Annotated in this window: 49 protein-coding genes, 3 tRNA genes and 1 CRISPR repeat array (1 of these 53 only partly in view); of the genes, 26 read left to right on the top strand and 26 right to left on the bottom strand. The window is 64.0% G+C overall.

Going from position 1 to position 56,274, the window contains the following annotated elements; all coding sequences use genetic code 11:
- Positions 1–220, bottom strand: a 220-nt coding sequence (locus tag ACP7BL_RS15185) for a hypothetical protein (RefSeq protein ID WP_426258742.1), incomplete at its 3' end; no start/stop codon positions are given.
- Here ACP7BL_RS15185 and ACP7BL_RS15190 point away from each other — a divergent pair.
- Entirely contained in the window at positions 219–1,994 is a 1,776-nt protein-coding gene (locus ACP7BL_RS15190; protein WP_299111278.1) for a ParB/RepB/Spo0J family partition protein, read from the top strand. The two genes, ACP7BL_RS15185 and ACP7BL_RS15190, sit on opposite strands and share 2 nt — an antisense overlap.
- A gap of 67 nt (positions 1,995–2,061) precedes the next feature.
- Here ACP7BL_RS15190 and ACP7BL_RS15195 read toward each other — a convergent pair whose 3' ends face one another.
- Entirely contained in the window at positions 2,062–2,307 is a 246-nt protein-coding gene (locus tag ACP7BL_RS15195) for a helix-turn-helix domain-containing protein (RefSeq protein WP_299111281.1), read from the bottom strand.
- Between the two features lie 112 nt (positions 2,308–2,419).
- Between ACP7BL_RS15195 and ACP7BL_RS15200 the strand changes: the two genes are divergently transcribed.
- Both ACP7BL_RS15200 and ACP7BL_RS15205 read left to right on the top strand, forming a co-directional pair.
- The gene (locus ACP7BL_RS15200; protein ID WP_299111285.1) at positions 2,420–2,944 is read left to right on the top strand and encodes an RNA polymerase sigma factor; all 525 of its coding nucleotides are present in this window, start codon (positions 2,420–2,422) and stop codon (positions 2,942–2,944) included.
- Positions 2,945–2,960: 16 nt separating this feature from the next.
- Positions 2,961–3,926, top strand: coding sequence for a FecR family protein (locus tag ACP7BL_RS15205; protein WP_299111288.1), 966 nt, complete (start codon positions 2,961–2,963; stop codon positions 3,924–3,926).
- Between the two features lie 46 nt (positions 3,927–3,972).
- Here the strand turns inward: ACP7BL_RS15205 and ACP7BL_RS15210 are convergent, their stop codons facing one another.
- The 3 genes from ACP7BL_RS15210 to ACP7BL_RS15220 all read right to left on the bottom strand — a co-directional run bounded on the left by ACP7BL_RS15210 (position 3,973) and on the right by ACP7BL_RS15220 (position 5,144).
- Positions 3,973–4,479 (bottom strand): MucR family transcriptional regulator, encoded by a 507-nt coding sequence (locus ACP7BL_RS15210; protein ID WP_426258743.1) that lies wholly within the window; start codon positions 4,477–4,479, stop codon positions 3,973–3,975.
- Positions 4,480–4,552: 73 nt separating this feature from the next.
- Positions 4,553–4,861, bottom strand: coding sequence for a conjugal transfer protein TraD (locus tag ACP7BL_RS15215; RefSeq protein ID WP_426258744.1), 309 nt, complete (start codon positions 4,859–4,861; stop codon positions 4,553–4,555).
- A complete protein-coding gene (locus ACP7BL_RS15220; RefSeq protein WP_299111300.1) occupies positions 4,818–5,144 on the bottom strand; it encodes a conjugal transfer protein TraD in 327 nt (108 codons plus the stop codon). Before ACP7BL_RS15220 ends, ACP7BL_RS15215 begins: the two co-directional genes overlap by 44 nt.
- A gap of 172 nt (positions 5,145–5,316) precedes the next feature.
- Between ACP7BL_RS15220 and traA the strand changes: the two genes are divergently transcribed.
- From traA to cas2, 8 genes are all read left to right on the top strand, one after another.
- Positions 5,317–8,208 carry a Ti-type conjugative transfer relaxase TraA gene (traA, locus tag ACP7BL_RS15225; RefSeq protein WP_299111297.1) on the top strand — a complete coding sequence of 964 codons (2,892 nt, stop codon included), beginning with the start codon at positions 5,317–5,319 and terminating at the stop codon, positions 8,206–8,208.
- Between the two features lie 113 nt (positions 8,209–8,321).
- Positions 8,322–10,631 (top strand): CRISPR-associated endonuclease Cas3'', encoded by a 2,310-nt coding sequence (locus ACP7BL_RS15230; protein WP_426258745.1) that lies wholly within the window; start codon positions 8,322–8,324, stop codon positions 10,629–10,631.
- 431 nt (positions 10,632–11,062) lie between these two features.
- Positions 11,063–11,728: a type I-C CRISPR-associated protein Cas5c gene (cas5c, locus tag ACP7BL_RS15235; protein WP_426258746.1), complete on the top strand. Its 666-nt coding sequence runs from the start codon at positions 11,063–11,065 to the stop codon at positions 11,726–11,728.
- Positions 11,725–13,524 carry a type I-C CRISPR-associated protein Cas8c/Csd1 gene (gene cas8c, locus ACP7BL_RS15240; protein WP_426258747.1) on the top strand — a complete coding sequence of 600 codons (1,800 nt, stop codon included), beginning with the start codon at positions 11,725–11,727 and terminating at the stop codon, positions 13,522–13,524. The genes cas5c and cas8c overlap by 4 nt, the downstream gene beginning before the upstream one ends.
- Positions 13,521–14,453 carry a type I-C CRISPR-associated protein Cas7/Csd2 gene (cas7c, locus tag ACP7BL_RS15245; protein WP_126847191.1) on the top strand — a complete coding sequence of 311 codons (933 nt, stop codon included), beginning with the start codon at positions 13,521–13,523 and terminating at the stop codon, positions 14,451–14,453. Before cas8c ends, cas7c begins: the two co-directional genes overlap by 4 nt.
- Before the next feature lie 3 nt (positions 14,454–14,456).
- The gene (gene cas4 / locus ACP7BL_RS15250) at positions 14,457–15,119 is read left to right on the top strand and encodes a CRISPR-associated protein Cas4 (protein WP_426258748.1); all 663 of its coding nucleotides are present in this window, start codon (positions 14,457–14,459) and stop codon (positions 15,117–15,119) included.
- Between the two features lie 3 nt (positions 15,120–15,122).
- Positions 15,123–16,163, top strand: coding sequence for a type I-C CRISPR-associated endonuclease Cas1c (gene cas1c, locus ACP7BL_RS15255; protein WP_426258749.1), 1,041 nt, complete (start codon positions 15,123–15,125; stop codon positions 16,161–16,163).
- 4 nt (positions 16,164–16,167) lie between these two features.
- Positions 16,168–16,458: a CRISPR-associated endonuclease Cas2 gene (gene cas2 / locus ACP7BL_RS15260; RefSeq protein ID WP_339467938.1), complete on the top strand. Its 291-nt coding sequence runs from the start codon at positions 16,168–16,170 to the stop codon at positions 16,456–16,458.
- A 198-nt stretch (positions 16,459–16,656) separates the two neighbouring features.
- Positions 16,657–18,868: a CRISPR direct-repeat array (repeat unit 32 nt; unit sequence GTCGCTCCCCGCGCGGGGGCGTGGATCGAAAC).
- 98 nt (positions 18,869–18,966) lie between these two features.
- Here the strand turns inward: cas2 and ACP7BL_RS15265 are convergent.
- The 3 genes from ACP7BL_RS15265 to recJ form a co-directional block, all read right to left on the bottom strand.
- Positions 18,967–20,196: a tyrosine-type recombinase/integrase gene (locus tag ACP7BL_RS15265; RefSeq protein ID WP_426258750.1), complete on the bottom strand. Its 1,230-nt coding sequence runs from the start codon at positions 20,194–20,196 to the stop codon at positions 18,967–18,969.
- 163 nt (positions 20,197–20,359) lie between these two features.
- Positions 20,360–20,434 (bottom strand) — tRNA-Glu (locus ACP7BL_RS15270).
- Between the two features lie 79 nt (positions 20,435–20,513).
- Positions 20,514–22,289 (bottom strand): single-stranded-DNA-specific exonuclease RecJ, encoded by a 1,776-nt coding sequence (recJ, locus tag ACP7BL_RS15275; RefSeq protein ID WP_426258751.1) that lies wholly within the window; start codon positions 22,287–22,289, stop codon positions 20,514–20,516.
- A 103-nt stretch (positions 22,290–22,392) separates the two neighbouring features.
- Here recJ and ACP7BL_RS15280 point away from each other — a divergent pair, with 103 nt between their 5' ends.
- A complete protein-coding gene (locus ACP7BL_RS15280; protein WP_426258752.1) occupies positions 22,393–24,678 on the top strand; it encodes a penicillin acylase family protein in 2,286 nt (761 codons plus the stop codon).
- A gap of 9 nt (positions 24,679–24,687) precedes the next feature.
- On the opposite strand, the gene ACP7BL_RS15285 is transcribed toward ACP7BL_RS15280, so the two are convergent.
- The 3 genes from ACP7BL_RS15285 to ACP7BL_RS15295 form a co-directional block, all read right to left on the bottom strand.
- The gene (locus ACP7BL_RS15285) at positions 24,688–25,368 is read right to left on the bottom strand and encodes a prolyl hydroxylase family protein (RefSeq protein WP_426258753.1); all 681 of its coding nucleotides are present in this window, start codon (positions 25,366–25,368) and stop codon (positions 24,688–24,690) included.
- A gap of 87 nt (positions 25,369–25,455) precedes the next feature.
- Positions 25,456–26,394: an RcnB family protein gene (locus tag ACP7BL_RS15290; protein WP_426258754.1), complete on the bottom strand. Its 939-nt coding sequence runs from the start codon at positions 26,392–26,394 to the stop codon at positions 25,456–25,458.
- A 107-nt stretch (positions 26,395–26,501) separates the two neighbouring features.
- Positions 26,502–27,044, bottom strand: a complete 543-nt coding sequence (locus ACP7BL_RS15295) for a (2Fe-2S)-binding protein (protein ID WP_426258775.1) — start codon at positions 27,042–27,044, stop codon at positions 26,502–26,504.
- Positions 27,045–27,136: 92 nt separating this feature from the next.
- On the opposite strand from ACP7BL_RS15295, the gene ACP7BL_RS15300 reads away from it, so the two are divergent.
- A complete protein-coding gene (locus tag ACP7BL_RS15300; protein ID WP_426258755.1) occupies positions 27,137–27,937 on the top strand; it encodes a DODA-type extradiol aromatic ring-opening family dioxygenase in 801 nt (266 codons plus the stop codon).
- Between the two features lie 4 nt (positions 27,938–27,941).
- On the opposite strand, the gene ACP7BL_RS15305 is transcribed toward ACP7BL_RS15300, so the two are convergent.
- A complete protein-coding gene (locus tag ACP7BL_RS15305; RefSeq protein ID WP_426258756.1) occupies positions 27,942–28,703 on the bottom strand; it encodes a class II aldolase/adducin family protein in 762 nt (253 codons plus the stop codon).
- A 153-nt stretch (positions 28,704–28,856) separates the two neighbouring features.
- Here ACP7BL_RS15305 and ACP7BL_RS15310 point away from each other — a divergent pair, with 153 nt between their 5' ends.
- Positions 28,857–30,281, top strand: coding sequence for a sugar MFS transporter (locus tag ACP7BL_RS15310; protein WP_137902348.1), 1,425 nt, complete (start codon positions 28,857–28,859; stop codon positions 30,279–30,281).
- A 2-nt stretch (positions 30,282–30,283) separates the two neighbouring features.
- Here the strand turns inward: ACP7BL_RS15310 and ACP7BL_RS15315 are convergent, their stop codons facing one another.
- The 3 genes from ACP7BL_RS15315 to ACP7BL_RS15325 form a co-directional block, all read right to left on the bottom strand.
- On the bottom strand, positions 30,284–31,402 hold the full coding sequence (locus tag ACP7BL_RS15315) for a CaiB/BaiF CoA transferase family protein (protein WP_033965743.1): 1,119 nt from the start codon (positions 31,400–31,402) through the stop codon (positions 30,284–30,286).
- A 20-nt stretch (positions 31,403–31,422) separates the two neighbouring features.
- Complete coding sequence (locus tag ACP7BL_RS15320; RefSeq protein WP_033965744.1) at positions 31,423–32,607, bottom strand: acyl-CoA dehydrogenase; 1,185 nt, start codon at positions 32,605–32,607, stop codon at positions 31,423–31,425.
- Positions 32,608–32,710: 103 nt separating this feature from the next.
- Positions 32,711–33,955, bottom strand: coding sequence for a TetR/AcrR family transcriptional regulator (locus ACP7BL_RS15325; RefSeq protein ID WP_426258757.1), 1,245 nt, complete (start codon positions 33,953–33,955; stop codon positions 32,711–32,713).
- A gap of 144 nt (positions 33,956–34,099) precedes the next feature.
- Between ACP7BL_RS15325 and ACP7BL_RS15330 the strand changes: the two genes are divergently transcribed.
- From ACP7BL_RS15330 to ACP7BL_RS15350, 5 genes are read left to right on the top strand one after another with little or no spacing between them, the layout of a single operon-like run.
- Positions 34,100–35,383, top strand: coding sequence for an acyl-CoA dehydrogenase family protein (locus tag ACP7BL_RS15330; protein ID WP_426258758.1), 1,284 nt, complete (start codon positions 34,100–34,102; stop codon positions 35,381–35,383).
- Positions 35,380–36,465 carry a Zn-dependent alcohol dehydrogenase gene (locus ACP7BL_RS15335; protein WP_033965747.1) on the top strand — a complete coding sequence of 362 codons (1,086 nt, stop codon included), beginning with the start codon at positions 35,380–35,382 and terminating at the stop codon, positions 36,463–36,465. Before ACP7BL_RS15330 ends, ACP7BL_RS15335 begins: the two co-directional genes overlap by 4 nt.
- Positions 36,465–37,532, top strand: a complete 1,068-nt coding sequence (locus ACP7BL_RS15340; RefSeq protein WP_426258776.1) for a phosphotransferase family protein — start codon at positions 36,465–36,467, stop codon at positions 37,530–37,532. Before ACP7BL_RS15335 ends, ACP7BL_RS15340 begins: the two co-directional genes overlap by 1 nt.
- Before the next feature lie 24 nt (positions 37,533–37,556).
- Entirely contained in the window at positions 37,557–38,321 is a 765-nt protein-coding gene (locus ACP7BL_RS15345; RefSeq protein WP_426258759.1) for an SDR family oxidoreductase, read from the top strand.
- 11 nt (positions 38,322–38,332) lie between these two features.
- Positions 38,333–39,133 carry an SDR family NAD(P)-dependent oxidoreductase gene (locus tag ACP7BL_RS15350; protein WP_033965749.1) on the top strand — a complete coding sequence of 267 codons (801 nt, stop codon included), beginning with the start codon at positions 38,333–38,335 and terminating at the stop codon, positions 39,131–39,133.
- Between the two features lie 106 nt (positions 39,134–39,239).
- Here the strand turns inward: ACP7BL_RS15350 and ACP7BL_RS15355 are convergent, their stop codons facing one another.
- The 5 genes from ACP7BL_RS15355 to ACP7BL_RS15375 all read right to left on the bottom strand — a co-directional run bounded on the left by ACP7BL_RS15355 (position 39,240) and on the right by ACP7BL_RS15375 (position 45,970).
- Positions 39,240–40,118 carry an acyl-CoA thioesterase gene (locus tag ACP7BL_RS15355; protein WP_426258760.1) on the bottom strand — a complete coding sequence of 293 codons (879 nt, stop codon included), beginning with the start codon at positions 40,116–40,118 and terminating at the stop codon, positions 39,240–39,242.
- Entirely contained in the window at positions 40,118–41,245 is a 1,128-nt protein-coding gene (locus ACP7BL_RS15360) for an acyl-CoA dehydrogenase family protein (RefSeq protein ID WP_426258761.1), read from the bottom strand. The genes ACP7BL_RS15355 and ACP7BL_RS15360 overlap by 1 nt, the downstream gene beginning before the upstream one ends.
- Positions 41,246–41,364: 119 nt before the next feature.
- Complete coding sequence (locus ACP7BL_RS15365) at positions 41,365–42,543, bottom strand: acyl-CoA dehydrogenase family protein (protein ID WP_426258762.1); 1,179 nt, start codon at positions 42,541–42,543, stop codon at positions 41,365–41,367.
- A gap of 54 nt (positions 42,544–42,597) precedes the next feature.
- The gene (locus tag ACP7BL_RS15370) at positions 42,598–44,628 is read right to left on the bottom strand and encodes a 3-hydroxyacyl-CoA dehydrogenase NAD-binding domain-containing protein (protein ID WP_033965789.1); all 2,031 of its coding nucleotides are present in this window, start codon (positions 44,626–44,628) and stop codon (positions 42,598–42,600) included.
- 109 nt (positions 44,629–44,737) lie between these two features.
- On the bottom strand, positions 44,738–45,970 hold the full coding sequence (locus ACP7BL_RS15375; RefSeq protein WP_426258763.1) for a serine hydrolase domain-containing protein: 1,233 nt from the start codon (positions 45,968–45,970) through the stop codon (positions 44,738–44,740).
- Between the two features lie 182 nt (positions 45,971–46,152).
- On the opposite strand from ACP7BL_RS15375, the gene ACP7BL_RS15380 reads away from it, so the two are divergent.
- Positions 46,153–47,853, top strand: a complete 1,701-nt coding sequence (locus ACP7BL_RS15380) for a class I adenylate-forming enzyme family protein (protein WP_137902416.1) — start codon at positions 46,153–46,155, stop codon at positions 47,851–47,853.
- A gap of 4 nt (positions 47,854–47,857) precedes the next feature.
- On the opposite strand, the gene ACP7BL_RS15385 is transcribed toward ACP7BL_RS15380, so the two are convergent.
- Positions 47,858–48,832 carry a CPBP family intramembrane glutamic endopeptidase gene (locus ACP7BL_RS15385; RefSeq protein WP_426258764.1) on the bottom strand — a complete coding sequence of 325 codons (975 nt, stop codon included), beginning with the start codon at positions 48,830–48,832 and terminating at the stop codon, positions 47,858–47,860.
- A 45-nt stretch (positions 48,833–48,877) separates the two neighbouring features.
- Positions 48,878–50,344: an FGGY family carbohydrate kinase gene (locus ACP7BL_RS15390; protein ID WP_426258765.1), complete on the bottom strand. Its 1,467-nt coding sequence runs from the start codon at positions 50,342–50,344 to the stop codon at positions 48,878–48,880.
- 54 nt (positions 50,345–50,398) lie between these two features.
- On the opposite strand from ACP7BL_RS15390, the gene ACP7BL_RS15395 reads away from it, so the two are divergent.
- The 3 genes from ACP7BL_RS15395 (at position 50,399) to ACP7BL_RS15405 (ending at position 51,983) form a co-directional block, all read left to right on the top strand.
- The gene (locus ACP7BL_RS15395) at positions 50,399–51,613 is read left to right on the top strand and encodes an AI-2E family transporter (protein WP_033965757.1); all 1,215 of its coding nucleotides are present in this window, start codon (positions 50,399–50,401) and stop codon (positions 51,611–51,613) included.
- Positions 51,614–51,658: 45 nt separating this feature from the next.
- Positions 51,659–51,735: transfer RNA gene (locus tag ACP7BL_RS15400), tRNA-Asp, on the top strand.
- 171 nt (positions 51,736–51,906) lie between these two features.
- Positions 51,907–51,983, top strand: a tRNA-Asp gene (locus tag ACP7BL_RS15405).
- Between the two features lie 23 nt (positions 51,984–52,006).
- Here ACP7BL_RS15405 and ACP7BL_RS15410 read toward each other — a convergent pair.
- From ACP7BL_RS15410 to ACP7BL_RS15425, 4 genes are all read right to left on the bottom strand, one after another.
- Positions 52,007–52,219, bottom strand: a complete 213-nt coding sequence (locus tag ACP7BL_RS15410) for a DUF2842 domain-containing protein (protein ID WP_033965758.1) — start codon at positions 52,217–52,219, stop codon at positions 52,007–52,009.
- Positions 52,216–52,770: a 5-formyltetrahydrofolate cyclo-ligase gene (locus ACP7BL_RS15415; RefSeq protein WP_426258766.1), complete on the bottom strand. Its 555-nt coding sequence runs from the start codon at positions 52,768–52,770 to the stop codon at positions 52,216–52,218. Before ACP7BL_RS15415 ends, ACP7BL_RS15410 begins: the two co-directional genes overlap by 4 nt.
- Positions 52,771–53,013: 243 nt before the next feature.
- Positions 53,014–53,301, bottom strand: a complete 288-nt coding sequence (locus ACP7BL_RS15420; RefSeq protein WP_126847243.1) for a cell division protein ZapA — start codon at positions 53,299–53,301, stop codon at positions 53,014–53,016.
- Positions 53,301–53,486 carry a hypothetical protein gene (locus tag ACP7BL_RS15425; protein WP_126847245.1) on the bottom strand — a complete coding sequence of 62 codons (186 nt, stop codon included), beginning with the start codon at positions 53,484–53,486 and terminating at the stop codon, positions 53,301–53,303. Before ACP7BL_RS15425 ends, ACP7BL_RS15420 begins: the two co-directional genes overlap by 1 nt.
- A 198-nt stretch (positions 53,487–53,684) precedes the next feature.
- Here ACP7BL_RS15425 and gap point away from each other — a divergent pair, with 198 nt between their 5' ends.
- The 3 genes in view from gap to ACP7BL_RS15440 are tightly spaced (at most 5 nt apart) and all read left to right on the top strand, a layout consistent with a single transcriptional unit that may run on beyond the window.
- The gene (gene gap, locus ACP7BL_RS15430) at positions 53,685–54,695 is read left to right on the top strand and encodes a type I glyceraldehyde-3-phosphate dehydrogenase (RefSeq protein ID WP_426258767.1); all 1,011 of its coding nucleotides are present in this window, start codon (positions 53,685–53,687) and stop codon (positions 54,693–54,695) included.
- Complete coding sequence (locus ACP7BL_RS15435) at positions 54,695–55,153, top strand: MOSC domain-containing protein (protein ID WP_426258768.1); 459 nt, start codon at positions 54,695–54,697, stop codon at positions 55,151–55,153. The genes gap and ACP7BL_RS15435 overlap by 1 nt, the downstream gene beginning before the upstream one ends.
- 5 nt (positions 55,154–55,158) lie before the next feature.
- A protein-coding gene (locus tag ACP7BL_RS15440) for a phosphoglycerate kinase (protein ID WP_426258769.1) crosses the window boundary here: on the top strand, positions 55,159–56,274 show its 5' portion. Its footprint extends 78 nt past the window's final position; only the first 1,116 of its 1,194 coding nucleotides appear in the window; its start codon is at positions 55,159–55,161; the stop codon falls past the right edge of the window.

Raw genomic sequence — 56,274 nt, forward strand, 5'->3', positions numbered from 1 at the left:
CACGGGAGTGGTCCATGGCCAAGGCCCAGTTCGCCGTCATCTTCGGCGAGCGCTTCATCAGGGCCATGGCGGCGTAATGTTCAACCGCCCGCCCACACACGGAAATCCTGACAGTGCCCTTTGGGTGCAGCCTGCCTCTGCCGACGGGCCTGCCGGTCCGCTCCTGCCGCTCCCCCGCCATTCCGGCGCCGGGTGCGGTGTTTGAAGGAGTGAGGATCATGGAACTCAAGCATATCGACATCGCCAACCTGTCCGTCTCGCCTGCCAACATGCGGGTGAAGGGTAAACCCATCGATCTGGCCAGCCTCTTGCCATCGGTGCGCGCGCGCGGCGTGCTGGTGCCGCTGATCGTGCGGGCCAAACCCAGTGCTGAACCGGTCGACGGGGGCAGTCCCGACACCTATGAGATCGTGGCGGGCAAGCGGCGCTATCATGCAGCCCTCGCGGTCGCGCAGGAAAGCGGTGAAGCCGAGCCGCTGCCGTGCGCGGTGATGGCGGCGGGCGATGATGCCGCAGCTCTCGAAGCCTCGCTGATCGAGAATATCGCGCGGTTCGATCCCGATGAGGTGATGCGCTGGGAGAGCTTTACCCGGCTGGTGCGCGAAGGCCGAACACCGGACGAGATCGCGCTGACCTTCGGGCTGACCGAGCTACAGGTGAAACGGACGCTGGCGCTCGGCAATTTGCTGCCCCGCATTCGGGGTCTCTACCGCAAAGGAGAGATCGATGCCGCGACCGTGCGGCATCTGACCCTTGTTTCAAAGGCACGGCAGCAGGAGTGGCTGGCGCTGTTCGACGATCCAGCCGCCTATTGCCCGACCGGCCATCACGTGAAGGCATGGGCATTTGGAGGCGCGTCGATCCCGGTACGGGCCGCGCTGTTCGACCTCGAGCGCTACATCGGGGATATCGTGGCCGACCTGTTCGGCGAGGATCGCTATTTCGCCGACCCGCAGGCGTTCTGGGTGTCGCAAGAAGCAGCGATTGCCGAGCGCGTCGAGGCCTACACCCAGGCAGGCTGGTCGGATGTCGTCGTTCTGCCGACCGGCGAGCCCTTCCATGCATGGGAACATGAGCGCACGCCCAAGCGCAAGGGCGGCAAGGTGTTCGTGGCTGTTGGACCACGCGGCGATGTCGCGTTCCACGAAGGCTATCTGACCACCAAGGAAGCGCGCAAGCTGGCGGTGGGAGAGGGGGCTGAGAAGAGTGACAAGCCAGTCCGCCCCGAGCTCAGTGCGCCGATCCAGAACTATGTCGATCTGCACCGGCATGCCGCAGTGCGGTCGGCGGTGGCGGCAAATCCGTCGGTGGCGCTGCGTCTGATGGTGGCGCACGCGATTGCCGGGTCGTCGCTATGGCGCGTGTCGGTCGAGCCGCAGCGAACGGCCAATGACGCGGTTGCCGAGAGCGTCGAGAATTGCGCCTCCGAAGCCGGGTTCGATTCACGACGGCGCGCCGTACTGGCGTTGCTGGGCTTCGATCCCGACATGCCCACCGTCACCGGTGGCTATGATTGCGATCACGGCCTTGCGGGCTTGTTCGTGCGGCTACTCGGGCTGACCGATAGTGCGGTGCGCGATGTGCTCGCCATCGTCATGGCCGAGACGCTGGAGGCGGGCAGTGCGCTGATCGAACTGCTCGGTGTCCATCTTGGTGTTGAGATGCGCGGCGTGTGGGAGGCCGACGACGCGTTGCTCGACCTGATCCGCGACCGCGAAGTGTTGGGCTGCATCCTGAGCGATGTCGGGGGTGCGGGCGTTGCCACCGCCAATGAGGGGGCGACCGGCAAGGTAAAGCGGCAAATCATCCGCGATTGCCTGACCGGTGCAAACGGTCGCGGCAAGGTCGAAGGCTGGGTGCCGCGCTGGATGGCGTTTCCGCCTGCTGCCTATACGCTGCGCGACGGGGTGCAGACGGTCAGTCGCAGCATGGCGTTGGGCGGCCTCGTTGAAGCGGCGACCCCGCAGGTTCTGTCCATCGCCCGTGCGGCATGATCCGATCCCGGCGGTGCCTGTTGGCACCGCCGGTCATCACATGATGCGGTGAAATACCCATCACGAATCACAATTTGGCTTCGGCTAACAGTTCCGACGCAGATGTTCTCAACACGCCCGCAATGCGCATAACGTTGAGCAACGTGACGTTGCGTTCGCCGCGTTCGATCTTTCCCATATGAGATCGGTCCAACCCTGCAGAATTAGCCACCGCCTCTTGAGACAGGCCCAATGACTTGCGTCGAGCGCGGATAGCCGTTCCCAGCGCAACAAGCGCGTTAGAAGTCGTCTGCGTTCCCGAAATCCTTGCCACGGGCTGGAAGGTCGTTCGACAGCGTATTTATGACCACGGTATTTACGACCCATTTTGACTGTGGCACGATGTCTGGCTTGAGCTGATCCTTGCGGAAGATTGGAGCCATGCCATGGCCGGATCGTATGAAAATCGCTGGTCGAACGCTGATCGTCTGAAATGCGTGTCGGTCGAAGACCTGTACCGCGATCATGGCGAATGGCTTCGCCGCCTCGTCGCGGCGCGCTTGCGTTTGCAGCCAGCCGATGTCGACGACATCATGCAGGACACCTGGCTGAGGGCCGCCCGGCCAGTTGCCGCCGACATCTCGCATCCACGCGCTTTCCTGTTTCAGACGGCGCTCAACCTGTTTCGGGATCGCAAGCGGCGCGAGGCGGTTCGCCAACAATATCAGGAGGGTGCTACCGTCGCTCAGGGCTTCGGCGGTCGGGATGCCATGTCTGAGCAAGAAGCAACGGTCGAACTTGAGAGGATCGTGCTCGACTTGCCCGAGAAGATGCGCGACGTTTTCGTGCTCAGCCGCTTCCGGCATATGAGCAATGTCGAGATTGCGGCGGCACTCGGGATTTCGGTCAAGACCGTCGAATGGCGGATGGGCAAGGCGTTGGCGTTGTGCATGAGCAAAGTACGCGACTAGACGGCGGCAGAGTCTCATGAATGACAATGAGGTGGACGGCGATGACGCCACTGAGCAGGCCGCGCATTGGTATGCGCGACTGGAGACGCTTCCCGTTTCCGCGCGAACGCTCGAACAGTTTTTCGAATGGCGCAAGATCCCCGGCAATCGCGAGGCGTTCGACGCGGTCGATCTTTTCTATCGCGAGACCGGTACGCTGGCTGGTCGGCCCGCTATTGCCGCCGCGACAGCGCAAGCGCTGACGCGATCTGCTGGCCCATCCGACAGACAATCGCTCCGCATCGGCGCGATGGCGGCGGCTGTAATCGGAGTAGGCGTCGTCGGCCTCGCGATCTTCGGCGCATGGCCCTTAAGCGGCGATCGATACGCAACCACGATCGGCGAACAGCGCACGATCCGGCTGGCCGATGGATCGAAGGTCATGCTCGATACCGACACAGTACTGACAGTTGATTTGCGTGAGAAGGCGCGCCGCATTTCGCTGGCGCGCGGACAGGCGTATTTCACGGTCGCGCACGACGCGGCGAGGCCGTTCACCGTCGAGGCTGGCGATGCGCGTGTTTTGGCGACGGGCACGCAGTTCGATGTCCAGCGCAGCGGCGACCGTATCGACGTGACGCTAGTCGAGGGAAGGGTGCGGGTCAGTTCGGGCGAGCAGCCCATTGCGCAGTTGCGGGCAGGGCAGGGGCTGACCCTCGACGGCGCGCAGCGGAGCGCCGTTCGTACCGTGGAGACCACGCCCGCGCTCGCATGGACCCAAGGGCGCATCGTGCTTGACGGCATGACGCTCGAACGCGCGATCGCCGAGGTCAATCGCTACGTTAAAACGCCGGTCCGGCTCGACGCGGCGGACTTTGCCCACGCGCGGATCAGCGGATCGGTCGAAACAGGCGATGTCGGCAGTTTCACAGCAGCCGTCACCACGGTTCTGCCGCTGAAGGCGCAGACCAATAGCGACGGCTCAATTACGCTGCGGCCGTGACGTTCACGCCCGCGCGATCCCGGATCGCGCGGGCGCAGACTTTCCATCACGCAGGCTGCGTCGCCTTCGGCCGTCCGCGCTTTGCGGGCGTTGCCACTGGCGCAGCGGCTGCCTTGGCCTGGCGACCCTTTGACCCGAGCCCGATTTTCACCGCCATGGCGCGACGCTGCTCCGAATAGGTCTCGGCGACCATCGGATAATCGGCCTTGAGATTATAGCGCTGGCGATACTCTTCCGGCGTCAGCCCGTGTGTCGAAAGATGACGGCGCAGCGTCTTGTAAGGTTTGCCGTCAATCATCGAGAGGATGTGGTCCTTCGACGCGAGCGATTTACGCACCGTGACGGCTGGAGTGAACTGCTCAGCCTCTTCGGATTCGTCGCTTGCGGTATCCGTAGCACCGCCTTTTGCGCCAAGCTCTGTGATCGTCGCGTGCATCGCGCGCAGGAAGGCCGGAACATCGTCTGCAGCAACGCGATTGCTGTTGTTGCCGAGCCAGGCGATGGTCAGTTCAGTGGCGAGTTCGACGGCATTCAATGGTGTTTCGTCAGTCATTCGGGTTCTGTCCAATGGAAGCTTTCAGCGGGCGTCAGTAGCAAGCTGGCGGCGCAATAGCCAATACTGGCTATTACGTGCTCGCTTGAGAGGCATTCTTATCGCCGTCAGATGTCTCGAACATGTCTGCAAAGGCGCGTTTCCCGCGTCTTCGCCACAGCACCAGCATCTGTTCTTGATCGTCGCCGCGCAGGCGCGCGGCGGCTTCGATCAATAGGCCGAAGATCACCGCGCGATCGTCATCGGTCAGTTTGATCAGGCCCGCCTTTGCGATCAGGCCACCAAGCTCGATCAACTGGCGTGTGCGTTCGCGGCGCTTCACTTGCCAATCGCGCGTGTCATGCCGGGCGTGCATCAACAGCAGACGATTGCGCGCTGCCATTGTCCGCCGGGTCGCCGCCTGCATCGCGACCAGCGTTGACCGCAGCGCTGCGTGGCGTCCGTTGAAAGAAGGCCGTGCCGCTCTTGCGCCACGCCTCCCGTGTCGCGCTATCGTTCGTCCCTGCGGCGGCGAGCAACGCACCCGCCAGGGTTTCGATCGGCAGGGTGTCGGCACCCGTTGCCACAACCAACTCGCCCAATTGCACGAGTTTGCGGTCGCGCAGCAGCTTTGCCTTGCTGCTCAGCGCCTTCAGTTCAGCATCGAAATCGCGGGGCTTACGCATCACCCAGTCCTCTGCTTGTGTGTGGAGGACGAACCAAATATCGCCGCAGTCGATCAGCGGCAATGCGTTGAAATGTCTTGGGACTTCGACGTCCCAAAATACATGAAATGTTTTGAGGGCGCGCTTATACGTCGTGCCGACGTGCGCTTTGAAGTGTAGATGGTGGCTCGCTATGGCGATCTATCACTTCTCGGCCAAGATCATTTCCCGCGCCAATGGTTCGAGTGCGGTGGCCGCTGCTGCGTATCGTTCGGCGTCGCGGCTGCATGACCAACGCCTCGATCGGCATCACGACTTCTCGAATAAGGCTGGCGTCGTCCATTCCGAAGTGCTGCTGCCCGACGGCGCGCCTGAGCATCTGTCCGATCGCGAAAAGCTGTGGAACGAAGCTGAAGCGGCCGAGAAGCGGATCGACGCGCAGCTTGCCCGCGAGATCGAGTTCGCGATCCCGCGCGAGTTGAACGAGGCGGAAGGCATTCGGTTGGCGCGCGAGTTCGTCCAAACCGAGTTTGTGAAGCGGGGCATGGTCGCCGATCTCAATGTGCATTGGGATATCGGCGCGGACGGCGAGGCCAAGCCGCACGCGCATGTCATGCTGACCATGCGCGATGTTGGCGAGGACGGGTTCGGCAAGAAGAACCGCGACTGGAATCGCACCGACTTGCTGGAGAAATGGCGTGAGCGCTGGAGCGAACACGTCAACACGCGCTTGGCCGAGTTGGATATCGATTCGCGGATCGCTCACCGCTCGCTGGAGGCGCAGGGCATCGACCTGGAGCCGCAGCACAAGATCGGCCCGGCCGCTTCGCGCATGGCGGCGCAGGGTCTGGCATCAGAACGGCTCGACGAGCATCACGAAATCGCCCGAGCGAACGGCGAGAAGATCATCGCGCAGCCGGGTATCGCACTCGACGCGATCACCCGCACGCAAGCCACCTTCACCAACCGCGATCTCGCAATGTTTGTGCACCGGCACAGCGACGACAAGGATCAGTTCGATCGCGTGATGGCAGCGGTGAAGGCCGCGCCGGAGCTGGTCGCGCTCGGCAAGGACGGGCGCGGAGAAGCGCGCTTCACGTCACGCGCGATGATCGAGACCGAGCAGCGGCTTGAGCGTGCAACCGCCAATCTTGAATCCCACCGCCGCTATGGCGTCGGCGAGCAACACCGCAAGCTCGCATTGGTCCGTGCGGAAATGCGCGGGATGAGCCTTTCGCCTGAGCAGCACAGTGCGTTCGATCACGTGACCAAGGCGCAAGGGATCGGCGTGGTCATCGGCTACGCCGGGACCGGCAAGTCGGCGATGCTCGGCGTTGCCCGCGAAGCGTGGGAAAGCGCGGGCTACCGCGTTCAGGGGGCGGCGCTGTCGGGCATAGCCGTCGAGAATTTGGAGAGCGGTTCCGGTATCGCATCGCGCACCATCGCCAGCCTTGAACACCAGTGGGCGAAAGGCGAGGGATTGCTATCGTCAAGTTACGTCCTTGTAATCGACGAAGCCGGGATGATCGGGACCCGGCAGATGGAACGCGTCATCGCCGAAGCCGAGAAGCGCGGGGCCAAGGTGGTACTGGTGGGTGACCCCGAGCAGCTTCAAGCGATCGAGGCGGGCGCCGCGTTTCGCTCGATTGCGGAGCGACACGGCAGCGTCGAGATCACCGACATCCGCCGCCAGAAGGTCGACTGGCAGCGGAGTGCCACGCGCCAGTTGGCGACCGAGCGCACTGGCGAGGCGCTCGCTGCCTATCGCAAGCACGGTGCGGTGCATGTTGCGGCCACGCGAGACGAAGCGCGCGCCGATCTGGTCGAGCGCTGGGATCGCGAACGGATCGCGCAGCTAGGTGCGAGCCGGATCATTCTTACGCACACCAACGACGAAGTGCACGCACTCAACCTGGCGGCGCGCGAGCGGCTGGCGCGCGCTGGCGCGCTTGGTAGCGATGTCGTGCTTCATGTCGAAAAAGGCGAGCGACGCTTTGCTGCTGGCGACCGGGTGATGTTCGGTCGCAACGAGCGCAGTATGGGCGTGAAAAACGGATCGCTCGGACAAATCGAGAGCGTCACCCCGAGGCGCATGGCAGTGATGCTCGACGATGGTCGGTCGGTAGCGTTCGATATCAAGGATTATGCCGCAGTGGATCACGGCTATGCCGCCACCATCCACAAAAGTCAGGGCGTGACGGTTGATCGCGTGCATGTGCTGGCCACGCCGGGTCTCGATCGCCATGCCGCCTATGTCGCGCTGTCGCGGCACCGCGACGGCGTTCAGCTGCACTACGGGCAGGACGACTTTGCCGATGAGGCCAAGCTTGTCCAAACGCTGTCGCGCGAGCGGTCCAAAGATATGGCATCCGACTATGCGCGCGATGCTTCCGGCTCGCGCGCTGCCAATCCGCGCGGGATCGCCGTGCCTGCACCCGGGCGCGTTCCGGAACAGGAGCGCGCGCGCAGCCGGTTTGACGGCTTGCAGCTTCGGCCCATCACGCTCGAGCCAACGCCAAAGGCCTCGGTTCCGAACGCAGATCTTGCGCTCCCAGCAGCAGTTGAGCGTCATGGTCGTATCGTGGGCACCATGAGGTTCGCCCAAAGCGTGGGCGAGCCCTATACCGACGAGCAGAAGGCAGAACTCGTCGCGAGCCGCCGATCGCTCGACACTATCCGCCCGCACGCGGTCGATGATCTCGAAACTGCCATGGCGCACGATAATCGGCTGATCGACGAATCCGCCAAAGGGCGCACCGCAGCCACAATCCGGGCGATGCAGCTCGAAGCGGAAATGCGCGAGAACCCGACGCTCCGCGCCGATGTGTTTGTTCAACGCTGGCAAAGCCTCGAGCGCCAGCGTCAGGCGCTTCGACGCTACAACGAGGACAGCAAGATCCGGATGGTCGAGACCAAAATGATCGGCATGGCCAAGAGCCTGGAGCGCGATCCGCAGGTCGAGTCGATCCTGCGGATACGCAAGGGCGAACTCGGGTTACCTGCAACGCCCAATCGCAGCATCGGTCATAGCCTCGCGGAAATGATCGGGTGGAGGCGGACCAGGGGGCTTGGCGTTGAAGTGTGAATTCGTTCAAGTAAGCGCTGAAAATAATCGCATGTTGACCTTGTTTCAGTGTAGATCTCTAATGGTAGTAACGCTGACGCTTTAGAATTAGAATATGCCGGATGGAACGCTCCTTGAGTTTTGCACATTCTTTGCCGGGCAGATCTGAAGCGGAGTGGGAGCCGCTGTCCCATCATCTGCGGCAAGTGGGTGCGCGCGCCGAGGCATTTGCCGCCGTCTTTGGCGCGGCACAAGTCGCGCAAGTGATGGGTATATTGCACGACATTGGCAAGCACTCCCAAGCCTATCAGCGCTACATTCGAACGCCCCAGACGAGCGAGGCTAAGACGCGTGGCCCGGATCACAGCACGGCGGGGGCGAAGGAAGCTGTCTGCCTGTACGGCAAGCTCGGTCGTTTGATGGGGTTTGGCATTGCGGGCCATCACGGCGGCCTAATGGACGGGCACGCCCTGACCGAACGCCAGAACAAGACGGTCGAAGATTACACCGGGTGGGAGGTGCACGCCCCGCCGTTGCCCGACCTTGCTACGCTGCTGGCGAAGCTCAGAAAACCGCATCGCAACGCCATCGAACCGGCCTTCAGCCTCTTCTTCCTGGTCCGGATGCTCTTTTCTTGTCTTGTCGATGCCGATTTCCTGGAGACGGAGCGTTTCTATGCGGCGGCTGAGGGGCTTGCGCCGCCGCAGCGCGGGGGAAAGGTAGACCTTCGCCACCGCGATGCCGTCCGCGCCTTTATGGCGAAGCATCGACGTGAGGACACGCCCGTCAACAAACTGCGCTCGCAAATCCTGGACCATGCCGTGGCGAAGGCCGGGCTGGAGCCGGGCCTGTTCACGTTGACGGTCCCCACCGGCGGAGGCAAGACGTTGACGTCGCTCAGTTTTGCGATGGAGCATGCCAGCGCGCACGGGCTGGATCGGATCATCTACGTCATCCCCTTCACCTCGATCATTGAACAGACGGCCGATGTCTTTCGCGATGCGCTGGGAGAGCGGTTGAAGGGCGATGTGCTCGAGCATCATTCCAGCTTCGACTGGGATCGGCGGGAACCCGCCGGGGAGGGCGATGCCGAAGGGGAGGGTGTCAGCGGTCTCGCCAAGCTGCGACGGGACACGGAAAACTGGGACGTGCCGATTGTGGTGACCACGGCGGTCCAGTTCTTTGAAAGCCTGTTCGCTGCCCGTACCAGTCGTGCGCGCAAGCTGCACAATCTGGCCAGGAGCGTGATCGTGATCGACGAGGCGCAATCGATCCCGGTGCATCTGCTGCGGCCGTGCATGGCGGCGATTGATGAACTGGCCAAGAACTATGGGGCGAGCGTGGTGCTGTGCACAGCGACCCAGCCTGCATTGCGGCAGCAGGACGGTGCCCTGCCACACTCGACACCCGGAGGCGTTGCCGAAGGATTCGATATTCCCACCGAGCGCGAACTGGCACCCGATCCTGCCGCGCTGTACCAGGCCCTCAAGCGGGTCTCGGTCGAATGGCGGCAGGAGCCGCTGCCTGATGCGACCATTGTCGCGCGCTTCGCTCAACAACCGCAGATGCTGTGCATCGTCAACAGTCGCGGTCATGCGCGCGATCTGTTCGATGCGATCAGCGATCAGCCGGGCGCGCGCCACCTGACGACGCTGATGTGTGCCCGGCACCGGCGCGAGGTGCTTGCCAAGGTCCGCGCCGATCTCGCGGAGGGCAAGCCAGTACGACTGGTGGCGACGAGTCTGATCGAGGCTGGCGTCGACGTGTCCTTTCCAGAGGTGTGGCGTGCAGCCGCGGGCCTGTCGAACGTTGCCCAGGCGGCCGGGCGCTGTAATCGGGGCGGCGAACTGGTCGGCTTCGGTCGCGCTGTGGTGTTCGAGCCGGCCGATCAGCGCATCCCGCCCGCCATCCACGCCTTTTATACTCCGGCCCGCGAAGCCTTGCGCCTCCATGCCGAAGACCCGCTGAGCCTGGAGGCGATCCAGCATTATTATCGCGCGCTGTACTGGCACCAGGGCTATGCGGCGCTCGATCGGGCGACCGGGCGCGGTGAACCCTATGCGATCGTCCCGGCTGTGCGGGACAGCGCGGACGCGCGCGGCTTTAACTTTCCCTTTGCTACGATCTCGGATGCCTTCCGCGTGATCGACGAGGTGATGGACCCGGTGCTCATTCCGTATGACGCGGATGCCGAGGAGGCGCTGCGCGCGCTTGCCCATGCCGACTTCCCACCGGCGGGAACGTTGCGCAAGCTCCAGCAATATGTCGTGCCGGTGCCAAAGCTAGTCCGCGCCGCGATGTTGGCGAACGGAGATGCGGGGGTCGTGTGGGAGGATTATGGGGATCGGTTCGTGCGCTTGGGTGACATGTCCCTGTATGACCGCTGTCTGGGCCTGGCGCTTTCGGCCCCGGAATGGCGTGGATCGGAGCAAAACATCATCTGATACGCGCTGCTGCCGCAGATTGGCAGTTCACAGTGTAATATGTTCACTTCACTTGATTAGAAATATATATTGCGCTCACCATTTTGGTTGCGTAAGCGATGTTCGGCGCCTGGATCAAAACTTTGCGGGAATTTCCAGGCGCCGGATCACGAGAGCCTTCAGCCGAGGGCAGAAAGGATCAGCGCTATGTGGCCCATAGCCCGGTCATTACGGTGATAAAAGGGGCTGTCTCTCAAAAGAGGGCAGCCCCACTCCATTTGAGGTGCGGGTCGAAATACAGTTAAATAAGATCAACTTCACCTTGATTAGATTCGCCCCCCGTGCGGGGGCGTGGATATGATGCGACAGGTCGCCTCAAATGGGTTCACCGCAAACTTTCGAGAGATTGCGAAGTTATTTTTCCGGTATATAATGTGCCGTAGGCGGGATAAATGTCGGTCAGGCTACACATCTGGGGCGATTACGCCTGCTTTACTCGCCCGGAGATGAAGGTCGAGCGCGTCAGCTATGACGTGATTACGCCTTCCGCCGCGCGCGGCATCCTGGAGGCCATCCACTGGAAGCCGGCGATCCGCTGGCAGGTCGATCGAATTCATGTGCTGAACCCGATCCGGTTCCAATCGATCCGTCGCAACGAAGTGGGTGCCAAGGCGAGCGCCGCCAACGCCGCCAGCGCGATGAAGCGCGGGACCACCGATGGGCTGGGCATCGTAGTGGACGACAATCGGCAGCAACGGGCGGCGCTGGTGTTGGTCGATGTCGCCTATGTGATCGAGGCCCATTTCACCATGACCGAGCGCGCCGGGCCGGACGACAGCGCCGCCAAGCATATCGCGATGTTCAATCGCCGCGCGGCACAGGGCCAGTGTTTCCATCGCCCTTGTCTGGGTACGCGCGAGTTTCCAGCCGAATTCGCGCTGATCGAGGACGGTGCTGCGCTGCCGCCCAGCACGCTCGACAAGCCGGATTCCGATTTGGGTTGGATGCTGCACGATATCGATTTCGCGCGCGGCAACGAATCGCGCTTTTTCCGGGCCGAGATGAAGGGCGGCGTGATCGAGGTGCCGCCGTTCGACGCCGCTGCGGTGGTGCGATGACGATCCTCCAGGCGCTGAACGGATATTATGCTCGGATACCGGATGTCGCCGCGCCAGGATGGAGCCAGGAGAAGTTCGGCTGGTGCATCGTGCTCAGCCCCGACGGTCAGGTGATCGATGTCGAGAATCTGCATGATCTGTCGGGCAAGAAGCCAAAGCCCACGCTTCGGGTCGTGCCGGCGGCTCTCAAGCGGACGGTAGCCATTGCCCCCAATTTTCTTTGGGATAAGACTGCCTATGTGCTGGGCCGCACTGCGGGCGAAGGCAAGCGAACGGCCGATGAACATGCCGCGTTCGTCGCCCTCCATCTGGACCGATTGGCGGGGCATGAGGATGCCGGGCTGGTCGCGCTTCGACGCTTTCTGGAACGCTGGCGGCCTGAGCAGTTCGAGACGCTGCCGGATGGCGGCGCGGAGATGCTCGACGCCAATGTGATGTTCCGGCTCGATGGCGAACTCGGCTTCCTGCACGAGCGCCCCGCCGCGCGAGTGTTGGTGGACGCGGCCAGCAGCCGTGGCGCGGATGTGCCGGGCCGCTTCTGCCTGGTGACGGGGGAGGTGGCACCGGTCGCCCGGTTGCACCCGACGATCAAGGGCGTGGAAGGCGGGCAGTCTTCGGGTGCTGCACTGGTGTCATTCAATCTCGATGCCTTCACATCGCTGGGCAAGGAGCAGGGTGATAATGCCCCGACCAGCGAGGGCGCGGCGTTCCGCTATGGCGCGGCACTCAACCGCATGTTGCAGCGCGACAGCGGCAACCGTCTGTCGCGCCCCATCGGTGATGCCACCGTGGTGTTCTGGGCGGATGCGAGCAAGGCGGAGGCGGAGGCTGCCGACGCCTTCATGGCGCTGATGATGGAGCCGGATACGCGAGAGATCACCGACGAGAAGGAAGTTGCCCTCCTGCGGACGCAGATCGAGCAGATTGCTGCCGGACGTCCGGTGGCCGATCTGCGCGCGGACATCGCCGAAGGCACGCGCTTCCATGTCCTGGGCCTATCGCCCAATGCGGCGCGCATCTCCGTGCGGTTCTGGTTGACCGATACGCTGGATGTCTTTGCCCGCCGTCTCGCGGAGCATTACCGGGACATGCGGATCGAACCGCTTCCGCGCAACTGGGGGGCGGCTCCGTCGGTCCGCCGACTGCTCGCCCAAACCGTGGCGGCGCAGGGCGAGATGAAGAACGTGCCCGCGCTGCTCGCGGGGGAAGTGATGCGCGCGGTGCTGTCGGGCACTGCCTATCCCCTGTCGCTTCTCGCCGCTGTGCTGATGCGTCTTCGCGCGGGCGACAATGCGGGGACCGGCTGGCACGCAGCCGTGATCCGCGGCGTGCTGGCCCGAGCACCTGATTATCGTGCTTCCAATGGAGAACCTCCGATGAGCCTGGAACGGGACTATAAGGAACCGGGCTATCAGCTCGGTCGCCTGTTTGCCGTCTATGAACTGGCGCAGCGCGCGGCGCTGGGCCGCGTGAACGCCAGCATCCGCGACAAATATTTCGGCGCTGCCTCGGCCACGCCGGCCAGCGTATTTCCGATCATCGTGCGCGGCGGCCAGAACCACCTCGCCAAGGTGCGCAAGGAAAAGCCGGGCTGGGCCACGCTGATCGAGCGCGAGCTGGAGGAGATCCACAGCCATCTTGTACCCGAACTGCCGCGTTCGCTGAGTCTGCAGAAGCAGGGTGCTTTCGCGATCGGCTATTATCACCAACGCGCCACCAAATTGAGCAGCGATAAGGTCGGGGAACTCGATCCGACCGCGCTCACCGATACCGACGAGACCGAGGGGGAAGCATGAGCACGCCGGTTACACAGCGCCACGAGTTCGTCCTGTATTTCGACGTGACGAACGGCAATCCGAATGGCGATCCCGATGCCGGCAACATGCCCCGGCTCGATCCCGAAACCAATCAGGGGCTGGTGTCGGACGTTGCGCTGAAGCGCAAGGTCCGCAACTTCGTCGCGCTGGTGAAAGAGCAGGAACCGGGCTTCGAGATCTACATGACCGAAGGCGCCACGCTCAACAACCAGCACAAGAAGGCATGGAAGGCGCTGTTGCCCGAGGTTACCAAGGATGACGACTTCAAACGGTTGCCCAAGGACCAGCAGAAGGCGCAGGAACTCACCCGCTGGATGTGCACCAATTTCTGGGACATCCGCACCTTCGGCGCAGTGATGACGACGGGCGTCAACGCCGGGCAGGTGCGCGGGCCGGTGCAGTTCGGCTTCGCCAAATCGGTGGAGCGCATCCTGCCGCTCGAAATCTCGATCACGCGCATGGCCGCGACGACCGAGAAGGATGCCGAGGAAAAGGGCGGGCGCACCATGGGCCGCAAGCATATCGTCCCTTATGGCCTGTACCGCGTCCACGGCTTCGTCTCCGCGCCGCTCGCCAGCCATCCGACCAAGGGCACCGGCTTTTCGGAAAGCGATCTCGAACTGTTGTGGCAGGCGCTCACCCAGATGTTCGACCATGACCGCTCGGCCGCGCGCGGCGAGATGGCCAGCCGCAAGCTGATCGTCTTCCGCCACCAGAGCGCGCTCGGCAACGCCCAGGCGCAGAGCCTGTTCGATCGGGTGAAAACCTGGCGCGTCCACGAAGGGTCGGTGCAGGAAATCGGCAGCACCGCCACCGACAACTGGCCGCCCGCGCGCAAATGGGAGGATTACAAGGTCACGATAGATCGAGAGGGCGCACCGGCGGGCGTCGAGATCCTCGAATACTGACGCATGGCGATGCGCGCGCCGCCCCCGGACCCCGCCGCCGAAGACGCGCTGGTGCCGGTGTCGGCGTTGCAGCATTATCTGTTCTGCCCGCGCCAGTGCGCGCTGATCCATGTCGAGCGCATCTGGGCGGAGGACGGTGCCACCGCCGAGGGGCGCATCCTCCATGAACGGGTCGATGGCGGTCGACCGGATCGTCGCGCAGGCGTCCGAACGGTGCGGGGGCTGGTCCTCCGCTCGTTTGAACACGGCCTGGCGGGCAAGGCCGACGCGATCGAGTTCGTCCGCGACGTGCCCTATCCGGTCGAGTATAAGCGTGGTCGCCCCAAGGCGCACCGCGCCGACGAAGTGCAGCTCTGCGCTCAGGCGCTGTGCCTGGAGGAGATGTTCGGCTGCGCCGTTCCTGAAGGCGCGCTGTTCTATGCCCAGACGAAGAAGCGCAGCCGCGTCACCTTCGATGCCGAGTTGCGCGCGCTGACGATCGCGCTCGCCGCCGAAACCCGGGCGATGCTCGCCGCCAGCCATACCCCGCCGCCCCAGGCGAAACCGGCCTGCCGTCGCTGCTCGCTGGCGGATGCGTGCCAGCCCAAGCGCCTGGAGCGTCCGCCCGCCGTCCAGCGCTGGCTTTTGCGCCAGCTCGCCGAACCCGATGCCCTGCCGGAGGAATGACCGATGCGGCGCCACCTCAACACCATCTACGTCACCACCGAGGATGCCTGGCTGCGCAAGGACGGGGCCAATATCGTCGTCGAGGTGGAGGGTGCCGAGCGCGGGCGCGTGCCGATGCATCTGCTGGAAGGGGTGGTGTGCTTCGGCCGACCGGGTGCCTCGCCCGCGCTGATGGCCGCCTGCGCCGAGGCGGGGATTGCACTCTCCTTCCTTACGCCCAACGGCAAGTTCCTCGCCCGGGTGGAGGGACTGCGTACTGGCAACGTCTTGCTACGCCGTACGCAGCACCGCGTCGCCGACGATCCCGTGCGCGCGGTACCGATCGTGCGCGGCATCGTCACGGCCAAGGCGGCCAACCAGCGCACTGTGATCCGCCGCGCGCTGCGCGATCATGGCGACCGGCTCGCCCCCGAAGCGCATGCTGCGCTTACGGCCGCAGAGGCGCGGCTGGGCCACGTCGCGCGCCGAGCTGCGCAGGCGGAGGATATCAATAGCCTGCGCGGGCATGAAGGGGAGGCGGCGCAAGTCTATTTTGGGGTGTTCGACGCAATGCTGCAGGGGGAGCGACCCGTCTTCACCTTTGCTGGGCGTTCGCGCCGACCTCCGCTCGATCGCGTGAACGCGCTGCTCAGTTTTCTCTACGCGATGCTCGGGCATGATTGCCGCTCGGCGCTCGAAGGCGTGGGCTTCGATCCGCAGGTCGGGCTGCTCCATGCCGATCGACCCGGCCGCGCCAGCCTGGCGCTGGATCTGATGGAGGAACTGCGCCCGGTGTTGGCCGATCGGCTGGCGCTGACCTTGATCAATCGCGGGCAGCTTAAAACTCGCGATTTCGCGGTGGACGAGGGCGGTGCCGTGTCGTTGACGGAGGATGGTCGTAAGGCCGTGCTGGTCGCTTGGCAGGAGCGCAAGAAGCGCGAACTGCGCCATCCCTTTCTTGGGGAAAGCATGCCGATGGGGCTGGTGGCGCATGTGCAGGCGCAGCTGCTGGCGCGGCACTTGCGCGGTGATCTGGACGGTTACCCGCCCTTCATATGGAAGTGACGCGATGCTGATGCTGGTAACCTATGACGTGAGCACCGAGGACGCAGCGGGCCGACGTCGGCTTCGGCGGGTGTCCAAGGCCTGTCTGGACCTTGGCCAGCGCGTGCAGAATTCGGTGTTCGAATGCGAGGTCGATCCGGCGCAATGGGCATTGCTGCGCGCCGCGCTTTTAAGGGAAATTGATGCGGAAAAGGATTCGCTTCGCTTTTATCGGCTTGGTGCCGATGGCCAGCGGCGAGTCGAGCATGTCGGTGCCAAGCCGGTCCTTGATCTGGACGGCCCGCTGCTGTTCTGAACGTTCTGTCGCGGCAGGGTGCGCGAACCCCAATGTGTTGACGTCGCACGGGAAGGTTCGCGCGGGGTAAAAACACATGCTTTTCATAGCGATGATTGGGAATGGGGGTGAAAGCACCTTGGTTTATGTGAAGTGTGCGCCACTTTCGCGCTGAAGCCCGGATTTACCGCTCTTTCTCATTGTATTAAGCACCGCGGCGTCGCTCCCCGCGCGGGGGCGTGGATCGAAACCACCACGGATCGCCTGTATGTCGGCAGCCGTTTTCGTCGCTCCCCGCGCGGGGGCGTGGATCGAAACAAAAACATCCCGTCGAACCTGCGCGTCCCGCTGGTCGCTCCCCGCGCGGGGGCGTGGATCGAAACTTTCAAGGGAACTGCCGATAGCGGTAGGGAAACCGTCGCTCCCCGCGCGGGGGCGTGGATCGAAACACGTCGAAGAAGGCGAAGACGCGTGCCGACTATGGTCGCTCCCCGCGCGGGGGCGTGGATCGAAACACCGATCGCTCCACCGTAGCGGCCTTCCTGCTGGTCGCTCCCCGCGCGGGGGCGTGGATCGAAACTATTGCCCGCCATGATTAACGACATTCTAGCAAAGTCGCTCCCCGCGCGGGGGCGTGGATCGAAACTTTCTGTCTCCACCATTAGAGACGGTATATAAAGTCGCTCCCCGCGCGGGGGCGTGGATCGAAACAGCATCAACTGGATAGCCGCGCTCGACCAGCGCGTGTCGCTCCCCGCGCGGGGGCGTGGATCGAAACCGGGTCGGCCATAGCAGCATCAATGAGCCGATCAAGTCGCTCCCCGCGCGGGGGCGTGGATCGAAACCGTGCGTCACCAAAGATAAAATTCCCGTCGAGCCGTCGCTCCCCGCGCGGGGGCGTGGATCGAAACCCGGATCAGGAAAGCGCACGCCTCTATTTCGAGGTCGCTCCCCGCGCGGGGGCGTGGATCGAAACCGCCTCAACGAGGGCGACGTGAAGCGCCACACGCGTCGCTCCCCGCGCGGGGGCGTGGATCGAAACCCCAAGGACATGACGTTCACCGGGTTCCGGCATGTCGCTCCCCGCGCGGGGGCGTGGATCGAAACCGCTGGTAGGCGTGCAGGCTGTCATGCTGCAAAAGTCGCTCCCCGCGCGGGGGCGTGGATCGAAACAATGACATGGGGCCACGCGAGCTGGTGATAGTGGTCGCTCCCCGCGCGGGGGCGTGGATCGAAACCGGGGCCCGATGTGGGATAATCACCGGGACCGACGGTCGCTCCCCGCGCGGGGGCGTGGATCGAAACATGAACAGCGTGACCGAACCCGCGCTTCGCGATTGTCGCTCCCCGCGCGGGGGCGTGGATCGAAACACCTGCCTCGGTGTAACCCGTAAATCCAGACGCATGTCGCTCCCCGCGCGGGGGCGTGGATCGAAACCAATGGGCAAAGGCGCTACGCAATTTGTTCTGACGTCGCTCCCCGCGCGGGGGCGTGGATCGAAACGCTTTCTGGCATGTCTGATGCCGCCACCTCCAGCGTCGCTCCCCGCGCGGGGCCGTGGATCGAAACCCAAGCTCGGCGTCGCGCCGCGCTGATACCGACCGTCGCTCCCCGCGCGGGGGCGTGGATCGAAACGTAGTACCCCGAGATGAGCAGGCTACCAGCAGCGCGTCGCTCCCCGCGCGGGGGCGTGGATCGAAACCCGGTCAATGCGCCTGGCGTCTTCGAGGAAGCGCGTCGCTCCCCGCGCGGGGGCGTGGATCGAAACACCGAAATGCGCCTGGCCGAACCGACTGGCGCACAGGTCGCTCCCCGCGCGGGGGCGTGGATCGAAACGGGTCTAGGGGGCCTTCCGCCAGCAGGTCGATGGTCGCTCCCCGCGCGGGGGCGTGGATCGAAACGGGGCCAGCTTCGAGTACGCCAAGGGGCCATACAAGTCGCTCCCCGCGCGGGGGCGTGGATCGAAACGGTCACGTCGTCGATCGCGCAGGCGGCGATGGGCGTCGCTCCCCGCGCGGGGGCGTGGATCGAAACACCAGCGGCGACACCTTTTGGTGTGCATACTATGGTCGCTCCCCGCGCGGGGGCGTGGATCGAAACATCTGATGCTGCGCGTCGAAGAGATGCGCGCGCGTCGCTCCCCGCGCGGGGGCGTGGATCGAAACACGATGACCGGCTTGTTTTCACCGGCGGCGGAAGGTCGCTCCCCGCGCGGGGGCGTGGATCGAAACATGAACTGGTTACGTTCGGTTTGTGTTGCTTGGGAGTCGCTCCCCGCGCGGGGGCGTGGATCGAAACTGGTTGCCACAGTGTGGATGCAAAGCGGCGGGTGGTCGCTCCCCGCGCGGGGGCGTGGATCGAAACAGCGCGGCCGTCGCGGCACCGGCCGCCGCCGTTGGTCGCTCCCCGCGCGGGGGCGTGGATCAAAACTCGGTCCTGCTGTTTAAGAGTCATATGGCGAAAGACTGGTTTTACCCCAAGGGCACCTGAAAGCAGCTATTCCGCCGCCAACGCAGTTGCAACCGCCGCTATGAGATCTTCACCTTCCCGAACTTGCCGTCGAGAACCTTGGCGCCATCGCGAAGGAAATCAAGATGATCTGACCAGTGCTGCATCATGCGCACGCGCTCTTCCCAATATTCGCCGCGGGTATAGGCGCGGCGCACGGCATTGTTGTCGCAGTGGGCAAGTTGGCGCTCGATCGCGTCGGCGTGCCATAGCCCCATCTTGTTCAGCAGCGTCGCCGCCATGGCGCGAAAGCCATGGCCGGTCATCTGGTCTTGCGCGTACCCCATTCGACGAAGAGCTGCGTTGATGGTGTTCTCCGACATCGGTCGCTCAACCGAACGTAGCGATGGGAAAAGATACGAGCTGTGCTCGGCGTCGTGCTCAATCGATTCGATGATTCGAAGCGCCTGACGGGAGAGCGGTACCGAATGCGCTCGCCGCATCTTGGTCTTTTGCGGCGGGATCGTCCAAACGGCTTTGCCGAAATCGAAATCCGCCCATTCGGCAAAACGCAGCTCTCCAGGCCGAACAAATACGTGCGGTAGGAGGCGAAGCGCCAGGCCGGTCGTCGGATGATCTTCCAGCGCCTCGATGGCGCGCAACAGTGCGCCGGCCTCCGGGGGCGTGGTGATCGCGGCGCGGTGAACGTGTTTGGGTACGATCAGCGCGCCACGCAGGTCGGCGGCGACATCGCGCTCTGCGCGTGCAGTTGCGATGGCATAGCGAAAAATCTGCGAGCAGGTGCTGCGGAGCCGTTTTGCCGTCTCGTATCGACCTCTGGCCTCCATCTTGCGCAGCATGATGAGCAGTTCCTGCGCGGAGATCGAGGCGACCGGGCGCTGCCCAATCGCTGCGTTAATGAAGCCCAGCAGCCAGTGTAGCTTCTTCATCGTGACCGTCGAGCGACCCTCTTTCTTGACTTTGAGCAGCCATTCGTCCGCCACGGCTTTAAAGCTGTTGGAAGCTGCCACCGTCGCAGCAATCCGGTCGAGCTTGGTTCGTTCGGCAGGATCATCGCCCCGCGCCAGCACCTTGCGCGCCGCGTCACGGGCCGCGCGAGCCTCGGCTAGCCCAGTGTCGGGCCATACGCCGAATGCCAGGGTCTTTTGTTTGCCAAGGTGACGGTAGTTCATCCGCCAGTAGCGAGCGCCGGACGGTGCCACGAGCAGGTAGAGCCCGTCGCTATCACTCAGCTTGTACGCCTTGTCGCGACTCTTGGCCGCTTTGATCGCCACTACCGACAACGGCATGATGGTATCTCCATCCAAGCGACCGGCGCTGTGCCATCAAAAATACCATCAGATTGCTGGTATGCAGTGGTATTTCGCCGATCTGACTGAGACGGCTATACCACAAAAAACCGCAGAAAACAGCCATTTAGGGTACGTTTTGGCATGCCTTGGGAAGGCATTTTGGTGACCCCTACGGGAATCGAACCCGTGCTTCAGCCGTGAAAGGGCCGCGTCCTAACCGCTAGACGAAGGGGCCGTGCCCGAATGCTCGGGAGCGAAGGGCCGGTTAGGCAAAGCGGACGGGTTGGTCAACCCATTGTGTCGCATTTGTTGAATCAATCGGCCCAGGCGGCATCGTCGATGTGCAATTCGGCGGCGGGGCGGGTGCCCCAATCGTCGATGCGTGCGCGACCCGCAAGCCACAGGCGGCGATGCGGTGCCGCACCCAGCAAGGCCTGGCCCAGCGCGGTGTCGGCCTGGCGGAAGGCGACCGCCTTCAGCGTGCCACCGCCGCCGCCAGGGCAATCCCCGCTAACGATCGCGCGGACATGGCCGTTGCCGACCACATCGGCTTTGAGCACGCGCACTGGCCCCGCGACCACGCGCGGTTGCGGCCAGCCCATGCCATAAGGGCCGCCGGCCTCCATCGTCGTGACCAGATCGGGCGTCACGCCGCGCGCGCTCAGCACCGCGTCGAGCAACAAGGCGCGGTCGCCCATCGCGCGGGTGACGGCGGCGTCGAGACGTTCGCTCAGAAAGTCGCCAAAAGCTTCGATGCGGTCCTCGGCAATCGTCAGGCCAGCCGCCATCGCATGGCCGCCGCCCGCCACCAGCAGATCGGCCTCTTTCGCGGCGAGCACGGCGGCTCCCAAATCGACGCCGGGGATCGATCGCCCCGAACCCTTGCCGATGCCCGCATCGTCGAGCGCGATGACCAGTGCCGGGCGGCCGAACTTCTCCTTCAGGCGTCCGGCGACGATCCCGATCACGCCGGGGTGCCAGCCGTGCCCGGCGACGACGATCACCGCGCGGTTGCTCTTGTGTGCGGCGAGCATTTCGGCGGCTTCCTGCACGATCCCCTCGATCGCCCGGCGTTCCTCGTTGAGCCGGTCGAGCTCGGTTGCGATTCGTTCGGCTTCGCCCGGGTCGCGCGTTGTCAGCAAGCGGACACCGAGATCGGACTTGCCGACGCGCCCACCGGCATTGATGCGGGGGCCGAGCGCGAAGCCGAGATCGGTGCTGGTCGGCGCGCGAGTCAGCCGCGAGGCGGTGAGCAGCGCGTCGATCCCGATATTGCCGCGCTTGGCCATCACCTTGAGCCCCTGCGCGACGAAGGCGCGGTTGAGGCCCTTGAGCGAGGCGACATCGGCCACGGTGCCGAGCGCCACCAGATCGAGCAAATCGAGCAATTTCGGTTCGGGACGATCGGCGAAGAATCCGCGCGTGCGCAGTGCACGAATCAGCGCGGCCCCGAGCAGAAAGGCGACGCCGACGGCGGCGAGATGGCCATGCGCGGCCCCCTCGGTCTCGTCGAGCCGGTTGGGGTTCACCAGGGCGAGTGCATGGGGCAGGGCGCTCGCGCATTTGTGATGGTCGACCACGACAACGTCCACGCCCGCGACGCGCGCCATTTCCAGCGCCTCGAACGCCTGCGCGCCGCAATCGACGGTGATGATGAGGCTGGCGCCCTCGTCCTTCAGGCGCACCAGTGCCGGGCCGGACGGGCCGTAACCCTCCATCAGCCGGTCCGGAATATAGGGCCGCGCCTCCAGGCCAAGGTCGCGCAACAACAGGATCATCAACGCCGCCGAGGTCGCGCCATCGACGTCATAATCGCCGAACACCGCGATTTGCTCACCTGCCTGCACTGCGTCGGCAAGGCGATCAGCGGCGCGGTCCATATCCCGGAAAATCGAGGGATCGGGCATGAAGGTGCGGATGCTGGGGGTTTTGTAGGCCGTCAGCGCATCACGCGGGCATCCGCGTGCCAGCAGCAATTGCGTGACCAGATCATCGGGCGCGAAGCCGGGGTCACGCGCGTCGGTCTCCAGCATCCGCCAGCGCCACGGCTGGCCGAGAATCGAATGGGTGATGTTGAGCACGGTGTTCATTGCCGCCCTCCTACGCCGATGTCGCCATCGCGCAAATCACGGCGCGGCTGGACCGCATCCACGCGCTGTGCGACGATGCCAAAAAACAAGAGAGGGTGGGGCGATGCGGTACGTGACGAGCGCGGCGTTGGGGTTGGCATTGATGGCGGCCACGCCGGTGGGGGCCGCTCCGGCGCATTTTTCCGCGACGATCACCCGCACGACCTTCGGCATTCCGCATATCCGCGCGACCACATGGGGTGGCCTCGGCTACGGCGTCGCTTATGCCTATGCGCAGGACAATCTGTGTATGTTGGCCGAGGAGTTCGCGACCGTGGCGGGTGAGCGATCGCGCTGGTTTGGCCCGAAGGAGAGCGCGGTGCTCGGCTTCGACAAGATCGACAATCTCTCATCGGATGTCTTCTTCCGTTCGGTGATCGACGTGCCGACCTTGCGGGCGGGTATGGCGCGCGGCAATTCTGTCACGCGCGCGCTCGTGCGCGGTTATGTCGCGGGGTATAACAAGCTGTTGCGCGATATCGGCCCGGCGGGTGTCCCCGGCGAGTGTCGCGGCAAGGGCTGGGTTCGCCCGATCACGCTCGACGATATGCTGCGGCTGAACGAGAAGCAGATGTTGCTGGCAAGCTCGCTGGCGCTGGCGCCACTGGTTGTCCACGCGGTGCCGCCCGGCGGGACACAGGCTGCATTCATCCCTGGTGAAGACCCGCTGCGGCCGCGCGACATTGGTTTTGGCAGCAACGGCTGGGCCTTCGGCAAAGAGGTCACCGCCAACGGTCGCGGCCTCGTCGTCGGAAACCCGCATTTTCCGTGGAACGGGCCGTCGCGTTTTTATGAGATGCACCTGACCTTGCCCGGCCAGTATGATGCGATGGGCGTGGGGATCGCGGGTGCGCCGATCGTAACGCTTGGCTTTAACAAGGATGTCGCCTGGACGCATACGGTGACGGCAGCGCAGCATTTCACGGTGTTCCAGCTCAAGCTCGATCCCGCCGACCCGACCAAATATCTGGTCGATGGCAAGAGCGAGGCGATGCGGCGGCAGGTGATTTCGGTGCCGATGCCGGATGGCGCTCCGCCGGTACAGCGGACGACCTATACGACGCGCTACGGGCCGATCGTTTACAATCCGCTGGCCGGGTTCGGCTGGACCAAGACGCAGGCCTACGCCTTGCGCGATGCCAACCACAATAACCAGCGGGCGCTGGAAACCTGGGTCGCGATCGGGCAAGCGCGCAGCGTCGGCGAGGTGCGCGCGGCGGTGGAGCGGACGCTGGGTATTCCGTGGGTCAACACCATCGCCGCCGATCGCGCGGGCAATGCGCTGCACGCCGATGTAACAGCAGTGCCCAACGTATCGGCGGAGAAGGTGCGTACGTGCGGGATGCCGCTGTCCGGCGTCCTGAAGGGCAAGCTCATTTTGCTAGATGGCAGTCGCTCGGTCTGCGATTGGGATCGGGCTGCGGGAACGCCGGTTGCCGGGCTGATGCCCGCGCGCGATCAGGCGGTGCTGGAACGCCAGGACTATGTCGCGAACAGCAATGACAGTTATTGGCTGAGCAACCCCAAAGTGCCTGCCCTGATCCGCTCGCCTGTCCTGGGCACGACCGAGAGCGAGCGGACGTTGCGGACGCGCTCCGGTCTGATTGAGATCGACCGACGGCTGAACGGCAGCGATGGATTGCCGGGCACCAAGGTCGACCCCGCCGCCGCTGAAGCGATGGCCTTTGCCAATAAGAGCCTGGCGGCCGAACTGGCGATCGATCCATTACTGGCTTTGTGTCGCGGGCAGGAGGATGTAGCGGCGGCGTGCGCGGCGCTGAGCGGATGGGACCGGCGCTTCAATCTCGATAGCCGGGGCGCGTATCTGTTCGCGACCTTCTGGGAGGGCGTGCGGTCGCTGCCGGGGCTGTGGGCGGTGCCGTTCGACAAGGCCGATCCGGTCCACACGCCGCGCGATTTCGTGACGGGCGGCGCGCAGGGTACGAAACTGCTTGCCGCGCTGAAGGCAGCGGCGGCGACGCTGGCAAAGCAGGGGATCGCACTCGACGCGCGCTGGGGCGATGTGCAGTTCGCGGTACGCGGGCAGGACCATATCCCGATCCACGGCGCGTCCGGGCAATTGGGGGTGCTCAACGTCCAGCAATCCGACCCCGTTCCGGGCGGGATCGTGCCGAAGCATGGGTCAAGCTATGTCCAGATTGTCACCTTCGACACGTTGGGGCCGGTGGCGGACGCGTTGCTCAGCTATTCGCAGTCGACCGATCCGGCATCGCCCTATTTCGGCGACCAGACCCGCGAATTTTCGGCGAAGCGGTTCCACCATTTGCCCTTTACCGAGGCACAGATCCTGGCAGACGGGGGCCACAAGAGCGTGCGGATCAGCGAATAAGCGGATCGATCACGCCTTGATCCAATTGCCCTCGCGAAACCATTTGGTGACGATGTACTTCGTCCCCTGAACCACCGGCATGCCTTCGTGCAGCGTGGCGGTGTTGCGGTCGCCATCGGGTTTCATGTTGTTCCAGGTGAGCAGCAACCCCTTTTTCGGAGCGACGCGGATGCCGATGGTGGGGAACCAGGTGGCACCTCCTTCCTCGACATCGTTGAGATAGATCATCGCCGTCCAGGTGCGCTGGCCGCCGGTTTCGACCATTTTGGGCCAATAGGCCTGGGCTTCGTTGAAATAGTCGAAATGCGCGCGGAAATGCTGGCCGACCGCATAGCGCTGGCCCTGCATCGTTTCCCCGTGGACCGGATCGATACCGAGGAGATCGGCGATCGCCTCGTCGGTTGGGCGGACGTCGGGCGACCAGCGATCCATGTCGCAACTGTCACTGGTGCGAAAATCCTGCACCGATTCCTCGGCCAAGACAGTCGAGCGGCGGCGATTGGCGTCGATCAGGGCAACCAGCCGGTCACAGGTCGCGGCATCAAGAAAATCGGGATGATAGAAAATCTGCGCCTCGTCGACCTTGGCGCGCTTCACGGCCGGATTGGCATCGAGCCGACGGGAAACGGATTCGCCGACCAGGCGGCGCACAGGCGAGGGGCCGCCGGATTTCTTTGCAAACAGAGCCATGGCGCGGGACTTTGCCGTGCGCGCTCGAAAAAACAACTCGAAAAAACAGGGGCCGCAAACCCAAGTTTGCGGCCCCTGATCGGGTGGTTACCAGAAAATGTCGTACACCGTATCGACGACATAGCCGGTGCGGATATCGACGAGCAGCGCGTCATTGTAATAGCGCACCCAGCGATAGGGCCCGTAGGCTGGCGGCAGCCGATAATAGTCGGCGTCGTCGATCCAATAATCCTGGTCGTACAGGAACGAATTTAACGTAAAGCCGATCGAGAAACGGCGATAGCCATAGCCCCAGCCTGGGGGAGCATAATACCGGGGAAGGTGGTAGATGTTGCGGTTCTGAATCCGGTAATAGTTGTAATTATACCGGTTGTCCCGCCGCCAGTCGCGATTCCAGCCGCGATTGCCGTTGTTGTTCCAGCCGTTATTGTAGCCGGGACGACCGTCGTGCCGGTCACCGCGCCAATCGCCGCCGCGCCCGTCATTGCCGCGCGGATCCCCGCGGCCGGGTTGTGCACCGCCGCCATAGCGGGGATCGCGGCCCGGCTGGGCTCCGTCAAACGCCGGCCGCCCGCCATTCGGACCACCGTTGAACCCGGGGCGACCATCGAACGGGCGGCCGCCCGGCTGCTGCGAGGGCTGTCCCTGCGGGCGGTCGCCACGATCGTTGCCGAAGTCGGGACGAAAACCCGGTCGGCCACCCTGGCCATTCGGGCGTCCACCGCGATCATCCCGCCCTGACCACCTTGGTGCCTGGGGCTGTTGCGGTTGCGGTTGCGCCTGGGGCTGAGCTTGCGATTGTGGTGCTGGTGGACGGGCAGCGGGCGCTTGCCCGGCCGGTTGACCCTCCGGACGCCGCCATTGCGGACGGCCCGCATCTCCGACCATCGCCGGGCGCTGCGGGCGTCCTTCTCGTTGGCCCTGGCCCTCTTCACGATGCGGCCGGTCGTTGCCCTCCTGCGCCATTGCGGCCGCCGGGATCAACGCAGAGGCCGCCATGATTGCGGCGAGCATAGACTTGCGCATCAAAACTTCCTTCTCTTCGTCCAGACGCCATGTCCGGTCGTTGAACCCAATATGGTCCCGTGTCGATGAGCCGTCGCTGAATTGGGCTGACAGCTTTGCGAAAGGTATTATTTACTTCGCGGGATCAGCGCGGGAACTTCGCGTGCCGCGTCGGTTGGAGAAACGCCGGGCGAGGGCGGAGCGTCGATCGTTTCGTCGCCGCGTTGTACGCTTGCCGCCAGCAACACCGCTTCGACCAGGCGCGGATAGATGCCGCAGCGGCACAGGTTGGTGATGCTCGTGCGGATGTCATCCTCGCTTGGGTTGCGGTTCTTCTTGAGCAGCACCGCTGCCGCCATGATCATGCCAGGGATGCAGAAGCCGCATTGTGGCACGTTCTTGGCAAGGAACGCCATTTGCGCCGGATGCGTGCGATCGCGCGACAGCCCCTCGATCGTGGTGACAAAACTGCCCTCGATCGCGCCGATCGTACGCTGGCACGAGCGCACGGCTTCGCCATCGATTTCGACGGTGCACGCCCCGCATTCGCCATTGCCGCAGCCATATTTCGTGCCGGTGAGGTTGGAGGCATCGCGCAGCGCCCACAAGAGCGGCGTGTTCGGGTCCATCTTATATTGAACGGGCTGATTGTTGACGGTGAAGCGGGTCATGTCGGCACGATAGGCCAAGATGTGTCGGTACGAAACGGGTCGTTTCCCGTCCTGCGATTGTCGGGCGGGGAGAGGCAGGCGATATAACCCTCATGACGCTTCCCACCCTGTTCATCCCGCATGGCGGCGGGCCCTGTTTCTTCATGGATCCCGCGGGCGGGCCACCCGACCCGATGTGGCGGCCGATGCAGGCTTATCTGTCCGGGGTGATCGCAGCACTACCCGAGCGACCCCGCGCCATCCTGATGGTATCGGGGCATTGGGAAGAGCCGGAATTGACCGTCAATGGCGGTGACGGGCATCCGATGCTGTTCGATTATTATGGCTTCCCGGAGCATACTTATCGGCTCGACTGGCCATCGCACGGCAGCCCGGATATCGCGCGGCGTGCGTCTGCACTGCTGGAGGGGGCCGGGTTCCCCACGACGGAAGATTCGGCACGCGGCTGGGATCACGGCGTTTTCATCCCGATGATGGTGGCAGTTCCGGACGCCGACATCCCGCTGGCGCAGCTTTCGCTGCGCGCCGATCTCGATCCCGCCGCGCACATCGCGATCGGTCGGGCGCTGGCACCGCTACGTGACGAAGGCGTGCTGATCGTCGGCTCCGGCATGAGTTTCCACAATTTGCGTGCTCGCGGCCCGCAAGTGACGGCGGTAGCGGACGAATGGGACGCCGCGCTGACCGCAGCCGTTACCGATTCCGATCCGGCCTCGCGTGCGGCGCGCGTGGCCGCGTGGGAGAGACTTCCCCACGCTCGCTTCGCCCATCCGCAGGCCGAGCATCTGCTGCCGCTGATGGTTGCGCTCGGCGCGGGCGGCGATGGCCCGGCCGTGCGCGATTATGCCGATCATGTCCTTGGCTGGGCAGTCTCGGGCTATCGCTTCGGCTGACGCCTCAGGCGCGCCAGCCGGTGTCGATCTTGTCGACCAGGCGCACCATCGCGTCGAAATCGGCCTTGCCCGGGCCACCCGGCACTTGCGCCATGTGCAAATCGCGCTGATGCACCGCGATTACCTCGGGCGACACCTCGATCGGCGTGCCCATCGACATCGTCGCGATCTGAATTTCGCAAGCGCGCTGCAGCGACCAATGTTTGATGAACGCCTCGGGCAGGGTCCGGCCCATGACGAGGATGCCGTGGTTCTTGAGCAGCATGACGCGCTTGTCGCCGAGATGTTCAAGCAGGCGGGAGCCTTCCTCGTCGCGAACCGTCACGCCTTCGAAATCGTGATAGGCGATTTGCCCGGCAAAATTGCAGGCGTAGAAGTTGGTGGCGCGCAAGCCGCCCTCAAGCGAACTCACCGCCATGCCCGCCGTGGTGTGGGTGTGCATGATGCAATGCGCGTCGGGCAGATGGCGGTGGAACAGCGCATGCTGCACGAACCCGGCGCGATTGACCGGGTAGGGGCTGTCGTCGAGCTTGTTGCCGTCAATATCGATCTTGACTAGGCTGGAGGCGGTGACCTCGCTGAAGTGCAGGCCGAACGGATTGATCAGGAAAGCACCCTCTTCGTCGGGCACTTTCAGCGTGATGTGGTTGTAGATCATTTCCGACCAGCCGAGCATCGCGAACACGCGGTAGCAGGCGGCGAGTTCCTGTCGCGTCGCCCATTCGGCTTCGGACATCTTCGCAGCGCGAAGGATTGCGGTGGCCATAGCGGACTCTCCTCATCCGGGTCGTTTTTTTCTGGACTCGGTATCGCATGAGATTTGCCGGATTGCCAGAGCGGGGGATTGCCAGACCCGGCTTGGTCCGGGCATGGGGGCGGCGAGTAGGAAACGGCGCGTTAGCGGCCGGGAGAGGATCGCATGCACATCGACGCCGCCAAAACACCGCAGGATGCCGACGACATCGCCACCAAGGGCGTGAATGCGCCCGATCTGCAGGTGTTCGTGTTCGCATTGTTCTTCATCTTCGGCGGCATCACCAGTCTGAACGATGTCATCATTCCCAAGCTGAAGGAGCTGTTCACGCTCACCTACACGCAGGCGATGCTCGTTCAGTTCTGCTTCTTCACCGCCTATCTTTTGATCGGCATTCCGGGGGCGGCGCTGGTCAAGCGGATCGGCTATATGCGCGGCGCGGTCGCCGGGCTGGTGACGATGTTGGTTGGCTGCCTGCTGTTCATTCCCGCGTCTAGCACAGCGACGTACGCGCTTTTCCTGTTCGCGCTGTTCATCCTGGCGGCGGGCGTGGTGCTGGTCCAGATCGTGGCCAATCCGCTGATCAGCTTGCTTGGCAAAGCCGAAACCGCATCCAGCCGTCTGACCTTCGCCCAGGCGTTCAATTCGCTCGGCACGACGATCTTTCCATATGCCGGCGCCATCATCATTTTGGGCAGCCTTTCCAAGATTTCGGCGTCGGACCTGACCGGCGCGGCGCTGGATGCGTATCGCACGGCGGAAAGCGGCGCGATCGTTCGTGGCTATCTCGGTCTGGCGGTTGCGCTGGCTGTCGTCGCGACCGCCGTCTGGCTGTTTCGCAATCGGCTGCCGCATGATGCCAATGCCGCGAAAGACAAGCCGCTTGTCGGTGCCACGCGCTACGTCGCGGGCCTGGCTCTGGCCGCGCTCGGCGCGGTCGTCGCCGTGGAGGTGCAGGCGTGGATCGGGTTGGTGCTCATCTTGCTGGCACCGGTAATCTGGTTGTACGGTAACGACCTGATGCAACGTCCGCGCTTCGCGCTCGGCGCGCTTTGCATCTTCCTCTATGTCGGTGCGGAAGTGTCGATCGGCTCGCTGATCGTCAACTACCTCAAACAGCCTGGCGTCATGAACCTCGACATCACCAGCGCTGGCAAGATGATCCCATTTTACTGGGGCGGGGCGATGATCGGCCGGTTTGTCGGCTCTGCGGTGTTGCGTGTCGTCAACCCGGGCAAGGTCCTGGCGGGCGTCGCCGTCGGTGCGGTCGCGCTGATCCTGATCTCGAGCTACACAACGGGCTCGGTCGCGGGTTACAGCCTGCTGGCGGTCGGGCTGATGAACGCCATCATGTTCCCCACGATCTTCAGTCTTGCCTGTGAAGGGCTCGGCGCACGTGCGGCAGATGGATCGGGAATCATCAACGTTGCGATCTTCGGCGGTGCCGTGCTGCCCCTGGCGACCGGAACGTTGGCGGATGCGAGCGGAAGCCTGACGCTCGCGCTGCTTATTCCGGTGGCGTGCTATGTGGTGATCTGCGCGTTCGGCGTTTACGCAGCGCGGCCGGCACCCCAATACGCCGACGCCTGAATTCAAAAGCGCAGCGCTGCGATCTCGGCTGGGGTAAAGCCTGCCTCGGCCAGGATCGCGGCCCCGTCGGGTGCGTCCGCCATGCGCGGGGGCACTGTCGCGCTGACCGAATAACGCGGCGCTGGAGCGGGCTGGGTAACCCCGCCCGCCGTAACGAAGGTCGCGCGCGCGACGTTGTGCGGGTGCGCGATGGCTTCATCGAAGCCGAGGACGGGGGCGATGCAGGCTTCGTGCCCCTCAAAGGCCGAAACCCAAGCGTCGCGCGTGCGCAGTTTGAAGCGATCGGCGAGGTCTGCCTTCAGGCGCGGCCACGAAGCGGGCGCGAACTGCGCCTCCCACTCGGCCCCGTCCAGCCCCATAACCTGTCGCAAAGCCGCGTAAAATTGCGGTTCGATCGCCCCGACCGCAATCCATTTGCCATCGGCGGTTTCATAGGTGTCGTAGAAATGCGCACCACCATCGAGCAGGTTGGTGCCGCGCGCTGCGCTCCAGCGGCCCATGCCGCGAAAGCCCCAGATCATGCTGGCGAGCACCGCCGAGCCATCGGTCATCGCGCAATCGACGACTTGTCCTTGGCCCGTCGCTTGCGCGCTCAGAATCGCGGCGAGCATGCCGAAGGCCAGCATCATGCCGCCGCCGCCGAAATCGCCGACCAGATTCATCGGCGCGACCGGTTTACGCCCGGCTTCGCCCAGAGCGTGGAGCGTGCCGGAGATGGCGATGTAGTCGATGTCGTGGCCCGGCTCGCTGGCCAGCGGCCCGGTCTGGCCCCAGCCGGTCATGCGGCCATAAACGAGCTTGGGATTATCGGCGAGTAGCGCCTCTGGCCCGAGGCCAAGCCGCTCCATGACGCCTGGTCGAAAGCCCTCGATCAATCCATCGCATGTGGCTGCGATGCGCCGGACGGCGGCGATTGCCTCGGGCTTTTTCAGATCGAGCATGATCGTCCGGCGCGAGCGTAACAATGGGTCGCGTGCGGCCTCGGTCAAACCACTGGCACCCGGGCGTTCGACCCGGATAACCTCCGCGCCGTGGTCGGCAAGCATCATGCCGCAGAACGGCCCTGGCCCGATCCCCGCCATTTCGAGGATGCGAAGTCCGGCGAGGGGCGGGGATGCCATGCTGTCTCTCCTGCTTAACCTTAAAACGCGGCGATCCCGGTGATGGCGCGGCCGAGGATGAGCGCGTGCACGTCGTGCGCGCCCTCATAGGTGTTGACCGTTTCCAGGTTCATCAAATGGCGCATCACTTGATATTCGCCGGAAATGCCGTTGCCGCCGTGCATGTCGCGGGCATTGCGGGCAATATCGAGCGCCTTGCCGACATTGTTGCGCTTGACGATCGAGATCATCTCGGGCGCGAATTTGCCCGCATCCATCAGACGCCCGACGCGCAGCGAAGCCTGGAGGCCGAGCGCGATTTCGGTCTCCATGTCGGCCAGCTTCTTCTGGAACAGTTGCCGCCCGGCGAGCGGGGTGCCGAACTGGTTGCGGTCGAGCCCATATTGGCGCGCCGCATGGAAGCAGAATTCGGCGGCACCGAGCGCGCCCCAGCTGATGCCGTAGCGCGCGCGGTTGAGGCAGCCAAACGGTCCCTTCAAGCCCTGCACATTGGGCAGCAACGCGTCTTCGCTGAGTTCGACCTCGTCCATCAGGATCATGCCGGTGATCGAGGCGCGCAAGCTGAGTTTGCCCTCGATCTTGGGCGTGGCGAGGCCCTTCGCGCCCTTTTCGACGACGAAGCCGCGAATGCCGTCGCCATGCGCTTCGGACTTGGCCCAGATGACGAACACGTCGGCGATCGGCGAATTGGAGATCCACGTTTTCGCACCCGACAGCAAATAGCCGCCATCGACCTTCTTCGCGCGCGTCGTCATGCTGCCGGGGTCGGAGCCGGCATCGGGTTCGGTCAGGCCGAAGCAGCCAATCCATTCGCCGCTCGCGAGCTTGGGCAGATATGTGCGCTTCTGCTCCTCGGAGCCATAAGCGTAGATCGGGTACATCACGAGGCTCGACTGCACCGACATCATCGAGCGGTAGCCAGAATCGATCCGCTCGACCTCCCGCGCGACCAAGCCGTAAGCGACATAGGAGGCACCCACGCCGCCATATTCCTCGGGCACCGTCGGCCCGAGCAAGCCAAGCGCACCCATTTCGCGGAAGATGTCGGGATCGGTGATTTCGTTCTGAAAGGCGTCGATAATGCGCGGGGCGAGCTTGTCCTGCGCATACGCCCGCGCCGAATCGCGGATCATCCGTTCGTCATCCTCGAGCTGATCGTCGAGGAAAAAGGGATCGGCCCAATCGAAACGCGCCATATCGGCCATCTTACTTTCCTTCTCACGTCGCCCCGGCGAAGGCCGGGGCTGCTGGAATGTCGCGAACGCCCTGCCACGACCGCAGCGGCCCCGGCCTGCGCCGGGGCGACGGTTATTGGTCTAAAATCCGGTCGTCGAACAAGCCGAATGCCAGCGTCGAGGCGTAATAGCCGATCGCGCGCTCGCGTGTCATGGTGTGCGCCCATTTGCGCATGTCGAACGCGGCATTTTGCATCGCCATCAGCGCTTGCGCCGCGATCAGCGGGTCGACCGGGCGGATCGAGCCTTCGGCGATGCCGTCGCTCATCGTGCCGGCGAAACGGCGCGCGATCCGGTTCGAACGATCGACCATTGCGAGCCGCGCCTGTGACGGCAGGCCGGAAAGCGCGGTGGTGCGCAACAGCGGCCCACGTTCGGAAAACTGGACGTCGAGCAGTGTGGCAATCGTCCCCGAAAGACGCTCCCAATGGCTGCCGCCGCGATCATCGGCAAGGTGTTGCGCATCGGCGACGGTATCAAGGCTGCGTTTGTAGCAGGCGAGCACCAGATCGTCCTTGGCATCGAGATGGTGGTAGAAACTGCCCTTGGTGACGTTGAGTTCGGAAGCGATCTTCTGCACCGAGGCACCGCGATAGCCGAGCTGGTTGATCAGCCGCGTTGCGGCGAGCAGGAACGCCTCGCGGCCCGGCTCTGGCTCGTCATGCGCGAGATCGATCAACTCGGGTGCCCAACGCGCGTTCGGCCCGGCGATGCCGTGTGCGAACACGTCCATCAAGCGCTCTTCGACGCGCGGATATTGGTCAAGATCGTAGCGGTTGAGCCACACCGGCAGCCAGAAGGTGTTTTCCAGCAACACATGCGCCCGCCCGCCGTGCAAATCGGTTTGTGCGCGATTGGCGGTCGGGCCCCACAGGCTCCGCGTTTTGCGGAAGACTTCGCGCCAGCCGGCCATCAGGCGGCCGAGCACGGGCTCTTCCATTGCGCGCAGATCGGACAGAATCGCGAAAGAGGTTTCCTCTCCACGCTGGATCCGCGCCAACCGGGCCATGTTGAGCGACAGATATTTGGCGACTCGGGCGCGTGGCGTCGGCTCGGCGAGCGATTCCTCGAGCATGCCCAGCAGCCGCTCCAGCGTATGCTCGAAGCATGCCGCCGCCAGATCTTCCTTGCGCTTGAAATAATATGTCACGCTGGTGGTGTTGAGGCCGACCCGGCGCGCGACGTCGGCGAAGGTCATGCCCTTCGCGCTCTGTTCGTTGATCGCTTCGGCGGCGGCAGCCAAGATGGCGTCGCGCTTGGCGCGAAAGCGCTTGGTGCTGGTGTCTTCCTCGGGCGGAATGGTGTCGGGGGCCTCCATGCCGGAAACTGTAACATCATCTTTTAGAAGAAACAGTCATTTTTGTTGGCTGCGGCATTCCGCGCATTTTGAGCGGCAAAGACGCTTTACCGAATACGCGGTACGGTCTAACCAGCGATCCGACAGCAAGATCGGAGAGCGCAGATGGACTTCAGCTTCAGCGAACGCGAAACCTATTTTCGGGACCGCGTGAAGGGGTTCATCGACCAGCAAATCCGTCCGCGCCAAGCCGAATTTGATGCGCAACACGACGCGGGCGAGCGCTGGAAGGTCATTCCCGTCATCGAGGAGATGAAGGAAAAGGCCAAGGCCGCCGGGCTATGGAATTTCTTCATGCCGCCGCATTCGGGGCAAAGCCATGTCGATGACAGCTTCGAGTTCGAAGGCACTCAACTGACCAATCTCGAATATGCGTTATGCGCCGAGGAGATGGGCAAGGTTGGCTGGGCGAGCGAGTGTTTCAACTGCTCGGCCCCAGATACCGGCAATATGGAGGTGCTGCACCGTTATGGCACGCGCGACCAGAAGGAGCGGTGGCTGCGGCCATTGATGAACGGCGAGATTCGATCCGCCTTCCTGATGACCGAGCCTGCGGTGGCATCCTCCGATGCGACCAATATCGAGACCTCGATCGTGCGCGATGGCGACGAATATGTCATCAACGGGACCAAATGGTGGTCGTCGGGCGTGGGCGATCCGCGCTGCAAGATTGCCATCACCATGGGCAAGACCAACCCCGATGCATCGCGCCACAGCCAGCAGAGCCAGGTGCTGGTGCCGATGGATGCCCCCGGCGTGACGATCAAGCGGATGCTGTCGGTCTATGGCTATGACCACGCACCGCATGGCCACGGCGAAGTGGTGTTGAAGGATGTGCGCGTTCCGGTCGAGAACGTCCTGTTGGGCGAAGGGCGCGGGTTCGAGATTGCGCAAGGGCGGCTCGGGCCGGGGCGCATCCACCATTGTATGCGCACGATCGGGACGGCCGAAACGGCGATCGAGGCGATGGCGAAGCGGCTGTTGTCGCGCGTCGCCTTCGGCAAGCGCATCGCTGACCATAGCGTGTGGGAAGAACGGATCGCGCGCGCGCGGATCGACATCGAGATGACGCGGCTGCTGTGTCTGAAGGCCGCCGACATGATGGACAAGGCCGGCAATAAATCGGCCCAGCTCGAAATCGCGATGATCAAGGTGCAGGCCCCCAATATGGCACTGAAGATCCTCGACGACGCCATTCAGGCACATGGTGGCGCGGGTGTCTCCAGCGATTTCCATCTGGCGCACGATTGGGCGGCGATGCGCACCCTGCGCTTCGCGGACGGCCCGGATGAAGTCCACAACCGCGCGATCGCCCGCAACGAGTTTGGCAAATATGCCGAGTTCAAGGTGGATCGTCCGTCGAGCGGCGATCTGGCGGTGTCGCGGTGAAAGCGGCCGTCCTTTATGCGCCAAAAACCGAGTTGGTGATCGAGGACATCGCGATCTCCGATCCGGGGCCCCGCGAAGTGCTGATCCGCACCGTCGCGTGCGGAGTATGCCGGTCCGACCTGCATTTCGTCGACGGCGCGTTCCCGCACCCGATGCCGACCGTGCCGGGACATGAGGCTGCCGGGATTGTCGAGGCGGTCGGCTCCGACGTCGCGCATTTGAAGGTGGGCGATCATGTCATCACCTTCTTCACGGTGTTCTGCGGCGCGTGCGAATTTTGCGTGAGCGGGCGGCCGTCGCTGTGCATCGATCCCTCGACACGGCGGGCGAAGGGCGCGCCGCCGCGACTGAGCTTGAAGGACGGCACGCCGCTCGCCCCGTTCCTCAACCTTTCGGCCTTTGCCGAGATGATGTTGGTGCACGAAAATGCCTGTGTCGCGATCAGCAAGGAGATGCCGCTGGACCGGGCGGCGTTGCTCGGCTGCGCGGTGATTACGGGCGCGGGGGCAATCTTCAACGACAGCCAATTGCGCCCGGGCGAAAGCGTTGCGGTAATCGGCTGCGGCGGGATCGGGCTCGCGGCGATCAACGCCGCCAAGATTGCGGGTGCCGGGCAGATCATCGCGATCGATCCCGTCGCCGACAAGCGCGCGCTGGCGGAGAAGCTGGGTGCCACGCACACGCTCGATTCGAACGATCCCGATCTGGCGAAGACGGTTGCCGGGATGACCGGGGGCGGGGTGCATTATGCGATCGAGGCGGTCGGGCGGCCCAACACCGCTGAGCTCGCCTGGACGATCCTGCGGCGCGGCGGCACCGCGACCATCCTCGGCATGATCGCGCCGGGTGGGGAGGTGAAGATCGCCGGGCCGACCTTCCTGACCGGCAAGAAGTTGCAAGGGTCGTTGCTGGGATCGACCCGCTTCCCGATCGACATGCCGCGACTGGTGCAATTGTATCTCGACGGCAAACTCGATCTCGACACGATGGTGGCGGAGCGGATCGCGCTTGAAGGCGTCAACCATGCGCTCGCCAATTTGCGCACCGGGGACACGGTGCGGTCTGTGATCGAGTTCGCATGATGGCCGACAGCGCGGACGTCACGATGGTCGGGACGATCCCGGTGCCCGCCGATGACACGATCGACGCAGGCGCGGTGGCGGCGTGGATGAAGGGCCATATGCCCGCAATCGACGGTCCTGTCACGCTATCGAAGTTCAAAGGCGGTCAGTCGAACCCGACATATCGCGTTGATGTATCAGGGAAAAGCTATGTTTTGCGGCGTCAGCCGTTCGGCAAGCTGTTGCCCTCTGCGCATGCCGTGGACCGTGAATATCGGCTGATTGCAGGGCTGCATCCAACCGGCTTTCCGGTGCCGACGCCGTTCGGGCTATGCGAAGATCCAGCGGTTATCGGATCGATGTTCTATGTAATGGAACTGGTCGAGGGGCGCAGCCTGTGGGACGGCGCGCTTCCGGGCATGACCCCGGCCGACCGGCGCGCGCATTACGAGGCGATGGTCGATACGCTCGCCGCCTTGCACAACACCGATTATGTCGCGGCGGGGCTGGGCGATTATGGCCGCCCGGGCAATTATTTCGAACGCCAGGTGGCGCGCTGGACCAAGCAATATCGCGCGTCCGAAACCGAGCATATGCCAGCGGTCGAGGCGTTGATCGAATGGCTGCCCGCCACCCTGCCAGATCAGACCCGCACGTCGATCGTCCACGGCGATTTCCGCATCGACAATATGATCTTTGCGGCCGACGCGCCGCGCGTCGCGGCGGTGCTCGACTGGGAATTGTCGACACTGGGCGATCCGCTGGCCGACATCGCCTATTTCCTGATGAACTGGGTGACCGAGCCAGAGGGGCGCTCCGGCGTGAAGGGACTGGATGGACCCGAGAGCGGCATACCGACCGTGGACGAGGTGGTGGCGCGCTATTGTGCGGCAACAGGGCGGGACGGACTGCCCAATCTCAACTGGTACTTCGCCTACAGCCTGTTCCGCCTGACCGGCATTGTCCAGGGCATCAAGAAACGCATCGTCGAGGGCACCGCCTCCAGCGCGCAAGCGGCGCGGACGGCCGAGCGGGTCGGCCCGCTGGCCGAAGCGGCGTGGGATTTCGCCAAGAAGGCAGGCGCGTAAGCGCGGGCCGAAAGAGGGAAAAGCATGAGCCAATTCGACCTGAGCGGCAAAGTCGCCATCATCACCGGCTCCTCGCGCGGGATCGGCAAAGCGAGCGCGTTCGAATTGGCGGAGCATGGCGCGAAGGTGGTAATCTCCAGTCGCAAGCAGGAGGCGTGCGATGCGGTCGCTGCCGAGATCAACGCGCGTTACGGTGAAGGCCGCGCGATCGCGGTTGCCGCGAACATCTCGGACAAGGCCGGGCTGCAACATCTGGTCGATGCCACGCGTGCCGCCTTTGGGCAGATCGACGTGCTGGTGTGCAATGCCGCTTCCAACCCGTATTACGGCCCGCAGGCGGGGATTGCCGACGAGCAATTCCGCAAGATTCTCGACAACAATATCGTCTCCAACCACTGGTTGATCGCGATGGTCGCGCCCGAGATGCGCGCGCGCAAGTCCGGCAGCATCATCATCGTCTCCTCGATCGGGGGCTTGCGCGGATCGACGCTGATCGGGGCGTATTGCATTTCCAAGGCCGCCGACATGCAATTGGCGCGCAACCTCGCGCATGAGTTCGGGCCCGATAACGTCCGGGTCAACTGCATCGCGCCCGGCCTGATCAAGACCGATTTCGCGCGCGCGCTGTGGGAGGACCCCGAACGGATCGAGGCCGCGAACAAGACCGTGCCCCTGCGCCGGATCGGCGAGCCCGAGGAAATCGCCGGGGCGGTGGTGTTCCTCGCCGCGCAAGCGAGCAGCTTCATGACCGGCCAGACGATCGTGCTCGATGGCGGCGTGACGATTTAGGAGAGGCAGATATGGCGCGCTTTACCGGCAAATCGATCATCGTAACGGGCGCAGGATCGGGCATCGGGCGGGCGACGGCGCTCTTGTTTGCGCGCGAGGGCGGATCGGTGATCGTTGCAGACCAGGCCGAGACGGTCGAAGAAACCGCGGATCTGATCGATCGCGCTGGCGGCACCGCGCATGCGATCCGGATCGATGCCGGAAATGAGGAGGACGTGGTGCGCGCGGTGAATGTCGCGTGCGAATATTATGGCGGTCTTGACGTCATGTTCGCCAATGCGGGGATTTCCGGCGGGATGGCGAACATCTTCGATACCGATGTCGCGCTGATCACCGAGGTGTTGCGCGTCAATCTGATCGGGCCGTTCCTGGCGATAAAGCACGCCGCCCCCAAGATCGCCGAGCGTGGCGGTGGCGCGATCGTGCTGACCGCGAGCGTCGCGGGCATCCGCTCGGGCGCGGGGTCGCCCGCTTATTCCGCATCCAAGGCTGGCGTTATCAACCTGGCGATGGTGTCGGCACAGCAGCTTTCGGGATCGAATGTCCGCGTCAACGCGATCTGCCCCGGCTTGACCGAGACGGGCATGACCAGGCCCACCTTCGATTATGCGCGCGACGCGGGGAAGATGGATCGGCTCGGTCGGCTGAACCCGCTGCGACGCGGCGCGCAGCCCGAGGAACTGGCGGAAGTCGCTGCCTTCCTGGCATCGGATGCGGCAAGCTATGTCAACGGGCAGGCGATCGCGGTCGATGGCGGGCTATCCAGCAGCCACCCGGTTACCCGGCAGGACTATGGCAAGACCGCCGTGTAACGCCCAAATCCGTTCGGGCTGAGCCTGTCGAAGCCCTCTTCGCCCAGGCACCGCCATCGCATAGGGGATGGCCCTTCGACGGGCTCGGGGTGCACGGAAGATCAGCTCATTCGCGCAGGCGGATCAGCCCTTCCTGCGCCACGCTGGCGACCAGACGACCGTCACGCGTGAAAATCTTGCCGCGATTGAACCCGCGCGCATGCCCCGCCCAGGGGCTGTCGCAGGCATAGAGCAACCAGTCGTCGGCGCGGAAATCCTCATGCAGCCACACCGAGTGATCCAGGCTGGCGCTTTGCAATTTGTGGGTGAGCCAGTTGACGCCGTGCGGCAGCGTTGCCGTGCCGAGCAGCGACATGTCCGAGGCATAAGCGAGCACCGCGCGGTGCAGGGCGGGATCATCGGGAATCGGCGCAACGACGCGAAACCAGCTGTTCTGGAACGGTGCCTGTTTGACCGGATCCAACCAACTGCGCGGCGAGACCGGGCGAATTTCCACCATACGCGGGCGCAGGAAATTGGCACGGAAGCGATCGGGAATGCGGTCGATCATTGCGAGCCGGATATCGCGATCGTTGGTGAGGCCCTCGGGTGGGGGGACGTCGGGCATCGCGTCCTGATGGGTGAGGCCGCCCTCAGGCATCTGTAGCGAGCAAGCAAGGTTGAGGATCGGCACGCCGCGCTGTGTCGCGATCACGCGACGGGTGGAGAAACTCTTGCCGTCGAAATCGCGCACCACCCGGTACAGGATCGGGTGGTCCTCCGCCCCCGGTCGCATGAAATAGGCGTGGAGCGAATGCGCGGCGCGTGGCGCATCGGTTGAGCGTTGCGCTGCCTGCAACGCCTGCGCGATGACCTGTCCGCCGAACACGCGCCCGAACCCGTCATTGCCGCGGATGCCGCGATACAGATCGGTGTCGATCTCCTCGACATCGAGCAAGTCGACGAGATTTTGCGCGAGCTGAGCGGGCGTGGGCAGGTTGTCCATCAATAGCCCGCCGCCCGCGCGATCCGGTCCGCATGGAAATTGGCGTCGCCGAACATCTCGGCCAGCACGCGCGCGCGCTTCATGTAGAAGCCAATGTCATATTCATCGGTCATGCCGATCCCGCCGTGCATCTGGACGCCTTCCTGCACCGACAGCGTCGTCGCCATGCCCGTCATCGCTTTGGCAACCGACACGGCGGTGTCGGCGGCATCGCTCCCGGCGTCCAGCAACTGTTGCGCCTTCAGCACCGCCGCGCGCGCGACTTCCATCTCGGAATAGAGATGCGCGGCGCGGTGTTGCAGCGCCTGGAAGCTGCCGATCAACGCGCCGAACTGCTTGCGTTCCTTGAGATAGCCAACCGTCATGTCCATCGCGCCGCCACCGACGCCGAGTAGCTCGGCGGCGGCCCCCGTGCGTCCGGCGCGGAGCAAGCGGTCGAGTGGCGAGCGGCCATGATCGACCTCGCCAATCACCGCGTCGGCATCGACCTCGACCCCGTCGAATTCGAGCCGCGCGGCGAAGCTGGCATCGGCGAGGCGCTCGGGCGTCGCGGTCAGGTTGGCGGCACCCTTGGGGATGGCGAAGAGCGTAATGCCTTCGGCATCGTCGGCATTGCCTGTGGTGCGCGCGGCAACGATCAGCAGATCGGCGACATGCCCGTGGGTGACGAATTGCTTCTTGCCGGTGAGCTTGAAGCCGTTACCCGAGCGTTCGGCCTGCAATCCGATCGTGTCCCGATGCTTGGCAGCTTCGTCGATCGCAAGAGCGGCGACGGTTTCACCCGCGAGGATGCCGGGGAACCAGCGCGCGGCATGGGCGGTGCCCTTGAGCGCTTCGACCGCGGCGACGGCGGTGGCGAGGAAGGGCGAAGGCGACAGGTTGCGGCCGATTTCCTCCAGCACCACGCCCGCCTCGACATGGCCGAGCCCAAGGCCGCCCTCGGCTTCGTCGATCAAAATGCCGGTAAAGCCCATTTCGGCGAAGTTCTTCCACAGGTCGCGGCTGAATCCGGTGGCGTCCTTGCTGTCGCGTAGCGCGCGCATGTGCGTCACCGGCGCATGGTCGGCGACGAAGTCGCGGATCGTGTCCTGAAGCGCTGTCTGATCGTCGTTGAGATAGAGTGGCATGTGTCAGTCCTAACAATGCGTCACCCCGGCCTTGTGCCGGGGTCCACCGCGCCTCGGGCCGAGCCGCTGGTGGGAGAGGTGGACCCCGGCACAAGGCCGGGGTGACGGTTCCCTCGATTTTACGACGGCAATTCCAGGATCCGCTTGGCGATGATGTTGAGCTGTACCTCGCTCGTCCCGCCCTCGATCGAATTTGCCTTGGTCCGCAACCACGCCCGCGCCTCACGCCCGCCGCCCGACGCGTCGCTTTCCCATTCGAGCGCGTTCGATCCGCCTGCCGCCATTTGCAGTTCATGGCGGGCCTTGTTCAGCTCGGTGCCGTAATATTTCATCATCGAGGGTTGCGCGGGGTGCGCGCGGCCTGCCTTCAACTCGTCGATAAAGCGTTCGGACATCGCCCCGAACGCCTGTGAGCGGACCTCGAACGTCGCGATTGCCGCGCGCAGCAGCGGATCGGCCAAGCGCCCTTCATGGTCGAGCCCAACCGTCGCGATCGCACCTTCGATCAACGGGTTACCACCGTTTCCTGCCAGGCCCATACCGGAAATCATTTCGCGTTCATGGCCGAGCAGATATTTGGCGACATCCCAGCCCTTATTCTCCTCATGCACACGCTGCGATTTGGGCACCTTCACATTGTCGAAGAAGGTTTCGCAGAAGGGCGAATAGCCCGAGATCAGCAGGATCGGCTTGGTCGAAACACCGGGCGAGGCCATGTCGAACAGCACGAAGCTGATGCCCCCCTGCTTTGACTCCTTGGAGGTGCGAACCAGGCAGAAAATCCAGTCAGCCTTGTCGGCATAGGACGTCCAAACCTTCTGGCCGTTGACGATATAATGGTCGCCCGCGTCCTCGGCCGAGGTGGCTAGGCTGGCGAGATCGGAGCCGGCATTGGGTTCGCTATAGCCCTGGCACCAACGGATTTCGCCGCGTGCGATCTTGGGGAGATAATCGAGCTTTTGCTCCTCGGTGCCATATTTGAGCAGCGCCGGTCCGAGCATGGAAATACCGAACGAATTGAGCGGATTGCGCGCCTTTATTGCGGCCATTTCTTCGCGCAGGATCTTGGTTTCGGCAGGCGACAGGCCGCCGCCGCCATAAGCCGTCGGCCAATCGGGCACGGTCCAGCCACGCGAGGCCATGGCATCCATCCACGCCTTCTGGCCCGGTTGGAAATCGGGATTACGGCCGCCCCAGCAGGCATCCTTTTCCGACCGGATCGGCTCGCGCATTTCGGGCGGGCAATGCGCTTCGAGCCAGGCGCGCGTCTCGGCGCGGAAGGTGTCGAGGTCCGTCATATCGTCTCCTCCATTCGTCTCGTGCGCTCGCGCCGTTCGCCGCGAGCGCGGCGCTCAATTGAAGCGACCGTTGCTTTCGGCCTTGCTCTTCAGCAGCTCCGCCACCGCGAAGCCGTGTTTTTCGAGCCCGGCCACGATCTTCTTGAGCCCTTCGGTATCCGCCCAGAACATGGGCCCGCCGCGATAGACCGGCCAACCATAGCCATAGATCCACACCACATCGATGTCGGACGCGCGCTGCGCCATCTTCTCCTCGAGGATCAACGCGCCTTCATTGACCATGGTGTAGAGCGTCTTCTCGACGATCTCCTCGTCGCTGATCTCGCGCTTTTGCAGGTTCGATTTCGAGCGGAAATCCTCAATGATTTCAGCGACGCGGGGCGAGGGCGTCGGGTTGCGCTTCTCGTCATAATCGTAAAAGCCCTTGCCGGTCTTTTGCCCCCAACGGCCTTCGGCGGCGAGCGCGTCGCGGATGTTTTCGATGCGCGTCGGGTCGCGATGCCAGCCAATGTCGACGCCGGCGAGATCGCTCATCTGGAACGGCCCCATCGGCATGCCGAAGGCGACGTGGACGCGGTCGATCTGCTCGGGCGTCGCCCCTTCCAGCAGCAGCTTCATCGCTTCGACCTGGCGGGGTTTCAGCATTCGGTTGCCGATGAAGCCGTCGCACACCCCGGCGACCACCGCGACCTTCCGGATCGTCTTGGACAGCGCCATGACGGTCGCGAGCACATCGTCATCGGTCTGTGCGCCGCGCACGACCTCGAGCAGTTTCATCACGTTGGCGGGCGAGAAGAAGTGCATCCCGAGCACGTCGCCGGGGCGCTTGGTCACCGAGGCGATCTCGTCGATGTTGAGATAGGAGGTGTTCGACGCGAGGATCGCCTTGGGCTTGGCGATGGCGTCGAGCTTGGTGAAGATCTCCTTCTTCACGTCCATATTCTCATACACGGCCTCGATGATGAGGTCGCACTCGGCGAGGGCACTAAAGTCGAGCGTGGGGGTCAGCGCGCCCATTGCGGCCTCGACCTGTTCGGGCTTCAAGCGGCCCTTGGCGGCGGAGGCTTCGTAATTCTTGCGGATCACGCCGGTGCCTCGGTCGAGCGCGTCCTGCGCCATTTCGACGATCGTGACGGGGATGCCGGCGGACAGGAAGTTCATCGAGATGCCGCCGCCCATCGTGCCCGCGCCGATGACGCCGACACGCTTGATCTCGCGGAGCGGGATTTTGGGATCGATGCCGTCGATCTTGGCGGCCTGGCGCTCGGCGAAGAAGATGTGGCGTTGCGCGGCGGACTGCACGCCCATCATGAGCTTCATGAATTCCTGCCGCTCGAAGGCGATGCCTTCGTCGAAGCTGGAGCCGTCGGTTGCCTTTTCGACGCAGGCGATGTTGGCGGCTGGCGCGTCGAAGCCGCGGAAGCGCTTGGCGTTGTCTTTCTTGAACGCCGCAACCGCCTCGGGATCGGCTTGGGCCGTCTTGTCGCGCGCGCGGGGCAAGGGGCGCGCATCGGCGACGTCGCGCGCGAAGGCGATCGCGTCGGCAACCAAGCTGTCCTCGCCCGCAATCCGGTCGATCAGCCCGGCGGACAAAGCGAGCTTCGCCGGAATCGGATCACCCTTGGCGGTCAGTTCGAGCGCAAGCTTCACGCCCGCGATGCGTGGCAGGCGCTGCGTGCCACCCGCGCCGGGCAACAGGCCAAGCTTGACCTCGGGTGTGCCGATTTTCGCGCTGGGGACAGCGATGCGATAATGGCAGCCGAGCGTCACCTCGCACCCGCCGCCGAGCGCGGTGCCGTGGATTGCGGCGACCACCGGCTTGTCTGCGGCTTCGATCATGTCGACCACGGTCGGCAGGCCCGGTTCCTGCATCGGGCGGCCGAATTCGGTGATGTCGGCCCCTGCGAAGAAGGTGCGGCCATCGCAGCGGATGACCATCGCCTTTACCTGCGGGTTGGCGAGGCCTTCCTTGATCCCGGCCTCCAGCCCCTGCCGCACCGCCGCGCCAAGTGCGTTTACGGGCGGGTTGTTCGAGATGATGACGAGGACGTCGTCGTGGAGTTCGGTGGTGATCGGGCTAGTCATCGGCATTCTCCTAAGCGTCACCCCGGCCTTGTGCCGGGGTCCACCGCGCCTCTCTAGAAAAGCGCTGGTGGATGAGTGGACCCCGGCACAAGGCCGGGGTGACGGAAAATCAGGTCAGCGCACTGTAGATCAACGTCTTCAGCTCGCGGCGGATCGGGTAGACATTGCTCGGGCTCATTTGCGTCATGAACACCATCGACAACTGCTCGACCGGATCGACGAAAAAGGCGGTCGAGAACATCCCGCCCCAATAATATTCGCCGACCGAACCCGGAATCATCGAGCGCGCGACATCGATGTTGACCGCGAAGCCCAGACCAAAACCGGTGCCGGCATTGGCGGTTTCGCTGAACAGCGACTTGGACATTTTCGACAGATCCGAGCCGCCAGGCAGGTGGTTCATCGTCATCAGCTCGATCGTCTTGCGCCCGACGATGCGCGCGCCGTCGAGTTCACCGCCGTTCAGCAACATCGTGCAAAACCGATGATAATCGAGCGCGGTCGAAACCAGGCCGCCGCCGCCCGACACCAGCTTGGGCGGGCGGCTCCACGCGCTCGCTTCGCCGCGATCATACAGGAAGCGGCCCTTTTCGGGGGTGAAGGTGTAGCAATCGGTGAGCCGGTCGATCTTGTCTTCGGGCACCGCGAAAAAGGTGTCGTCCATCTTGAGCGGGGCGAAGATCTGCGTGCGGAAGAAGTCGGCGAGCGACTGACCCGAAACCTTCTCGACCACCGCGCCCAGCACATCGGTCGAGACCGAATAATTCCATGCCTCGCCGGGCGAAAATTCGAGCGGCACTTTCGCGACCGCTTCGATGAAACCGTCCAGATCGAGGTTGCCGTGCCAGTTCTCGATTTTGCCCTCGCGATAGGCGGCGTCGACATAGGAACGGTTCTGGAAACTGTAGGTCAGCCCCGATGTGTGGCGGAGCAAGTCGAGCATCCGCATCGGCTCGCTGGTCGGGCGCGTCTGGAATGGCACGCCACCCCCGCCGCCATTGTACACGCCGACTCCCTTGAACGCGGGCAGGACGTGATGGACGGGCGTGTCGAGCGCGACCTTGCCCTGCTCCAGCAGCATCATGAAGGCGATCGAGGTGATCGGCTTGGTCATCGAGGCGATGCGGAACAACGACCCTTCGTCGATGCTTTTGCCGCCCTCGCGCGCCGGCCCTTGCGAGGAGAAGTGCGCGATGTCGCCGCCGCGTGCGATCAGGATCTGCGCATTGGCCAGCCGCCCGGAATCGAGATAGCGCTCCTTCAGGAAAGTATCGATCCGCTCCAGCCGTGCAGCGTCGAATCGTCCGATCTCCGGCATCGTTCTGCCCATAGCGATTTCCATACCCTCACTTCGAAAGTCCTATTCCCCTATTGCCTTGAGTCACGCATGAATCAACACTAACCTTGCGATCAGCGCTGGTTTTGGCAAACCCGAGTTTCAACTCGGGCGTGCCGACCGGCTAGGGAAGAGGATGCATCGTGGATACAGAACCGCTTGTCGTGCTCGATCCGGCATGGCCGAAAATGACACTGGCGCAGGCGACCGCCGCGCTGACGGCGGCTGGCACCAAGTTCGAGATCGAGACGGTGACGATCGGTGGTATTCCGACGCGGGTGTGGAAACATGCGCCGCCGTCGCTCGCGTGGCTGATCGCCGCGTCGCGGATGCATGGCGAGCGACTGTTCACCGTCTATGAGGATGAACGCGTCAGCTATGCGGCGAATTTTCGCGCGGTGGCTGCGCTGGCGCATGCGCTGGTCGCGATGGGAATCGGCAGGGGCGACCGTGTCGGGCTGGCGATGCGCAATTTGCCCGAATGGCCGGTAATCTTCTTCGCCGCCGCCAGCATCGGTGCGATCGTGGTGCCGCTCAATGCGTGGTGGACCGCGGGCGAGCTCGAATATGGCATCGATGATTCGGGGTGCCGTGTGCTGTTTGTCGATAACGAACGCTATCAGCGGTTGGTGGCGCACGCCCCGCCTTTGCCCGCATTGGAGACAATGATCGTGGCGCGCGCGCCGGGCCTGGTCGGCGACGGCGCACAGCGGCTCGAGGATCTGATCGGCACGCCGCACGACTATGCGCAATTGCCCGACACGGAACTGCCCCCGATCGAGATTGCGACCGACGACGACGCGACGATTTTCTACACAAGCGGCACCACCGGCAATCCGAAGGGGGCGCTCGGCACGCATCGCAATTTGATGACCAATATCCTCAGTTCGGCTTTTGGCGGCGCGCGCGCCTTTGTGCGGCGTGGCGAAGCTGTACCCGACCCGCAACCAAGGACCTATCTGACCGTCATCCCAATGTTCCATGTGACGGCATGCAGCGCAACGATGATGGGTTCGATAGCGGCAGGCAACACGTTGGTGTTCATGCGCAAATGGGATCCGGTACGCGCGATGGAGATCATTCAGACGGAGAAGGTTCACGCCACCGGCGGCGTGCCGACGATCGCCTGGCAGATATTGGAGCATCCTGAGCGCGCCCGATATGACCTCTCCTCGCTGGAGATGATCGCTTATGGCGGTGCGCCATCGGCCCCCGAGCTCGTGCGGCGGATCTACACCGAATTTGGCGCGCTGCCGTCGAACGGCTGGGGCATGACCGAAACGATGGCGACGGTGACCGGACACGGTGCCGAGGATTATCTTGCGCGGCCGACCAGCGCCGGGCCGCCGGTGCCCGTTGCCGACCTCAAGATCATGGACGAAGACGGTATCACCGAGCTGCCGATCGGCGAGGTCGGCGAATTGTGGGCGCGTGGGCCAATGGTGGTCAAAGGCTATTGGAACAAGCCGGAGGCGACCGCCGCCACTTTCGTCGACGGCTGGGTGCGCACCGGCGATCTCGCACGGCTCGACGAGGAAGGCTTCGTCTATATCGTCGATCGCGCCAAGGACATGATCATCCGCGGCGGCGAGAACATCTACTCATCGGAGGTCGAGAACGTGCTCTATGCGCATCCGGCGGTGACCGATTGCGCGCTGATCGGCATCCCGCACCGCACGCTGGGCGAGGAACCGGCGGCGGTGGTCCACCTTGCCCCAGGTACGACCGCAACCGAGGCGGAATTGCAGGCGTGGGTGCGCGAGCGGCTGGCGGTGTTCAAGACGCCGGTGGCGATCCGCTTCGTTCCCGAAACGCTGCCGCGCAATGCCAACGGCAAGATCTTGAAGAAGGACCTTAAGGGCCTGTTTGAGGATCGCGCCGCCGCCTGAGCGATCAGGCGTCGAACGCGGCCGCGCGACGCGGCAGCGTGCGGTGAATGATAAACACCGTCAGCAGCAGCGTGGGAACCACCAGGATGCTCCCCTCCGGCCCGGTTTCGCCGCCCGAAAGCAACGCGGCCCCGGCCGGGTGCGAGGCAAGCAGGTGCCCCTCCATCGCCAGCCCGGAATCGCGCACGCCATACAGGAAGGATTGCGCCCAGTCCCACGTTGCGTGGAAGCCGATCGCCCACCACAGCGACCCGGTGCGATACAGCACATAGACGAAGGTGAGCCCGGCAAGGGCGACGCTGACCAGGCCCATCGCCGTTTCGCCCTTATTGGCGAGATGCCCGCCCGCAAACACCCCGACCGAGAAGACCAGTGCCGCCACCCAGAACCCGATCGTGCGGGCGTTTTTGCTGGCGGGAGCCACGGCGCGCACAATTCCCGCGACACCCCGCGCAAGCGTGTATTGCAGGAAACCGCGGGTCAGAAATTCCTCGAACAGGCCGACCAGGCAGAAGGCGAAGAACCACGCCGCGCCATACCCCAGCGCCGCACTGCCGCCGATCGCGAAGCCGTCGAACACCAGCGCGCCGGACAGCGTCAGCATTCCCACCAGCAGCGACAGCATGGCAATGCCCCAGGCCATGCCGGTGAGCAGATCGGGCACAGCGCGCTCCCGGCGCAGGCCATAAGCAGCGAAGGGGCGACGCTCGATCCGCGACATCAGCCAAGAGGTGACGAGCAGCACCGCGAAGGTGAGCGCTTCGCCCTTGATCGATGGGATGACGCCTTGCGGCGCACCTGAAGGGGGGTGGGGAGGCTTTCCGTTGATAAAGGTTGCCGCAGCCACCGCGCCGATCGTGAGCACGGTCAGGGTCAGGCAAAACAGCAGCAGACTCCACCCCGCACGTAGCCCGTCGCTACCGATGAAAATGCGGCGGAGTCCCCGGTCACGGGGCTGAGCGGTGTCGGCGTCGGTCATCAAGGTCCCCCCGGCGATTTTGGGCGTGTCGTGGTAGGCGGTCGATCAGTTCGGCGCGATAACCCGCTGGATCGCGCGGCACCACCCGTCGAGTCGGTCGACGCGGGTCTGCTCGGCGATTTGCGGGGTGAAGGTTTCAACGTGTCCACGCATCGCGCTGGCCTCTGCCAGATTGGCGAAAAGGCCACAGCCGACTCCCGCCAGCATCGCCGCGCCCAGTGCGGTTGTCTCGGCAAATTTGGGGCGCTCGACATTGACCCCGAGAATGTCGGACATGTCCTGCGCCATCCAGTTATTGGCGACCATCCCGCCATCAATCCGCACACACGCCCAGTCGACGCCGTCCGCAGCAAAGGCGGTTTTCAGGTCGTGCGCCTGATGCGCCATCGCCTCCAGCGCGGCGCGCACGATATGCGCCTTGCCGGTCGAAAAGCTTAAGCCCGAGATGGCGGCGCGCGCTTCGGGTTCCCACCACGGCGCACCCAGGCCGGAGAGGGCCGGTACGAGGAAGGTTCCGCCATTGTCGGGAACGCTGCGCGCCAGTATCTCGGTTTCCGCAGCGGTGCCGATCAGGCCGACCGCGTCGCGCAACCATTTGATCAAGCTGCCCGCGACGAATACCGAGCCCTCCAGCGCATAAGCGCGTCGCCCGTCAATCTGCCAGACGATCGTGGAGAGCAACCGGTTGCGCGAGGTCGGCGGGATCGGCCCGGCCTGGCTCAGGACAAATGCGCCGGTGCCGAAGGTCGCCTTGGTCTCGCCGATCTCGAGGCAGGATTGGCCGATGGTTGCCGCTTGTTGATCCCCGGCGATGCCGCAGATCGGGATGGGCGCGCCGAACAACCGGGTTTCACCGAAATGCCCGGCGCAATCGACGATTTCGGGCAAGGCCGAGCGAGGGGCACCGAACAGCTCGATCAGTCCGTCATCCCAATGGCCGCTGCCGATCGCCATCAGCGCGGTGCGGCTGGCGTTGGTGGCGTCGGTGATGTGCAGGCCGCCCGTCAGCTTCCAGATCAGCCAGCTTTCGACCGTACCGACAGCGAGTCGCGATCCGGCGGTTTTTACGGCATCCCAATGCGCCATCGCCCAGCCGATCTTGCTCCCCGAAAAATACGGGTCGAGCAACAGGCCGGTCTTGGCCTGCACCATCGGCTCATTGCCCGCCTCTTTCAGCGAGCGGCACGTCGCTGCGGTACGCCGGTCTTGCCAGACGATCGCGGGGGCAAGCGGTTCGCCCGTTTCGCGGTCCCAGAACACGATCGTCTCGCGCTGGTTGGTAATGCCGATCGCGGCAATCTTTTCGGCACCCCCCACTTTTTCTATCACCGTGCGGGCGACCGCGAGGGTTTTTGTCCAGATCTCGGACGCGTCGTGCTCGACTCGCCCGGGTTCGGGATAATGCTGGGTCAGTTCTGCGCCCGCCGTCGCCACACAGCTGCCGTCGAGGCGAAAAGCCATGGCACGCGTCGAGGTCGTGCCTTCGTCTATAACGAGAATGAGGTCTGACATGGGACAAGGGCTAGCGCGGTTTGCGCGGCGAGGGAATGCCGCTAGGAACGGGACATGGCAGATCGGGATGAAAGCAAGAGCGACGCGTTCGGCCTGACCGCGACGCGTGCGCATGACACTGAGGAGGAACGTCGCATTGGATTGCGGCGCGATCGCCTGTTGGCCGCACTGACGCTGATCGCCGGCGTGGGCCTGGCATTGGCGCTGCCCTTTGCGTTGAAGGCAGGGGCCGAGTTCTTTCTGCCAACCACCGCCGCTTTGGTGATCGCGATCGCCTTGGTTCCTGTTCTGGAATGGTTTGAGCGACGGCGCGTGCCGTCTGCGCTCGCTGCGTTGATTTGTGTGTTGTTGTTTCTGGTCGCGGCAAACGTTGCGCTGGCGGCGATCGTAGTTCCCGCGACGGAATTTTTTCGTCGCCTGCCTGAACGGATCGACCGGATCCAGATGAACATCGCGCCCTTGATCGATTTCTATTCGAGTTTCGAGCGTTACCTCAATCGCACGGTGCAACATCTGGCTGCATCGGGGCCGGTCCGGGCACCGGCCACCACTGCAGTCGCACCGCCGAGTTCGATCTTGGAGCTCGCCGCGAGTTTTGCGCCGTCGGTGATCGTGCAGGTGTTCTTCGGGATCCTGGTGGTGTTCTTCTTCCTCTCGGGCTGGACCGGGCTGCGCAAGAAGACGATCACCAGCCGCGCCAGCTTCGGCGGGGCAATGGCGACGGCGCGGGTCATTCAGGATGTCGTGGACGATACGTCGGCCTATCTTGGTACGATTACGATCATCAACCTGTCCTTCGGCCTGATCATCGCCGGCGTGTTGTGGGTGATGGGAATGCCCTATCCGTTGATGTGGGGTGGGATCGTCGCCTTGCTCAACTACGTCCCGTATTTCGGCCCGATCACGGCGGCGTTGCTACTCGCGCTGGGGGGATTGATGACCTTCCACGACATCTGGGTCGCGCTTGTGCCCGCCTTTGTGATGATCGGGTGCCATTTGATCGAGGCGAATGCGGTCACGCCGTTGATTGTCGGGCATCGCTTGACCATCAACCCGATCATGATTTTGGTGTCGATCAGTTTCTGGAGCTGGGTGTGGGGCACGGCGGGCACGCTGCTGGCGGTGCCCTTGCTGATCATCATCCAGACCGTGCTGGGGGCAGCAGGCAAGCCGGATATTGCAGGTTTTCTGTTTGAACACGGCACCTTGACCCGACCGCGTCGCGGCCGCGTCGATGCTTCTTTCGAAGAAAGTGAAACGGAGCGTTGACAGGCTAGGGGGCGTCGCTTAGGAGCCGCGCCTCACGCTTTTCAAGCGGGTGTAGCTCAGTTGGTTAGAGCGCCGGCCTGTCACGCCGGAGGTCGCGGGTTCGAGCCCCGTCACTCGCGCCATTCCCCGCAAATTGCTTGGGAAGGCCGCGATATCCCCTCAATTTTTTGACGTCCTGCAGCCTGGGTTCAGGCATTAGTGTTGAACGTTCGACGAACAATCGTATCGTGTTCTCCTGAGGTCATTGACAGGGTAGGGGGCGTCGCTTAGGAGCCGCGCCTCTCGCTTCTCAAGCGGGTGTAGCTCAGTTGGTTAGAGCGCCGGCCTGTCACGCCGGAGGTCGCGGGTTCGAGCCCCGTCACTCGCGCCATTCCCCTTCATGCCCAGGGGGAATCAGCGAAATTTCCCTGTCTCCATCCACGCCAGCATGCGCCGCATCGGCAGGATCCAGATCCAGGCGATGCCAGCGATCAGATAGAATGCGGCCTGCAACAATGGATGCCAGCCGCCGACCAGGCGAGACAGGCTGGCAACCAGGATGCACCACACGCCGATCAACACCAGAATCGCCAGCATCCCGACGGGTTTACGCCAACTTGGGGTCATGGTCGGGGAATCCATCCACATTCGGTGATGACGGCGTGGAGCGGCATGTCCCACGCTTCGGTCGGCAAGGACTCGACCTGTTGCACGCTCCACGCAACCCCGATCCGCCAAGCGTCGGGAAACGTCGCGAAGGCGCGGTCGTAATAGCCGGCACCTTGCCCCAGCCGATCGAGCTTCGCATCGAACGCCAGCATGGGCGTGAGAATGATATCGGGTTTCACTACAGGTGCGTCACTGGGAGGCTGGGAGAGCCCATACCGCCCCTCGACAAGCGCGACCTGTTCATCCCAGCCCAGAAAGCGCATTGGCGCTTCCCGAGTGGTCACATGGGGCAAAGCAAGACGGCAGCCTGCGGCGCGTGCGGCGGCGGCGAGGTGCTGGGGATCGGCTTCACTTCCCACGGGGATGTAGGACGTCACGCACAGCCCTGGTTTCAACAGCGCAAGCAAGGCCGTTGGCGGTTCGATCGGCGTGGATGACGTCGCGAAAAAGCGATCGCGCCTGGCACGAATTTGGGCGCGCAACGCCCGCTTGTCGATCGTCACCTGCATCGCGGCACCTTATACGGCGTCGCCGGTGGTGGCGAAGCCGGAGCGCCACGAACAAGCGGGGTGGCGGGACCGCCGTGGCCGTGTGCCGGGTTATCCTCTGACGCACGGTACGTCAGGTGGGGACCATGTGCGTCGGGCCAGGGCCCGGGCAGGGACAGCCCCCTTGGATGATGAATAGCCTCAGGGATAATAAAGGCTCGTACCGGGCAGTGCCCGCCACCAAACGATATAGGCGCTTGCGCGCTATTGCTCAAGGGAGGTGGCGATCGATTCGAGCCGTTCGGCGATGCGCGTCAGCAGCACCTCATCCTGGATCTTGGCCGGACGACGTTCCGCCTCGTCCAGCGCGTCCGCCAGCATCAGCGCAACGAACAACATCGTGCGCTCGCCATTCATCCCGCCCGACGCGCGCGCCGCGGTGGCCCATTTTGCGTCCAGCACGGTGCCGAGGCGAAGCAGCTGATCTTCCTGACCATCAGGACAGGCCACGGTATGGCGACGGTCGCCAATCGTCAGCGTAACGTCAGCCATCAGTCGCCCTCGCGCTGCAGAATGGCGTCGAGGGCGGCGATAGCCTCCGCCATGCGGGTCCGCAGCGTTTCATGGCGGCGCGCCAGGACTTGGCTGTGGGTCATCCGCGCTTGGGCGGCGGCGTCGATACGAGCGAGGGCACGGTCGATCCGGTCGAGCGCGGCAGGATAAGGAACGTCTGCCATGCTTACGAGATAGCATGGCGCGAGGCGGGGACAAGGCGCATTTGTGACGAGTTCGTGTCATCCGTTCGGATTGCACGATGAAGGGCGACGAAGAGGGCGGGCGGTTGACGTGCCCGCCTGTCGCCCGCAAAGACGCGCGCATTCGAAGGACTCGGTGGCGCGCTGCTACAGGGTCAGCCGCTTGAAGGAGCCAGCATTATGACGATCAAGGTAGCGATCAACGGTTTCGGGCGCATCGGCCGCCTGGTCGCACGTGCGATTCTCGAGCGGGGCGATAGCGGGCTTGAGCTTGTCACGATCAACGATCTGGCTGACGCCAAGTCCAACGCCTGGCTGTTCAGCCGCGACTCGGTGCATGGCAAATATCCGGGTGAAGTGTCGGCGGAGGGCAATGACCTGGTCGTCGACGGCAAGCGCATCCGCGTTACCGCCGAGCGTGATCCCGCCAATTTGCCCCATGCCGAGCAGGGCATCGACATCGTGCTCGAATGCACTGGCTTCTTCACCGATCGCGCGAGCTGCCAGAAGCATCTCGATGCCGGTGCCAAGAAGGTGCTGATCTCGGCACCCGGCAAGGGCGTCGATCTGACCGTCGTTTTCGGCGTCAACCATGACAAGCTGACCGCCGAGCATACGATCGTCTCGAACGCCTCCTGCACCACAAACTGCCTGGCCCCTGTCGCCAAAGTGCTGAACGACGCGATTGGCATCGAGCGCGGGCTGATGACGACCGTCCACGCTTACACCAACGACCAGAAGATCCTCGACCAGATCCACCCCGATTTGCGCCGTGCGCGCGCAGCGGCGATGAACATCATCCCGACCACGACCGGCGCAGCGCGCGCAGTGAGCGAAGTGCTGCCCGAACTTAAGGGCAAGCTCGACGGCTCTGCGATCCGCGTGCCGGTTCCCGATGGCAGCCTGATCGACCTGACCTTCATGCCGTCGCGGGAGACGACCAAGGAAGAAGTCAACGCGATCCTCAAGGCCGCGTCCGAAAGCGGACCGCTCAAGGGCGTGCTGGTCTTCTCGGACGAGCCGCTGGTCTCGGTCGACATCGTTCACACGCCTGCCTCTTCGACGATCGACAGCCTCGAGACAGCAGTGATGGACGGCAAGCTGGTCCGCGTGGTTAGCTGGTATGACAATGAATGGGGCTTCTCCAACCGCATGGTCGATACTGCGGGGGCAATGGGCAAGTTCCTCTAATGGGGGTTCTGGCGGGCATCGCCCGCCATGGCCGCCCGAAGGGTCCGATGGAGACGCTCGACCATGTCGAAGTGACACTGGACGGCGGCCTCCATGGCGATTTTCGCGGGGTGATCAAACCCGGTGGCAAGGGACGGCGGCAAGTCACGTTGCTCGAACGTGGTGATTGGGACGCGGCAATGGCCGAGGTCGGCCACAGCCTACCCTGGTTCGAACGCCGTGCAAACTTGCTGGTCGAAGGGCTTGATTTACCGCAGATTGCGGGAACGCGGCTGCGGATCGGCGAAACGGTAATCTTGATGATTACGCGCGAAACCGATCCGTGCGAGCGCATGGAAGCGCTCGCGCCCGGATTGAAGGCGGCGCTGCTGCCCGACTGGCGCGGGGGTGCGTGTTCGCGTGTTGTGGTCGGCGGGACGATCCGCGTCGGCGATGCAATTGTGGTTCTTGAGGAGTGATGGACATGACGCGGGCCTTCAAGACGTTGGACGACATGGGCGATGTGCACGGCAAGCGCGTGCTGGTGCGCGAAGATCTCAACGTGCCGATGCACGACGGCGCGGTGAGCGACGATACTCGGCTGCGCGCGACCGTGCCGACCGTCACCGAACTTTCCGACAAGGGCGCGATCGTGCTGATCCTGGCGCATTTCGGGCGGCCGAAGGGTGTGCCCTCGGCCGAGCTGTCGCTGAAGCAACTGGTTGGCCCTTATGCGGTCGTGCTCGGTCGGCCGGTGACCTATGTCGATTGGGAAGGCGATGCGGCGGCGGTTGCGGCGTTGCAGCCCGGCGACATCGCTGTGCTGGAGAATACGCGCTTCTTCGGCGGTGAGGAAAAGAACGATCCGGCGGTGATCGACCGCTTTGCGGCGCTGGGCGACCTGTATGTGAACGACGCCTTCTCGGCTGCGCACCGCGCGCACGCCTCGACCGAGGGGCTGGCGCATAAGCTGCCGGCTTTTGCCGGCCGCGCGATGGAAGCGGAACTCGATGCGCTCGACAAAGCGCTGGGCAGCCCCGAGCATCCGGTGGCGGCCGTCGTCGGCGGGGCCAAGGTTTCGACCAAGCTCGATGTGCTGAAGCATCTCGTCACCAAGGTCGACCATCTCATCATCGGTGGCGGCATGGCCAACACCTTCCTTGCGGCGCGCGGCGTCGATGTCGGCAAGTCGCTGTGCGAGCACGAACTGACCGGAACGGCTGAGAAAATCTTCGAGGCAGCGGATAGCGCCAACTGCACGATCCATTTGCCCTATGATGTGGTGGTGTCGAAGGAATTCCGCGCGAACCCGCCGGTCCGCACCGTCAATGTGCATGAAGTTGCCGCCGACGAGATGATCCTCGATGTCGGGCCGGCTGCGACCGAGGCGCTGGCCGATGTGCTCAAGAATTGCCGGACCCTGGTGTGGAACGGACCGCTCGGCGCGTTCGAGACGCCGCCCTTCGACACGGCGACGGTTGCGCTGGCGAAGACCGCTGCTGCGCTGACCAAGAGCGGCTCGCTCGTCTCGGTGGCGGGCGGTGGCGACACGGTTGCCGCGCTCAACCAGGCAGGCGCTGCGGACGACTTCACCTTCGTC

This window comes from Sphingomonas sp. DC1600-2, from assembly GCF_049897605.1.
Classification (GTDB): Bacteria; Pseudomonadota; Alphaproteobacteria; order Sphingomonadales; family Sphingomonadaceae; genus Sphingomonas.

Bases quoted from the DNA above. Each gene is read 5' to 3' on its own strand.
- ACP7BL_RS15190 (WP_299111278.1), top strand. From the start codon at position 219: ATGGAACTCAAGCATATCGACATCGCCAACCTGTCCGTCTCGCCTGCC.
- ACP7BL_RS15200 (WP_299111285.1), top strand. From the start codon at position 2,420: ATGGCCGGATCGTATGAAAATCGCTGGTCGAACGCTGATCGTCTGAAA.
- ACP7BL_RS15205 (WP_299111288.1), top strand. From the start codon at position 2,961: ATGAATGACAATGAGGTGGACGGCGATGACGCCACTGAGCAGGCCGCG.
- ACP7BL_RS15210 (WP_426258743.1), bottom strand. From the start codon at position 4,479: ATGACTGACGAAACACCATTGAATGCCGTCGAACTCGCCACTGAACTG.
- ACP7BL_RS15215 (WP_426258744.1), bottom strand. From the start codon at position 4,861: ATGGCAGCGCGCAATCGTCTGCTGTTGATGCACGCCCGGCATGACACG.
- ACP7BL_RS15220 (WP_299111300.1), bottom strand. From the start codon at position 5,144: ATGCGTAAGCCCCGCGATTTCGATGCTGAACTGAAGGCGCTGAGCAGC.
- traA (WP_299111297.1), top strand. From the start codon at position 5,317: ATGGCGATCTATCACTTCTCGGCCAAGATCATTTCCCGCGCCAATGGT.
- cas5c (WP_426258746.1), top strand. From the start codon at position 11,063: ATGTCGGTCAGGCTACACATCTGGGGCGATTACGCCTGCTTTACTCGC.
- cas8c (WP_426258747.1), top strand. From the start codon at position 11,725: ATGACGATCCTCCAGGCGCTGAACGGATATTATGCTCGGATACCGGAT.
- cas7c (WP_126847191.1), top strand. From the start codon at position 13,521: ATGAGCACGCCGGTTACACAGCGCCACGAGTTCGTCCTGTATTTCGAC.
- cas4 (WP_426258748.1), top strand. From the start codon at position 14,457: ATGGCGATGCGCGCGCCGCCCCCGGACCCCGCCGCCGAAGACGCGCTG.
- cas1c (WP_426258749.1), top strand. From the start codon at position 15,123: ATGCGGCGCCACCTCAACACCATCTACGTCACCACCGAGGATGCCTGG.
- cas2 (WP_339467938.1), top strand. From the start codon at position 16,168: ATGCTGATGCTGGTAACCTATGACGTGAGCACCGAGGACGCAGCGGGC.
- ACP7BL_RS15265 (WP_426258750.1), bottom strand. From the start codon at position 20,196: ATGCCGTTGTCGGTAGTGGCGATCAAAGCGGCCAAGAGTCGCGACAAG.
- recJ (WP_426258751.1), bottom strand. From the start codon at position 22,289: ATGAACACCGTGCTCAACATCACCCATTCGATTCTCGGCCAGCCGTGG.
- ACP7BL_RS15280 (WP_426258752.1), top strand. From the start codon at position 22,393: ATGCGGTACGTGACGAGCGCGGCGTTGGGGTTGGCATTGATGGCGGCC.
- ACP7BL_RS15285 (WP_426258753.1), bottom strand. From the start codon at position 25,368: ATGGCTCTGTTTGCAAAGAAATCCGGCGGCCCCTCGCCTGTGCGCCGC.
- ACP7BL_RS15290 (WP_426258754.1), bottom strand. From the start codon at position 26,394: ATGCGCAAGTCTATGCTCGCCGCAATCATGGCGGCCTCTGCGTTGATC.
- ACP7BL_RS15295 (WP_426258775.1), bottom strand. From the start codon at position 27,044: ATGACCCGCTTCACCGTCAACAATCAGCCCGTTCAATATAAGATGGAC.
- ACP7BL_RS15300 (WP_426258755.1), top strand. From the start codon at position 27,137: ATGACGCTTCCCACCCTGTTCATCCCGCATGGCGGCGGGCCCTGTTTC.
- ACP7BL_RS15305 (WP_426258756.1), bottom strand. From the start codon at position 28,703: ATGGCCACCGCAATCCTTCGCGCTGCGAAGATGTCCGAAGCCGAATGG.
- ACP7BL_RS15310 (WP_137902348.1), top strand. From the start codon at position 28,857: ATGCACATCGACGCCGCCAAAACACCGCAGGATGCCGACGACATCGCC.
- ACP7BL_RS15315 (WP_033965743.1), bottom strand. From the start codon at position 31,402: ATGGCATCCCCGCCCCTCGCCGGACTTCGCATCCTCGAAATGGCGGGG.
- ACP7BL_RS15320 (WP_033965744.1), bottom strand. From the start codon at position 32,607: ATGGCCGATATGGCGCGTTTCGATTGGGCCGATCCCTTTTTCCTCGAC.
- ACP7BL_RS15325 (WP_426258757.1), bottom strand. From the start codon at position 33,955: ATGGAGGCCCCCGACACCATTCCGCCCGAGGAAGACACCAGCACCAAG.
- ACP7BL_RS15330 (WP_426258758.1), top strand. From the start codon at position 34,100: ATGGACTTCAGCTTCAGCGAACGCGAAACCTATTTTCGGGACCGCGTG.
- ACP7BL_RS15340 (WP_426258776.1), top strand. From the start codon at position 36,465: ATGGCCGACAGCGCGGACGTCACGATGGTCGGGACGATCCCGGTGCCC.
- ACP7BL_RS15345 (WP_426258759.1), top strand. From the start codon at position 37,557: ATGAGCCAATTCGACCTGAGCGGCAAAGTCGCCATCATCACCGGCTCC.
- ACP7BL_RS15350 (WP_033965749.1), top strand. From the start codon at position 38,333: ATGGCGCGCTTTACCGGCAAATCGATCATCGTAACGGGCGCAGGATCG.
- ACP7BL_RS15355 (WP_426258760.1), bottom strand. From the start codon at position 40,118: ATGGACAACCTGCCCACGCCCGCTCAGCTCGCGCAAAATCTCGTCGAC.
- ACP7BL_RS15360 (WP_426258761.1), bottom strand. From the start codon at position 41,245: ATGCCACTCTATCTCAACGACGATCAGACAGCGCTTCAGGACACGATC.
- ACP7BL_RS15365 (WP_426258762.1), bottom strand. From the start codon at position 42,543: ATGACGGACCTCGACACCTTCCGCGCCGAGACGCGCGCCTGGCTCGAA.
- ACP7BL_RS15370 (WP_033965789.1), bottom strand. From the start codon at position 44,628: ATGACTAGCCCGATCACCACCGAACTCCACGACGACGTCCTCGTCATC.
- ACP7BL_RS15375 (WP_426258763.1), bottom strand. From the start codon at position 45,970: ATGGAAATCGCTATGGGCAGAACGATGCCGGAGATCGGACGATTCGAC.
- ACP7BL_RS15380 (WP_137902416.1), top strand. From the start codon at position 46,153: ATGACACTGGCGCAGGCGACCGCCGCGCTGACGGCGGCTGGCACCAAG.
- ACP7BL_RS15385 (WP_426258764.1), bottom strand. From the start codon at position 48,832: ATGACCGACGCCGACACCGCTCAGCCCCGTGACCGGGGACTCCGCCGC.
- ACP7BL_RS15390 (WP_426258765.1), bottom strand. From the start codon at position 50,344: ATGTCAGACCTCATTCTCGTTATAGACGAAGGCACGACCTCGACGCGT.
- ACP7BL_RS15395 (WP_033965757.1), top strand. From the start codon at position 50,399: ATGGCAGATCGGGATGAAAGCAAGAGCGACGCGTTCGGCCTGACCGCG.
- ACP7BL_RS15410 (WP_033965758.1), bottom strand. From the start codon at position 52,219: ATGACCCCAAGTTGGCGTAAACCCGTCGGGATGCTGGCGATTCTGGTG.
- ACP7BL_RS15415 (WP_426258766.1), bottom strand. From the start codon at position 52,770: ATGCAGGTGACGATCGACAAGCGGGCGTTGCGCGCCCAAATTCGTGCC.
- ACP7BL_RS15420 (WP_126847243.1), bottom strand. From the start codon at position 53,301: ATGGCTGACGTTACGCTGACGATTGGCGACCGTCGCCATACCGTGGCC.
- ACP7BL_RS15425 (WP_126847245.1), bottom strand. From the start codon at position 53,486: ATGGCAGACGTTCCTTATCCTGCCGCGCTCGACCGGATCGACCGTGCC.
- gap (WP_426258767.1), top strand. From the start codon at position 53,685: ATGACGATCAAGGTAGCGATCAACGGTTTCGGGCGCATCGGCCGCCTG.
- ACP7BL_RS15435 (WP_426258768.1), top strand. From the start codon at position 54,695: ATGGGGGTTCTGGCGGGCATCGCCCGCCATGGCCGCCCGAAGGGTCCG.